Annotated in this window: 49 protein-coding genes and 3 tRNA genes (2 of these 52 running past the window's edge); 28 read left to right on the top strand and 24 right to left on the bottom strand. The window is 73.0% G+C overall.

Features of this window, described 5'->3' with window-relative positions:
- Positions 1-103, top strand: partial view of an Lrp/AsnC family transcriptional regulator gene (locus IEZ03_RS17280; protein ID WP_132049584.1) — the 3' end only. 392 nt of this gene lie to the left of the window's left edge; 103 of the gene's 495 nt are visible here — the last part of the coding sequence; its start codon lies beyond the left edge, outside the window; it ends in the stop codon at positions 101-103.
- On the opposite strand, the gene IEZ03_RS17275 is transcribed toward IEZ03_RS17280, so the two are convergent.
- From IEZ03_RS17275 to IEZ03_RS17265, 3 genes are read right to left on the bottom strand one after another with little or no spacing between them, the layout of a single operon-like run.
- Positions 100-2358, bottom strand: a complete 2259-nt coding sequence (locus IEZ03_RS17275) for a xanthine dehydrogenase family protein molybdopterin-binding subunit (protein ID WP_184883304.1) — start codon at positions 2356-2358, stop codon at positions 100-102. The genes IEZ03_RS17280 and IEZ03_RS17275 overlap by 4 nt on opposite strands.
- Entirely contained in the window at positions 2355-3359 is a 1005-nt protein-coding gene (locus IEZ03_RS17270; protein WP_184890549.1) for an FAD binding domain-containing protein, read from the bottom strand. Before IEZ03_RS17270 ends, IEZ03_RS17275 begins: the two co-directional genes overlap by 4 nt.
- Before the next feature lie 2 nt (positions 3360-3361).
- Positions 3362-3874 (bottom strand): (2Fe-2S)-binding protein, encoded by a 513-nt coding sequence (locus IEZ03_RS17265; protein ID WP_184883305.1) that lies wholly within the window; start codon positions 3872-3874, stop codon positions 3362-3364.
- 137 nt (positions 3875-4011) lie between these two features.
- Between IEZ03_RS17265 and IEZ03_RS17260 the strand changes: the two genes are divergently transcribed.
- Positions 4012-6747 carry a helix-turn-helix transcriptional regulator gene (locus IEZ03_RS17260; RefSeq protein WP_221480656.1) on the top strand — a complete coding sequence of 912 codons (2736 nt, stop codon included), beginning with the start codon at positions 4012-4014 and terminating at the stop codon, positions 6745-6747.
- A 121-nt stretch (positions 6748-6868) separates the two neighbouring features.
- On the opposite strand, the gene IEZ03_RS17255 is transcribed toward IEZ03_RS17260, so the two are convergent.
- From IEZ03_RS17255 to IEZ03_RS17225, 7 genes are all read right to left on the bottom strand, one after another.
- Positions 6869-7159, bottom strand: a complete 291-nt coding sequence (locus tag IEZ03_RS17255; protein ID WP_221480657.1) for an acetoacetate decarboxylase family protein — start codon at positions 7157-7159, stop codon at positions 6869-6871.
- 169 nt (positions 7160-7328) lie between these two features.
- Positions 7329-7400: transfer RNA gene (locus IEZ03_RS17250), tRNA-Val, on the bottom strand.
- Positions 7401-7412: 12 nt separating this feature from the next.
- A tRNA-Cys gene (locus tag IEZ03_RS17245) sits at positions 7413-7483 on the bottom strand.
- Positions 7484-7509: 26 nt separating this feature from the next.
- A tRNA-Gly gene (locus IEZ03_RS17240) sits at positions 7510-7582 on the bottom strand.
- 40 nt (positions 7583-7622) lie between these two features.
- The gene (locus tag IEZ03_RS17235; RefSeq protein WP_184883307.1) at positions 7623-8591 is read right to left on the bottom strand and encodes a CHAP domain-containing protein; all 969 of its coding nucleotides are present in this window, start codon (positions 8589-8591) and stop codon (positions 7623-7625) included.
- Between the two features lie 179 nt (positions 8592-8770).
- Complete coding sequence (locus tag IEZ03_RS17230; protein WP_184883309.1) at positions 8771-9586, bottom strand: universal stress protein; 816 nt, start codon at positions 9584-9586, stop codon at positions 8771-8773.
- A gap of 231 nt (positions 9587-9817) precedes the next feature.
- Complete coding sequence (locus tag IEZ03_RS17225; RefSeq protein WP_184883311.1) at positions 9818-10594, bottom strand: maleylpyruvate isomerase family mycothiol-dependent enzyme; 777 nt, start codon at positions 10592-10594, stop codon at positions 9818-9820.
- 77 nt (positions 10595-10671) lie between these two features.
- Between IEZ03_RS17225 and IEZ03_RS17220 the strand changes: the two genes are divergently transcribed.
- The 12 genes from IEZ03_RS17220 (at position 10672) to IEZ03_RS17165 (ending at position 23010) form a co-directional block, all read left to right on the top strand.
- Positions 10672-11616, top strand: coding sequence for a helix-turn-helix domain-containing protein (locus IEZ03_RS17220; protein ID WP_221480658.1), 945 nt, complete (start codon positions 10672-10674; stop codon positions 11614-11616).
- A 125-nt stretch (positions 11617-11741) separates the two neighbouring features.
- On the top strand, positions 11742-12836 hold the full coding sequence (locus tag IEZ03_RS17215) for an LLM class flavin-dependent oxidoreductase (RefSeq protein ID WP_184883313.1): 1095 nt from the start codon (positions 11742-11744) through the stop codon (positions 12834-12836).
- The gene (locus tag IEZ03_RS17210) at positions 12833-13462 is read left to right on the top strand and encodes an FMN reductase (RefSeq protein ID WP_184883315.1); all 630 of its coding nucleotides are present in this window, start codon (positions 12833-12835) and stop codon (positions 13460-13462) included. The genes IEZ03_RS17215 and IEZ03_RS17210 overlap by 4 nt, the downstream gene beginning before the upstream one ends.
- Before the next feature lie 45 nt (positions 13463-13507).
- Complete coding sequence (locus IEZ03_RS17205) at positions 13508-13846, top strand: ArsR/SmtB family transcription factor (protein ID WP_184883317.1); 339 nt, start codon at positions 13508-13510, stop codon at positions 13844-13846.
- A 17-nt stretch (positions 13847-13863) separates the two neighbouring features.
- Positions 13864-14499 carry an SRPBCC family protein gene (locus tag IEZ03_RS17200; protein ID WP_184883319.1) on the top strand — a complete coding sequence of 212 codons (636 nt, stop codon included), beginning with the start codon at positions 13864-13866 and terminating at the stop codon, positions 14497-14499.
- Positions 14500-14594: 95 nt separating this feature from the next.
- Positions 14595-16826, top strand: coding sequence for a carbamoyltransferase HypF (gene hypF / locus IEZ03_RS17195; protein WP_229808345.1), 2232 nt, complete (start codon positions 14595-14597; stop codon positions 16824-16826).
- An 89-nt stretch (positions 16827-16915) separates the two neighbouring features.
- On the top strand, positions 16916-17935 hold the full coding sequence (locus IEZ03_RS17190) for a LacI family DNA-binding transcriptional regulator (protein ID WP_184883321.1): 1020 nt from the start codon (positions 16916-16918) through the stop codon (positions 17933-17935).
- 77 nt (positions 17936-18012) lie between these two features.
- Positions 18013-19233 carry an ABC transporter substrate-binding protein gene (locus tag IEZ03_RS17185; protein ID WP_184883323.1) on the top strand — a complete coding sequence of 407 codons (1221 nt, stop codon included), beginning with the start codon at positions 18013-18015 and terminating at the stop codon, positions 19231-19233.
- Positions 19230-20426: an ABC transporter ATP-binding protein gene (locus IEZ03_RS17180; RefSeq protein ID WP_221480660.1), complete on the top strand. Its 1197-nt coding sequence runs from the start codon at positions 19230-19232 to the stop codon at positions 20424-20426. The genes IEZ03_RS17185 and IEZ03_RS17180 overlap by 4 nt, the downstream gene beginning before the upstream one ends.
- Positions 20416-21345 carry an ABC transporter permease gene (locus IEZ03_RS17175; RefSeq protein WP_184883325.1) on the top strand — a complete coding sequence of 310 codons (930 nt, stop codon included), beginning with the start codon at positions 20416-20418 and terminating at the stop codon, positions 21343-21345. Before IEZ03_RS17180 ends, IEZ03_RS17175 begins: the two co-directional genes overlap by 11 nt.
- Positions 21342-22208, top strand: coding sequence for an ABC transporter permease (locus tag IEZ03_RS17170; RefSeq protein ID WP_184883327.1), 867 nt, complete (start codon positions 21342-21344; stop codon positions 22206-22208). The genes IEZ03_RS17175 and IEZ03_RS17170 overlap by 4 nt, the downstream gene beginning before the upstream one ends.
- Positions 22209-22254: 46 nt before the next feature.
- On the top strand, positions 22255-23010 hold the full coding sequence (locus IEZ03_RS17165) for an SDR family NAD(P)-dependent oxidoreductase (protein ID WP_184883329.1): 756 nt from the start codon (positions 22255-22257) through the stop codon (positions 23008-23010).
- A gap of 94 nt (positions 23011-23104) precedes the next feature.
- Here IEZ03_RS17165 and IEZ03_RS17160 read toward each other — a convergent pair whose 3' ends face one another.
- On the bottom strand, positions 23105-24214 hold the full coding sequence (locus IEZ03_RS17160; RefSeq protein ID WP_184883331.1) for a DUF2637 domain-containing protein: 1110 nt from the start codon (positions 24212-24214) through the stop codon (positions 23105-23107).
- Positions 24215-24539: 325 nt separating this feature from the next.
- Here IEZ03_RS17160 and IEZ03_RS17155 point away from each other — a divergent pair, with 325 nt between their 5' ends.
- The 5 genes from IEZ03_RS17155 to IEZ03_RS17135 all read left to right on the top strand — a co-directional run bounded on the left by IEZ03_RS17155 (position 24540) and on the right by IEZ03_RS17135 (position 28828).
- Positions 24540-25898, top strand: coding sequence for an erythromycin esterase family protein (locus IEZ03_RS17155; protein ID WP_229808344.1), 1359 nt, complete (start codon positions 24540-24542; stop codon positions 25896-25898).
- 45 nt (positions 25899-25943) lie between these two features.
- Positions 25944-26732, top strand: a complete 789-nt coding sequence (locus IEZ03_RS17150; protein WP_184883335.1) for a DUF427 domain-containing protein — start codon at positions 25944-25946, stop codon at positions 26730-26732.
- Between the two features lie 63 nt (positions 26733-26795).
- On the top strand, positions 26796-27437 hold the full coding sequence (locus tag IEZ03_RS17145) for a LysE family translocator (protein ID WP_184883338.1): 642 nt from the start codon (positions 26796-26798) through the stop codon (positions 27435-27437).
- Positions 27438-27523: 86 nt separating this feature from the next.
- On the top strand, positions 27524-28228 hold the full coding sequence (locus IEZ03_RS17140) for a Crp/Fnr family transcriptional regulator (protein ID WP_229808343.1): 705 nt from the start codon (positions 27524-27526) through the stop codon (positions 28226-28228).
- A gap of 54 nt (positions 28229-28282) precedes the next feature.
- Entirely contained in the window at positions 28283-28828 is a 546-nt protein-coding gene (locus IEZ03_RS17135) for a TetR/AcrR family transcriptional regulator (protein WP_184883340.1), read from the top strand.
- Here IEZ03_RS17135 and qcrB read toward each other — a convergent pair.
- Positions 28803-30518, bottom strand: a complete 1716-nt coding sequence (qcrB, locus tag IEZ03_RS17130) for a cytochrome bc1 complex cytochrome b subunit (RefSeq protein ID WP_184883342.1) — start codon at positions 30516-30518, stop codon at positions 28803-28805. The two genes, IEZ03_RS17135 and qcrB, sit on opposite strands and share 26 nt — an antisense overlap.
- A gap of 166 nt (positions 30519-30684) precedes the next feature.
- Positions 30685-31326, bottom strand: a complete 642-nt coding sequence (locus tag IEZ03_RS17125; RefSeq protein WP_184883344.1) for a hypothetical protein — start codon at positions 31324-31326, stop codon at positions 30685-30687.
- A 240-nt stretch (positions 31327-31566) separates the two neighbouring features.
- Between IEZ03_RS17125 and IEZ03_RS17120 the strand changes: the two genes are divergently transcribed.
- Positions 31567-32106, top strand: a complete 540-nt coding sequence (locus tag IEZ03_RS17120) for a DoxX family protein (RefSeq protein ID WP_184883346.1) — start codon at positions 31567-31569, stop codon at positions 32104-32106.
- A 100-nt stretch (positions 32107-32206) separates the two neighbouring features.
- Here the strand turns inward: IEZ03_RS17120 and IEZ03_RS17115 are convergent, their stop codons facing one another.
- From IEZ03_RS17115 to IEZ03_RS17105, 3 genes are all read right to left on the bottom strand, one after another.
- Positions 32207-34066 carry a carbohydrate-binding module family 20 domain-containing protein gene (locus IEZ03_RS17115; RefSeq protein ID WP_184883348.1) on the bottom strand — a complete coding sequence of 620 codons (1860 nt, stop codon included), beginning with the start codon at positions 34064-34066 and terminating at the stop codon, positions 32207-32209.
- Positions 34067-34243: 177 nt separating this feature from the next.
- Positions 34244-35350 carry an NrfD/PsrC family molybdoenzyme membrane anchor subunit gene (gene nrfD, locus IEZ03_RS17110; RefSeq protein ID WP_184883350.1) on the bottom strand — a complete coding sequence of 369 codons (1107 nt, stop codon included), beginning with the start codon at positions 35348-35350 and terminating at the stop codon, positions 34244-34246.
- The gene (locus IEZ03_RS17105; protein ID WP_229808355.1) at positions 35347-36165 is read right to left on the bottom strand and encodes a 4Fe-4S dicluster domain-containing protein; all 819 of its coding nucleotides are present in this window, start codon (positions 36163-36165) and stop codon (positions 35347-35349) included. The genes nrfD and IEZ03_RS17105 overlap by 4 nt, the downstream gene beginning before the upstream one ends.
- Positions 36166-36363: 198 nt before the next feature.
- Between IEZ03_RS17105 and IEZ03_RS17100 the strand changes: the two genes are divergently transcribed.
- Entirely contained in the window at positions 36364-36768 is a 405-nt protein-coding gene (locus tag IEZ03_RS17100) for a PaaI family thioesterase (RefSeq protein ID WP_184883354.1), read from the top strand.
- Positions 36769-36787: 19 nt separating this feature from the next.
- On the opposite strand, the gene IEZ03_RS17095 is transcribed toward IEZ03_RS17100, so the two are convergent.
- Positions 36788-37642, bottom strand: a complete 855-nt coding sequence (locus IEZ03_RS17095; RefSeq protein ID WP_221480661.1) for a PaaX family transcriptional regulator — start codon at positions 37640-37642, stop codon at positions 36788-36790.
- 193 nt (positions 37643-37835) lie between these two features.
- On the opposite strand from IEZ03_RS17095, the gene boxC reads away from it, so the two are divergent.
- Positions 37836-40733 carry a 2,3-epoxybenzoyl-CoA dihydrolase gene (gene boxC / locus IEZ03_RS17090; RefSeq protein WP_184883358.1) on the top strand — a complete coding sequence of 966 codons (2898 nt, stop codon included), beginning with the start codon at positions 37836-37838 and terminating at the stop codon, positions 40731-40733.
- Positions 40734-40735: 2 nt separating this feature from the next.
- Positions 40736-42169, top strand: coding sequence for a benzoyl-CoA 2,3-epoxidase subunit BoxB (gene boxB, locus IEZ03_RS17085; RefSeq protein WP_184883360.1), 1434 nt, complete (start codon positions 40736-40738; stop codon positions 42167-42169).
- Between the two features lie 10 nt (positions 42170-42179).
- Here boxB and IEZ03_RS17080 read toward each other — a convergent pair whose 3' ends face one another.
- Positions 42180-43316: an acyl-CoA dehydrogenase family protein gene (locus IEZ03_RS17080; RefSeq protein WP_184883362.1), complete on the bottom strand. Its 1137-nt coding sequence runs from the start codon at positions 43314-43316 to the stop codon at positions 42180-42182.
- 73 nt (positions 43317-43389) lie between these two features.
- Between IEZ03_RS17080 and IEZ03_RS17075 the strand changes: the two genes are divergently transcribed.
- Entirely contained in the window at positions 43390-44022 is a 633-nt protein-coding gene (locus IEZ03_RS17075; protein ID WP_221480662.1) for a TetR/AcrR family transcriptional regulator, read from the top strand.
- On the opposite strand, the gene IEZ03_RS17070 is transcribed toward IEZ03_RS17075, so the two are convergent.
- Genes IEZ03_RS17070 through IEZ03_RS17055 form a run of 4 tightly spaced genes read right to left on the bottom strand, consistent with a single transcriptional unit; the run spans position 44011 to position 47817 of the window.
- Positions 44011-44616, bottom strand: a complete 606-nt coding sequence (locus IEZ03_RS17070; protein WP_184883364.1) for a GTP-binding protein — start codon at positions 44614-44616, stop codon at positions 44011-44013. The two genes, IEZ03_RS17075 and IEZ03_RS17070, sit on opposite strands and share 12 nt — an antisense overlap.
- Entirely contained in the window at positions 44597-44980 is a 384-nt protein-coding gene (locus IEZ03_RS17065; protein ID WP_184883366.1) for a DUF742 domain-containing protein, read from the bottom strand. Before IEZ03_RS17065 ends, IEZ03_RS17070 begins: the two co-directional genes overlap by 20 nt.
- Positions 44981-44986: 6 nt before the next feature.
- Entirely contained in the window at positions 44987-45421 is a 435-nt protein-coding gene (locus tag IEZ03_RS17060) for a roadblock/LC7 domain-containing protein (protein WP_184883368.1), read from the bottom strand.
- Entirely contained in the window at positions 45418-47817 is a 2400-nt protein-coding gene (locus IEZ03_RS17055) for a sensor histidine kinase (RefSeq protein WP_184883370.1), read from the bottom strand. Before IEZ03_RS17055 ends, IEZ03_RS17060 begins: the two co-directional genes overlap by 4 nt.
- A gap of 366 nt (positions 47818-48183) precedes the next feature.
- On the opposite strand from IEZ03_RS17055, the gene IEZ03_RS17050 reads away from it, so the two are divergent.
- Positions 48184-49740 carry a M28 family metallopeptidase gene (locus tag IEZ03_RS17050; protein ID WP_229808342.1) on the top strand — a complete coding sequence of 519 codons (1557 nt, stop codon included), beginning with the start codon at positions 48184-48186 and terminating at the stop codon, positions 49738-49740.
- 99 nt (positions 49741-49839) lie between these two features.
- Here the strand turns inward: IEZ03_RS17050 and IEZ03_RS17045 are convergent, their stop codons facing one another.
- Entirely contained in the window at positions 49840-50679 is an 840-nt protein-coding gene (locus IEZ03_RS17045) for an LLM class F420-dependent oxidoreductase (RefSeq protein WP_184883374.1), read from the bottom strand.
- 53 nt (positions 50680-50732) lie between these two features.
- Here IEZ03_RS17045 and polA point away from each other — a divergent pair, with 53 nt between their 5' ends.
- The 3 genes from polA (at position 50733) to IEZ03_RS17030 (ending at position 55532) form a co-directional block, all read left to right on the top strand.
- Positions 50733-53399: a DNA polymerase I gene (gene polA, locus IEZ03_RS17040; protein WP_184883376.1), complete on the top strand. Its 2667-nt coding sequence runs from the start codon at positions 50733-50735 to the stop codon at positions 53397-53399.
- A 92-nt stretch (positions 53400-53491) separates the two neighbouring features.
- Complete coding sequence (locus IEZ03_RS17035) at positions 53492-53983, top strand: inorganic diphosphatase (protein ID WP_184883378.1); 492 nt, start codon at positions 53492-53494, stop codon at positions 53981-53983.
- A 1-nt stretch (position 53984) separates the two neighbouring features.
- Positions 53985-55532, top strand: coding sequence for an FAD-dependent monooxygenase (locus IEZ03_RS17030; protein WP_184883380.1), 1548 nt, complete (start codon positions 53985-53987; stop codon positions 55530-55532).
- On the opposite strand, the gene IEZ03_RS17025 is transcribed toward IEZ03_RS17030, so the two are convergent.
- On the bottom strand, positions 55529-56053 hold the final stretch of the coding sequence (locus IEZ03_RS17025; protein ID WP_184883382.1) for a phytoene desaturase family protein. Its footprint extends 972 nt past the window's final position; only the last 525 of its 1497 coding nucleotides appear in the window; its start codon lies beyond the right edge, outside the window; it ends in the stop codon at positions 55529-55531. The two genes, IEZ03_RS17030 and IEZ03_RS17025, sit on opposite strands and share 4 nt — an antisense overlap.

Here is a 56053-nt window from a genome sequence, read left to right as displayed (position 1 = left end):
CGCGTCCCTCCGCGACGTCGTCCTCTCCCGCGTCCACGCGGTCGAAGGCGTCCGCTCCACCCGCACCTGGCTGATCTTCGACGAGCCCCCGCCCAGCGGCTAGCGGCCCGCCTCCCACTCCAGGGCGGGCAGGAGGTCTTCGACGGTGATCGGGAGCTCGTGGACCCGGTGGCCGGTGGCGTGGTGGACGGCGTTGGCGATCGCCGCCCCCGACCCGACCTGCCCGATCTCCCCGACGCCCTTGACGCCGAGCGGGCCGGTGACGTCGTCGTCCACCTCGATCAGCTCCACGTCCACCTCCGGCGCGTCGGCGTTGACCGGCACCAGGTAGTCGCCGAGGCTCGCGTTGGCCCACCGGCCGAGACCGGCGTCCATGTGGGTGCCTTCGAGCAGCGCCTGGCTCATGCCCCAGAGCATCCCGCCCATGAGCTGGCTGCGCGCCGTCCGGGGGTTGAGGACGCGGCCCGGGGCGAACGCGCCGACCATGTGCCGGACGCGCACGGTACCGAGGTCGGCGTCGACCGCGACCCTGGCGAACTGGGCCCCGAAGGTGAGCAGTCCGTAGGGGGTGTCCAGGGGCGGCGGGTCCCAGGTGCCGAGGGCCTCGGTGTCGCCCATGAGGTGCCGCTCCATCAGCTCGCCGTAGCTCTCGCCGGCCCCGGGGTCGTCCGCGAGCGCCATCCGCCCGCCGTCCACGGTGATCCAGGCGGGGTCTGCGCCGTGCAGCGGCGACGCGGGGTCGCCCGCGGCCAGTGCTACGAGCCGGTCCCGGACGGCCGCCGCCGCGTAATGGACGGCGGCGCTCACCATCATCGCGCCGTTCGAGCCCACCGGTGAGCCCGCGGTCGGCAGGTCGGTGTCGCCGTAGTCCAGTCGCACGTCGTCCAGGCCGAGACCGAGGGCGTCGGCGGCGACCTGCGTCAGCACGGTGGTCATGCCGGTGCCGAACTCCTGCGCGGCGGTGCCCACGACGGCGGTGCCGTCGGCGTAGAGGCGGGCCCTGGCCCGCTGCGTCCGCATGAAGAACGCGACCGGGTACGCGGCGGCGGCCATCCCGGTGCCGATCAGCTGGTCTCCCTCGCGTTCTCTGCCGGGCCGGGGATCGCGCGCGTCCCAGCCGAACCGCTCCGCGCCCCGCCGCAGGCACTCCGCGAACCCGGAGCTCGACCACGGATGCCCGGTGTTGGGGTCGACGTCGCTGAGATTGCGCATGCGCAGCTCGACCGGGTCGATGCCGAGCCTCCCGGCGAGCTCGTCCATCGCGCATTCGAGGCTGAACACCCCGGCCGCCTCGCCCGGCCCGCGGGTGAAGGTGGGCGTCATCGTGTTGCCGCGCACCAGGCGGTGGACGCCCTCGAAGGCGGGGGCGGCGTACAGCTGGGAGGCGGCGCAGAAGGCGGGCTCGGCCCAGTCGTCGAACGGCGAGGTGACCGAGATCTTGTCGTGCCGGATCGCGGTGAGCGCGCCGTCCCTCCGCGCCCCGAGGCGGACGCGCTGCTCCTGCTCCTCGCGATGCCCGTACGAGGTGAACATCTGCGCGCGCGACACCGTGAGCCGGACGGGACGCCGCACGTGCCGGGCGGCGAGCGCGGCGAGGGTCACGTGCGGCCAGACCATCGCCTTGGACCCGAACGCCCCGCCCACGTACCGGGTCAGCACCCGGATCCGCGACGGGGACATGCCGAGCAGCGCCGCGACGGTCAGCTGCACCGCCTTGATCCCCTGGCAGGAGTCGTACAGGGTCAGCCGGTCGTCCTCCCAGACCGCCGTGGTGGTCATCGGCTCCAGCGCGTTGTGGTGGTTGGGCGCGAACCGGAACGTCGCGTCGACACCGAGGTCAGCCGAGGCGAGGCCGTCCCGGGCGTCCCCCCGCCGCGACCGCGCGGGCATGAACCCGCCGAAGATCTTCTCGGGCTCGTAGGCGTCCCCGCGGCCCTGGCCGATGGTGGTGACGGACGGCGCCCCGGCGTAGGACACCTCCACGAGGGACGCGGCGTACCGCGCCTGCTCCAGGGAGTCGGCGACGACGATCGCCACCGGCTGGCCCGCGTAGTGGACCTCGTCGTCCTGCATCGGGAAGAACGTCTCTCCCGGCGCCGGACCGCCCATGAGGGACGGGACGAGCGGCACGCGGTTCACCGCCGGCAGGTCGCGGCGCGTCAGCACCGCGGCGACGCCGCCGGCGTTCTCCGCCGCCCGCGTGTCGATCGAGGTGATCCGGCCGCGGGCCACCAGGGCGCCGACGATCTCCGCGTAGGCGAGGCCGGGGAGCGCGATCTCCCCCGAGTACCGCGCCGATCCGGTGACCTTCTCCCGCCCGTCGACCCGGACGGCCTCCCTGCCGATCACGGCGGTCATCGCGTTCCCCCCTCCTCGTCCCCGTCCGCGAGGGCCGTCAGCGCCCGGACGATCGCCCGCTGCGCCAGCTCGACCTTGAACTCGTTCTGCGGCAGGGGCGTGGCCGGAGCGAGTTCCCGCCGGGCCGCCTCGGCGAACGCCTCCCGCGTGGCCGGGCCGCCGAGCAGGCTCCGCTCGGCGGTCCGCGCCCGCCACGGCTTGGTGGCGACCCCGCCGAGCGCGAGGCGGATGTCGGCGACGGTCCGGTACCGCACGTCCATGGCGGCCGCGACCGAGACGAGCGCGAACTCGTACGACGCGCGGTCGCGGACCTTCAGGTAGGACGACCGCCGGGCCGTCGCCGCCCCGGGGACGTCGATCGCGGTGATCAGCTCGCCGTGCTCCAGCGGATGCTCGCGCTCGGGCGTGTCGCCCGGGAGCAGGAAGAACTCGTCGATCGGGACGGCCCGCTCGCCGTGCGGCCCCCGGGTGCGGACCACCGCGTCCAGCGCGACCAGCGCGACCGCCGCGTCCGACGGGTGCGTGGCGATGCACTTGTCACTCGTACCGAGCACGGCGTGCCCGCGATGGAACCCGGTGATGGCCGCGCAGCCGCTTCCGGGGTCGCGCTTGTTGCACGGCGACACGGCGTCGCGGAAGTAGCCGCACCGCACCCGCTGGCACAGGTTCCCGGCCATCGAGGCCATCGTGCGCAGCTGCGGCGACGCGCCCTGCAGCAGGGCCTCCGAGATGACCGGGAAGCGCTCCGCCACCCCGGGCGCCTCCGCCACGTCGCTCATCCGGGCCAGGCCGCCGATGCGGACGCCCCCGTCCGGGAGGTCGTCGACGCGGTCCAGCGGCAGGTCGTTGATGTCCACCAGCAGCCCGGGCCGCAGCACGTCCTGGCGCACGAGGTCGATCTCGGTGGTGCCCCCGGCGAGGAACTCGCCGTCCGGGCGGGCCAGGACCGTCGCGATCGCCGTGTCGACGTCGTCCGCCCGCGCGTAGGCGAAGGGACGCATCGTCACTCACCTCCCGCCGCGTCGCGCACCTCGCGGATGGCGTCCCGGATGTTCGGGTAGGCGGCGCACCGGCAGATGTTGCCGCTCATCCACTCGGCGATCTCGTCGTCGGCGGCACGGCCCTCCTCCAGCAGCGCCACGGCGGACATGAGCTGGCCAGGCGTGCAGTAGCCGCACTGGAACGCGTCATGGGCGATGAACGCAGCCTGCATCGGATGCAGCTCGCCGCCGTCTTGAAGCCCTTCGACCGTGGTGATCTCATGGCCTTCGCCCGCGACCGCGAGCGTCAGGCAGGACAGCACCCGGCGCCCGTCCGACCACACCGTGCAGGCGCCGCAGGTCCCCTGGTCGCAGCCCTTCTTCGTCCCGGTCAGGCCGAGATGCTCGCGCAGCGCGTCCAGCAGGCTCACCCTGGGCTCGATCCGCAGCTCGACCCCCTCGCCGTTGACGGTGAGGGCGACGGTCCTCGCCTTGGACGTTCCTTCCAGCGGCGGCGAACCAACGTGGATGGCCATGGCGACCCCTTCCGCGGCCGATTATGTGATTCCGTCAAGGCTCGTCCCGCACGCCCTGCGGCCGCATCCGCCACTGGCCAGTCGGCCCGGCCGGCCGGCCCCCGCATGTCGCCGGCCTGGGCGGATAGCGTGGAAGTGTGCCGGTATCGCCGATCGGCGGGGGAGACGCGGCGACGCTCACGGGCCGCCGCGCCGAACGGGCTGCGCTCGACCGGCTGCTCACGGACGTCCGCGCGGGGGAGAGCCGGGCGCTGGTCCTGCACGGGGAGCCGGGCGTGGGCAAGACGGCGCTGCTGGACCACCTGGCCGGCCGGGCGCCGGACTGCCGGATCGCCCGGGTCGCCGGCGTCGAACCGGAGGCGGGGCTCGCCTTCGCCGGGGTGCACCAGCTGTGCGCGCCCATGCTCGATCACCTCGGACGCCTCCCGGCGCCCCAGCGTCACGCGCTGCGGACCGCGTTCGGCATGAGCGACGGCACGGCGCCGGACCCGTTCCTCACCGGCCTGGCCGTCCTCGGCCTGCTGTCCGCCGCCGCCGGGGAGCGGCCGCTGCTGTGCCTGATCGATGACCACCAGTGGCTCGACCGGGCCTCGTCCCGGACCCTCGCGTTCGCCGCCCGCCACCTCGAAGCAGAACCGGTCGGCGTGGTCTTCGCTAGCCGAGCCCCGGACGACGACCTGGCCGGCCTGCCGGAACTGCACGTCGAGGGACTGGGGGACGACGACGCGCGGACGCTGCTGGGCACGGCGCTGACCGCTCCGCTGGATCCACGGATCCTCGACCGGATCGTCAGCGAGACACGCGGCAACCCGCGAGCGCTGCTGGAACTGCCCCGGGGGCGGACGCCCACCGAGCTGGCGGGCGGCTTCGGGCTCCCCGGCACCCACCCGTCCGGAAGGGATCCCGGGGACGGCTTCCGGTACCGCCTCACCGCACTCCCGGCCGGTACCCAGCGCCTCCTCCTGCTCGCGGCGGCCGACCCGACCGGCGACGCGGCGCTGCTGTGGCGTGCGGCCCGGCACCTGGGCATCGAAACCGAGGCGGCGGCCCCCGCGACCGCGGCGGACCTGGCCGGCTTCGGCGCCCGGGTCCGCTTCCGCCACCCCCAGATACGTGCGGCCGTCTACGAGGCGGCGTCACCCTCGCAGCGACGGGAGGCCCACCACGCGCTGGCGGAGGCCACCGACCCCGAGACCGATCCGGACCGCCGCGCCTGGCACCGGTCCCAGGCCGCCCCGGGACCGGACGAGACCGTCGCCGAGGATTTGGAACGTTCCGCGAACCGAGCCCGGTCACGCGCCGGATTCCCCGCCGAGACGGCCTTCCTAGAACGTGCGGCGACGCTGACACTCGATCCGGCCCGACGGTCCGGCCGAGCACTCGCCGCTGCCGCCGCAGGAATCCAGGCCGGGGCCTTCGAGACGGCCCGCGACCTGCTCCGCGTGGCCACCGCCGGACCGCTGAACGAGGCCGGCCGGGCACAAGCGGACCTGCTGCGCGCCCGCCTAGCCCACGTAACCGACCGAGGTGGCGAAGCTCCCCTCCGTCTCATCCGGGCCGCCAAGCGACTCGCACCGATCGACGCCAAGGCCGCACGGGCCGCCTACCTGGACGCCCTGTCCGCCGCGATGGCCACCGGCCCCCTCGCCACTCCCGGCGGCGAAGTCCAAGAGGTAGCGAGGGCCACCGCAGGGCAACAGCCGCCACACCGCCCCGAGGCAGCACCCGACCTGCTCCTCGCGGGCCTAGCCGCGAACGTCCCCGCCGACCACGCAACGGGCGGGCCGGTCCTGCGACGGGCCCTGGTCGCCTTCGACACGCCCCCGGACGGCGATCTGCGCTCGCTCTGGGCGGCCGCCCTGGCGGCACTGCACCTCTGGGACGACACGCGCTACCACGTGCTGACCAGCCGATACGTACGACTAGCACGCGCATCCGGCGCACTGGGCGAGCTTCCACGCGCCCTCGACGCCCGCGCCTGCGGACTGGCGCTCGCCGGAGACCTGACCACCGCCGCATCACTGACCGAGGAGGCGCGGGCGGTGGCCGAGGCGACGGGGACCCGTCCCGCACCCTGTGCCGCCCTGTGCGTAGCCGCGCTGCGCGGCCGCAGCGCAGAGGCGCCCGCCCTGATCGAGGTTGCCGCCCGGCGGGGCGAGGGCCTCGCGGTGACCGTCGCCGATTGGGCGAACGCGGTCCTGCTGAACGGTCTCGGCGACTATCCGGGAGCGATGGCCGCCGCCTTGCGCTCCCTCGGCCACCAGCGGTACCCCGATGCCGGGCACCTGGGCCCGGCGAGCCGCGCCGCGCCCGAACTGGTCGAGGCGGCGGCGCGCGGCGGCATGGACGCGACGGCCGACGAGGCGATCCGCTGGATCACCGCGATGGCCGGAGCCTGCGGTACCGGCTGGGCGCTCGGGATCGAGGCGCGTTCGCGCGCGCTCCGCGCCGGCGGCCGGACCGCGGAACGCCTCTACCGCGAGTCGATCGCCCGTCTCGCCCGGACCCGCCTCCGCCCGGAACTCGCGCGCGCCCACCTCCTCTTCGGTGAGTGGCTCCGCCGGGAACGCCGCCGCGCGGAGGCGCGCACCCACCTGCATACGGCCCACCGGATGCTGGAGGCGATGGGCATGGACGCGTTCGCCGAGCGGGCCGGACGCGAGCTGCGCGCCACCGGCGAGTCCACCGCGACCGGAGACGGGGAGCTGACGGCCCAGGAGGCCCAGATCGCCCGGCTGGCCCGCGACGGGCTGTCGAACCCGGAGATCGGCACCCGCCTGTTCATCAGCGCGCGCACGGTCCAGTACCACCTGCGCAAGGTGTTCCTCAAACTCGGCATCACCTCGCGCGCCCAGCTCGACCGCGTCCTGTAGCGCCGGGCACGCGCGGTCAGGTCAGGGGCCGAACCTCGGTGACGCTGTAGGACATGGAGGCGCGGAATCCCATGCCGGGGCGGACGGGTGCCAGGTCGGCCGGTTCCTCGCCGGGCGCCTGTCAGCGGGCGTCCACGAGGACGAAGAACTCGCGGTACCGGCTGCGCACCGGTTCGAGGAGTTCGTCGTCCTCTCCGTTGAACTGCCAGTCGACGAAGAACGCGACGACACGTCCGGAGGAGTCCGGATCGGGCGTCAGCCCCTCGGGAAGGGTGGCCTCCGCGGCCGCCGGCTCGGCCCAGAATTCGACCCCGACGATATCGCCCGCGTAGTGCCAGGGCGGAGTGGAAGCAATATTCGCGACGCCTTTCGGCGAAAGAGGAACGGCGTAGCCCCCCCAGAAGGGGCGCACTTCACCCAACCAAGACCACGCACAGACATTAAGGCCCACAGAAACCGAAACCGGAAGGGGGCGTGGGGGCGGAGCCCCCACATCGGGGGTCCGGGGTCGCCCCCCGGGAAAGCAGAAAGGAGGAGGCATGGCCCGCGCTCTCCGCGGGCATACCTCCCCCACTCCGACGTGGGCGATACTGGGATTGAACCAGTGGCCTCTACCGTGTCAAGGTAGCGCTCTCCCACTGAGCTAATCGCCCTTGCGTGCTACGAGGTGGAGACGGGATTTGAACCCGTGTACACGGCTTTGCAGGCCGTTGCCTCGCCTCTCGGCCACTCCACCAGAGCGAGGCCGGTTGGGCCTCCCAGAGCGGACGACGGGATTCGAACCCGCGACCCTCACCTTGGCAAGGTGATGCTCTACCAACTGAGCCACGTCCGCGTGTCGGCCGGAGGTCGCCCCCCGGCGTGCGTGGACAACTCTAGCGGAATCCTGGCGTGGTTGCGTACTCGGCGGATGTGGTCTCGCTGACTTCGTCGTGGAGGGAGTTCCAGAAGGCGAGTTCGGTGTCCTCTTCGAGGTGGGCGATGCGGCCCCAGAACTCGCGGTCCTCGGCCTCGTGGGCGGCGGCGAGGGAGAGGGCGGGCATGAGGGTGGTGCCGGCGTCCGCGGAGTCGAGGTCGGCGGGCGTGATGTCGGCGGGGAGGGCGACGGGGGTGGAGGGGCGGTGGTGCTTGCCGCGCTTGCGGACGCGGATGGGGGGTGTGGTGGGGGCCTTCGCGGCGGCGGCGCGGCCGGCGGCGAGGGCGAGGCTGCCGCAGAGGACGAGGGCGAGGACGCCGCCGAGGACGACTTCCTGGCTGGGGAGCTGCTGCTGGGGGGCGGCGTTCTCCTGCTCGTGGGTGGCGGTCGAGGCGGCGCGGTCGCCGACCTTGTCGACGGTGGGGGCGGGGGCGGCGTGCTTGGGGGTGTACTTGGCCTCGACCTTGACCTTGGAGGGGTAGCCGAAGCCGACGACGGTGTCCATGTCGCGGGTCTTGCGCATGAGCTTGTAGCCGTCGGCGTTGCCCTCGATGGTGTGGAGGGTGCGGCCTTCGACCTTCTCGACGATGCCGACGTGGTCGATGCGGCCGATGTCCTTGGAGCCGTTCCAGTCGTAGAAGACGATGGCGCCGGGTTCGGGTTCGCGGCCGAAGGCGCCGTGCTCGTCGAACCATTTGGCGTGGTCGACGGTGGCGGCGAACTGCCCGGCCTGCTCGGTGACGTCGGCCTTGTCGGCGGCCCAGGCGAGGAACATGTCGCACCAGGGGGCGGTCTTGAAGTAGTCGTCGTGGTCGCCGTCGACGTTCTCGGTCCACCAGTTGCCGTACTTGGTGTAGCCGTCGCCCTTCTCGGTGTAGCCGAGTTCCTTCTTGGCGATGTCGAGCAGCTTCTTGCCGATCGGGTCCATCTCGCTCCCTGCCGTCGCGCTCGTCCGGGCAGGGGTGTGCCCGACCGGGGGGACGGAACGTGCGCCGTGACGTCCTGGCCTCCGTCACGTATCAAGGTCACGTTCTGATCTCGACGGAATGTAGTCGAGGTAAAAGGTCCGCGGCAACCCGTTCCAGTGAATCGGTCAAAACGGACTACTCAGAAGTAGCCCCTGGGTAGGACGGTCACGGGGCACGGCGCGGCCCGCAGAACCTTGAGGGCGACCTCGCCCAGGAAGACCCGGTGGGCGGCGGCGTCCTCGCTGGACGCGCACACGAGGAGCTCGTCGTCGGGCCAGTCGACGTCCTCCAGTGCGTCGGCCACGTCGTTGCCCTCGGCGAGGTCGGCGGAGACCTCCTCGGGGAGCAGTTCGGACGAGTCCAGGGCCAGCCGGATGGCGAGGGCCAGGTCGTCGCGGAGCCGCTCGGCACCGTCGTCCCCGCCGACGTCGCCGACGGCCAGCGTGACCAGGCGGAGGGGGACCTCCAGCCGCTCGGCGGCCTGGGCCGCGCGGATGACCGCCTCGTCGCACTGGGGCCGCCGGACGTACATGACCGTGATGCGGCCGAGGTAGTCGGGCGGGGTGTAGCCGGACGGGGCGAGCATCACGGCCTCGGTGGCCGAGTGGAGCAGGTGGTCCGCGGCGGCGCCGACGCCGATGCGGCCGCGGGCGCCGCCCTCGGGGGAGCCGACGACGATGAGGTCGGCGCCGATCCGGCTGGCGAGGGCGGTGAGCCCGCGGGCGACGCTGCGCCCCTCCTGGACGTGCAGGTCGGCGGGCCGGTCGTCCAGGAGGTCGGCCGCCTGGTCGAGTAACGCGCGGGCCTCGCCCGCGGCGGCGGGGAGGCCCGGCGGGTGCACGGTGGCGACGCTCAGCCGGCCGCCGGTGAGCGCGACGATCGCGGACGCGAGGTCGAGCGCCTCCCTCCCGCCCGCGTCGTTGACGTATCCGGCGAGGACGTGTTCGCCGATCATGCGCCCGGCGCTCCGCCGCGGCGCCCCGCGCTCTGCTCGCGCGGCCCGTCTTCGATCATGTGGTCCAGCATTCCCCCCGAGCGGCGGATCAGACCAGGTGTGATTTGAGGTAGTTTTCCTGGTTATTGATCTTTGGGGGATATACATGGGTCCGAGGGGCGGAACTCGAACCCGCCGACGCCCGTGCCTGAGCCGCCCGCTTGCGCCGAGGCCGACCTCGCCGGGGCGGGATCAGATCGCCGTGTGGGCGAGCCAGTGGTCCAGGAGGGACCGGTCGCCGGCCACCGCCACCTCGGCATCGTCCGGGTCGAGACGGCGTGCGAGGAGCAGCAGCAGGTCGCGGACGGACCCGCGCACGGTCACGTCCGCTTCCACCTCCGCGACCGCGGCGCCGTGCTCGAAGACGGCGCCGTGGCCCTCCCGGATGATCAGCCAGTCGTGCAGCGAGTGCTCCACCGGACACAGGCGCAGCGTCTCTCCCCGCCCGCGCAGCTCGGCCAGCTCGGGTTTGTGGTCCGCCGCGGACGCGCTCGACAGGAGCTCGAGGGACTCGGTGATCGCGTCTGCGGCGAGGTCGGCGTCCAGCGCGAACGGCCTTCCGGCGGTGAACGCCGCGTCCGCGTGGTGGACGGACGTCTCGTGCGTCATCCGCCGCAGCCACCGGGCGGTCGGCCACGTCCCGAGGAGGGGATGCTCGACCGTCCCGTCCGGGGCCGCCTCGAACGCGCCGATCAGCTGCTCCGCGCCGTCGCGCAGCCAGCCGCCCCATCCCCCCGGATCGTCCGGGGCCGTGCGGGACAGCGCCTTCACGACCTCGGTACCGCCCGTCCGGATCAGCTGGGTCGTCCATCGATGCGCGCCGCCGACATGTTCGACCAAGTCCCGCAGGGTCCAGTCGGGACAGGTCGGTACGCGCGTGGAAGGGTCCTCCCGGGCGGCCGAGCCGGCCAGTCCGGCGGCGTGCTCGCGCAGCCCCTCCACCATGCGTGCGCCATCGAGCGCCTTCATGTCCTCGTCTCCTTCTGCCGGTGCCTGAGCGTGGCCCCTAACGTAGGAACTCCAGCACGGTGGAGGTTCAAGTCGTTGTGACGGACCGCACAGTCACGGACGGCCCGCCCCCGGCAGGCGGCACGTCCATGGGCATCGGTGACCTGGCGGCGCTGACGGGCGTGCCCGTGCGCACGATCCGGTTCTACTGCGACGAGGGCGTTCTCGAACCGTGGCGCAGCGCGGGTGGGCACCGGCGGTTCGATCCGGCGGCCGCCGACCGGCTCCGCCTCGTCCGGCGGCTGCGCGCCCTCGGACTCGGCCTGGCCGCCATCACGGCCGTCCTCGGCGGGGACCGCTCGCTCGAGGAGGCCGTCGCCGCCGAACGCCGGGCGGTGGACGCCGAACTGTCCGCGCTCGCCTGGCGCCGCGCCTGCCTCCGGGCCGTCGAGGACGCGGACCCCGCGGACCGGGCGGCGCGCCTCGATCTGCTCGCGGCGGTGCTGGACGGCGCCCCGGCCGCCCGCGATGTGCTCATGGAGTTCTGGCGGCGCCGCATCCTCGTGTCCCTGCCGAAGGAGGCGGTCGCGGGGTTTCTGCAGGCGAGCGTCCCGGAGCCGCCCGCGGATCCGGTGCCGGAGCAGGTCGTCGCCTATGCCGGGATGGTCGCGCTGGCGGGCGACCGGTCCCTGGTCGAGGAGCTGCGCGAAAGGGGGAGGGTGAACGCCGCGTGGGTGGTGGACGAGCCGACGCTGATCACGGGTCTCGGCGAGGCGATCGAGATGGCCGCGCCGCTGGTGATCGAGGGGCGGGAACCGGGCCCCGGGCCGGTCCTGGACCATTTCGTCGCGGCGCACGCGCGGGGGCGGGCCGAGCGCGACACCCCGCGGTTCCGGCGGACGCTGCTGCCCGCCGTCGCGATGGAGCAGGACCCGCGGCTCCGCCGGTACTGGTCCCTGTTCGGTGAGGTCACGGGAGAGCCGGCGGCATCGGGGACGGTCATCACCTGGCTGATCGACTCGCTCGAGCGCGACGTCGCCTGAGCGGTCCCGCCGGACGGACGGGCATCGCGGACGCCGCGTCCTCGCCGGAGGACGCCCCAGGAATATGATCTCCGCTCGTGCCGTTGCACACGATAATTGAAAGTTCTACTACCTTGGAGGCCGGCATGCAGTTCGGAATCTTCTCGGTCGGCGACGTCACGCCCGACCCGACGACCGGACGCGAGCCGTCCGAGGCCGAGCGGATCCGGGCGATGGTCGCCATCGCCGAGAAGGCCGAAGAGGCCGGCCTGGACGTCTTCGCGACCGGTGAGCACCACAACCCGCCGTTCGTGCCGTCCTCCCCGACGACGATGCTCGGCTACATCGCGGCCCGCACCGAGCGGCTCGTCCTGTCCACCGCGACGACGCTGATCACCACGAACGACCCGGTGAAGATCGCCGAGGACTACGCGATGCTCCAGCACCTGGCCGGCGGCCGGGTGGACCTGATGATGGGGCGCGGCAACACCGCCCCCGTCTACCCCTGGTTCGGCAAGGACATCCGCGACGGCATCCCGCTCGCGATCGAGAACTACCACCTCCTGCACCGGCTCTGGCGCGAGGACGTCGTCGACTGGGAGGGCAAGTTCCGCACGCCGCTGCAGTCGTTCACCTCGACCCCGCGCCCGCTGGACGGCGTCCCCCCGTTCGTGTGGCACGGCTCGATCCGCAGCCCGGAGATCGCCGAGCAGGCGGCCTACTACGGCGACGGCTTCTTCGCCAACCACATCTTCTGGCCGAAGCACCACTTCCAGCGGCTGATCCGCCTGTACCGGCAGCGCTTCGAGCACTACGGCCACGGGTCCGCCGACCAGGCCATCGTCGGGCTCGGCGGGCAGGTCTTCATGCGGAAGAACTCCCAGGACGCGGTCCGCGAGTTCCGCCCCTACTTCGACAACGCGCCGGTCTACGGGCACGGCCCGTCGCTGGAGGAGTTCACCGCCGAGACGCCGCTCACGGTCGGGAGCCCGCAGCAGGTCATCGAGAAGACCCTGACGTTCCGCGACCACTTCGGCGACTACCAGCGCCAGCTCTTCCTGATCGACCACGCGGGGCTGCCGCTCAAGACCGTCCTGGAGCAGATCGACATGCTGGGCGAGGAGGTCGTTCCCGTGCTGCGCAAGGAGTTCGAGTCGCTGCGCCCGGCGCACGTCCCCGCGACCGCGCCCACCCACGCCTCCCGGGCCGCGGAGCGCGAGAGCGCGGAGGAGGTCCGATGACGAAGCTCGCCGTGGTCTCCGCCGGTCTCGGGCAGCCGTCGTCGACGCGCCTGCTCGCCGACCGGCTCGCGGCCGCGACCGCGGAGGCGCTCCGCCCGGACGCGGGCGCCGCCGGCGCGGACGTCGCGATCGAGACGGTCGAGCTGCGCGACCACGCGCACGCGATGGTCGACGCGACGCTCACCCACTTCCCGGCCGGGGAGTTCCGCGCCGCCGTGGAGGCGGTGACGGGCGCCGACGGCCTCATCGCCGTGACGCCCGTCTTCAACGCGTCCTACAGCGGCCTGTTCAAGACGTTCTTCGACGTCCTGGAGCGCGAGTCCCTGGACGGCAAGCCGGTGCTGCTGGGCGCGACCGGCGGCACCGAGCGCCACTCGCTCGCCATCGACTACGCGATGCGCCCGCTGTTCGCCTACCTGCGCGCCGCCGTCGTCCCGACCGCCGTGTACGCGGCGTCCGAGGACTGGGGCGGCGCGGACGGCGCCGTCGAGGGGCTGGCCGAGCGCATCGCCCGCGCGGGCCGCGAGCTGGCCGCCCTCATCGGCGACCGGCCCGCCCCGCGCAAGCCCGACCCGTACGACAACCCCGTCTCCTTCGAGGAGCTCCTGTCCGCGAGCAGCCGATAGTTATTAAGACTTGGCTTATATAAGTGAAGACTGTAGGTTGGAGCCGTGCACGCATTCGATGTGCTGGGTGACCCGGTGCGCCGCCGGATCCTGGAGCTGCTCGCCGACGGCGAGCGGTCCTCCGGGGAGGTGACGGCCGTCATCCGGGAGGAGTTCGGGATCTCGCAGCCCGCCGTCTCGCAGCATCTGAAGGTGCTGCGGGAGACCGGGTTCGCGGTCGTGCGCGCGGAGGGAACGCGGCGCCTGTACGCCGTCGACTCCGCGCCGCTGCGGGAGGTCGACGCGTGGCTCGACCGCTTCCGCCGGTTCTGGACGCCGCATCTCGACGCCCTGGCGACGGAGATCGCCCGGGGCAAGCGCGCACGCCGCCGGAACCAGGAGTGACAGGGAGCGAGCGAGCCATGGTCGAAGTGACGGGTCAGATCAACGCGGTCCGGCGCCGGGTCGGGGAGCGGGTCCTGGAGGCCGGTACGGCGCGGACCAGCACGGTCAGCCAGGTCTACGACACCGACGTCGAGGACCTCTGGGACGCGGTCACCACCGCCGAGCGCGTCGGGCGCTGGTTCCTGCCCGTCTCCGGCGACCTCCGGCTCGGCGGCCGCTTCGAGCTGGAGGGCAACGCGAGCGGGACGATCGAGCGCTGCGACCCGCCCAAGGGGTTCTCCGCCACCTGGGAGTACGGCGGCATGACCAGCTGGATCGAGGTCCGGCTGTCCCCCGAGGAGGACGGCCGGGCACGCCTCGAACTGGAGCACATCGCCCACGTCGACGACGACATGTGGGGGCAGTTCGGGCCCGCCGCCGTCGGCATCGGCTGGGACCAGGGGCTGCTCGGCCTGGCCCTGCACCTGTCGGCCGGGGGCGCCCCCGGGCCGGAGGCCGGCCAGGAGTGGGCGATGTCGGACGAGGGCAGGGAGTTCACGCGGCAGAGCGGCGAGGCCTGGTACCGGGCCCACGTCGAGTCCGGCGCCGACGAGTCCGTCGCCCGCGCGTGCGCCGACCGCACCATCGCCGCCTACACCGGAAGCGCGGAATGACCGCCGGGTGGTGACGCCGCGCGGCGTCACCACCCGCCCGGGGACACGCGCCGGGGTTCCGGTTCCGCGGCCGCGGCTTGGGCAACAATGGCCAGGTGGACGTCCGGGTGGGCGTCCGCGTCGAGGGGATCGTGCAGGGCGTCGGGTTCCGCCCTTTCGTGCACGGGCTCGCGACCGGCCTCGGGCTCTCCGGACTGGTCGGAAACGACGCGGGCGGCGTGTTCATCGAGGTCGAGGGGGCGCCCGGCGCGGTCGGGCGGTTCCTGGACGGCCTGCGCGCGCACCCGCCCCGGCTGGCCGTCGTGGACCGCGTCACCACCCGCGACCTGGACCCGCGGGGAGGCGGCGGCTTCACCATCGTGGGCAGCGCCGCGACGGACGGCTTGGGCGGCGAGGCGGGGGAGGGCCGCGCGCTGGTGTCCTGGGACGCGGCGACCTGCGACGACTGCCTCCGCGAACTGCGCGACCCGGCCGACCGGCGCCACCGCTACCCGTTCATCAACTGCACCGCCTGCGGGCCGCGCTTCACGATCGTGACGGACGTCCCCTACGACCGTCCCCGCACGACCATGGCGGAATTCGCGATGTGCGGCCCGTGCGCCGCCGAGTACGCGGATTCCGCCGACCGGCGGTTCCACGCCCAGCCGGTGTGCTGCCCGGCCTGCGGTCCGTCGCTGACCCTGCTGCCGCACTCCTCCCCGCCGGACGACCCGGTCGCCGCCGCGCGGGCGCTGCTCGCGGACGGCGCCGTCCTCGCCGTCAAGGGGCTGGGCGGCTACCACCTGGCGGCGCGGGCGGCGGACGAGGGCGCGGTCGCCGCGCTGCGCGCCCGCAAGCACCGCGAGGAGAAGCCGTTCGCCGTCATGGTCCCGGACATGGCGGCCGCCCGCGCGCTCTGCGTCCTCGATGACGCCGAGGAGGCGCTGCTCACCGGTCCCCGGCGGCCGATCGTCCTGGCGCGCCGCCGTCCCGCCGCACCCCTCGCCCATGCCGTCGCGCCGGGCAACGCGGCGCTCGGCCTCATGCTGCCCTACACCCCGCTCCACCACCTCCTCGTCACCGAGCCGCTGGTCATGACCAGCGGGAACGCGTCCGACGAGCCGATCGTCCACCGCGACGACGACGCCCTGAAACGGCTCGACGGCATCGCCGACGCGTTCCTGGTCCACGACCGCGCGATCCACACCCGGGCCGACGACTCGGTGGTCCGGGTCTTCCGCGGCCGCCCGCTGCCGGTGCGGCGGTCCCGCGGGTACGCGCCCGAGCCCGTGCCGATCCCGGACGGACCCCCCGTCCTGGCCTGCGGAGCCGAGCTCAAGAACACCTTCTGCCTGACCCGCGACGGCCGGGCGTTCGTCTCCCAGCACATCGGAGACCTGGAGAACTACGAGACCCTCCGCGCCTACGAGGAGGGGATCGCCCACTACCGGCGGCTGTTCGGCGTCATGCCCGAACTGCTCGCCTACGATCCGCATCCCGAGTACCTGTCGACCAAGTACGCGCTGGAGCAGGACCTTCCCGCGATCGCCGTCCAGCACCACCACGCGCACATCGCGTCCTGCCTAGCCGACAACGGCGTCTCCGGCCCGGTCATCGGCGTCGCGTTCGACGGCACGGGCTTCGGGACGGACGGCACTCTCTGGGGCGGCGAGTTCCTCGTCGCCGACCTGCACGGCTTCGAGCGCACCGGGCACCTGGAGCCGGTGCCGATGCCGGGCGGCGCGGCGGCGGTCCGCGAACCGTGGCGGATGGCGGCCGCGTACGGCGTCCCGGACGACCTGCCGGTGGCCCGCCGGCCCGGCTGGGACACGGTCGCCGCCATGGCCCGCCGCCGCGTGAACGCGCCGCTCACCTCCAGCATGGGCCGCCTGTTCGACGCCGTCGCGGCCGTCCTCGGCGTCCGCGACCGCGTCCGCTACGAGGGCCAGGCCGCCATCGAGCTGGAGCAGCGCGCCGACCCGGCCGAACGCGCCGCCTACCGGGCGGCGATCCGCGGCGCGGAGGAGTTCACGGTGGCCGGGGCCGACCTGGTGGACGCGGTCGTCGCCGACCTCGGCGCGGGCGTTCCGGTCCCGTTGATCGCCGCGCGGTTCCACAACGGCGTGGCGGCCCTGGTCGTGGACGCCGCGATCCGCCTCCGGGACACGACCGGGCTGGGCACGGTCGCGCTTTCCGGTGGCGTGTTCCAGAACATGCTCCTGCTGGAACGCGCGGTGTCCGGCCTGGCCGGCGCGGGTTTCGATGTGCTGACGCACCACCGCGTGCCGCCCAACGACGGCGGTATCAGCCTCGGCCAGGCCGCGGTCGCCACCGCCCGCTCGTCCTGAGCACGGCGAAGGTCACGGGTCGGTCACGGGCGCGGATTCTTCGCGCCCGCCATTGACACTGTTCCGCAAACGTTTTCATACTCGTCGCCATGAGCGCGGACAGCACCCGGGCCTCGATCCGGGCCGTGGCGAGCCTCGCGGGGGTCTCGCCCTCGACGGTCTCGCGTGCGCTGAACTCCCCGGAGCTCGTGAACGCCGAGACCCGGCGCCGCGTGCTCGAATGCGCCGAGCGGCTCGGCTACCAGCCGAACCGCGCGGCGCAGTCGCTGGTCCTCGGGCGGACCCGCAACGTCGGGCTGATCGTCCCCGACATCGCCAACCCGTTCTTCGCGCCGTTCATCAAGGGGGTGGAGGCGTACTTCAGGGACACCGAGTACGCGGTGTTCCTGGCCGACACCGACGAGGACACGGCGACGGAGGTCAGGCTGGCCGAGGCCATGGTCGAGCGGGTGGACGGGCTGATCCTGTGCGCCCCCCGCATGTCCGGGACGCGGCTGCGCGCCATCGCGGCCAAGACGACCGTGGTCCTCGCCAACCGGACGAGCCGCGCGGCGCCGTCGATCCTGCAGGACTTCCAGCCCGGCATGGACCAGGCGGTCGCGCACGTCCACGCGCTCGGCCACCGGCGGTGCGCGTACCTGTCCGGTCCCGCGAACTCCTGGTCGAACCGGCGGCGGCGCAGGTTCCTCGGCGTCGCGTGCGCGGAGCGCGGCATCGAGCTGGTCGACCTCGGCCCGTACGAGCCGCGGTTCACCGACGGCTACCGGGCCGCGGACGAGGTGCTCGCCGCCGGCGTGTCCGCGGTCTTCGCCTACAACGACCTGGTCGCGCTCGGGGTCCTGTCGCGGGTCACCGCGCGGGGCGTCCCCGTGCCGAACGAGCCCGGCGGGCGGGGGCTCAGCATCGTCGGCTTCGACGACATCCCGATGGCGTCCATGACCAACCCCCCTCTCACGACGGTGGCCATCCCCGTGGACGCGGTGTCGCGGGCGGCGGCCGCCACCATGCACTCGATGCTCGACCCCGGGGCGCCGAAGGCGCCTCCCCTGCCGCCGGCCGCGGAGCTGGCGACCCGACTCCTCATCAGAGGCACCACCGGGCCGGTGTGAGCCCGGCCCGGCCACCGGGACCGCGAACTCGGGACCACGACACGGGACCACAGCGTCCTGCCAGGAGGACCCACCCCATGAGAACTCCTCGATCCGCCCTGCTGACCCTCGCGACCGCCGCCGGCCTCCTGCTCGCCGGGTGCGGCGCGCCCGGTTCGGACGGCGGCGGCGCGTCCGAGCCGTCCGCCGCGGACGTGCGGCTGCCGTCCGAGGCCGTCACGCTGAACGTCATCGACGTCGCCGGGAACCTGCAGCTCACCGAGCAGATCTTCGAGAACTACCGCAGGGAGCACCCGGAGCTCATCAGCAAGATCACCTACACGAAGGCGACGTCGCCGGAGCTGGCCGGCAAGGTCAAGGCGCAGCAGGACGCCGGGCAGCTCGACATCGACCTCGTGCTGACCGGCACCGACGGCCTGTCCGCCGGGCTGGAGCAGGGGCTGTGGGTCGATCTCCTCGGCAAGTACTCCGACAAGCTGCCCGACCTGAAGTCGCAGTACCTGGAGCCCGCGTCCAAGATGCAGGACCTGGCGCAGGGCCAGGGTGTGGTCGTCACCTACTACCCGTCCGGGCCGCTGCTGGAGTACAACCCCAAGTCGGTGTCCGACCCGCCCTCGACGGCGGATGAACTGCTGGAGTGGGCCAAGGCCAACCCCAAGAAGCTGATGTACGCCCGTCCGTCCAACTCGGGGCCGGGCAGGACGTGGCTGATGGGCCTTCCCTACATCCTCGGCGACTCCGACCCCATGGACCCGGAGAACGGGTGGGACAAGACCTGGAAGTACCTCAAGGACCTCGACCGGTACATCGAGTACTACCCGAGCGGCACCACGCAGACGATGCAGGAGCTCGGTGAGGGCTCCCGCGACATCATCCTCAGCACCACCGGCTGGGACATCAACCCGCGCGTGCTCGGCCAGGTGCCGAAGGACGTCGAGATCCAGGCGCTGGAGGGCTTCACCTGGGTCACCGATGCGCACTACATGGTCGTCCCCAAGGGCGTGTCCGGTGAGAAGCTCGCCGTCCTGCTCGACCTGATGAAGTTCTCGCTCCAGCCGCAGCAGCAGGCGATCACCTTCGACAAGGGCTACTTCTACCCGGGCCCGGCCGTGAAGGGCGTGACGCTGGACATGGCGCCGGCCGACAGCCGGAAGGCCATCGAGGAGTACGGGCGGCCCGAGTACGACAAGCTCATCGCCGACCACCCGAAGGCCCCGCCGCTCGACGCCAAGTCCCTCGTCGCCGCGTTCGACCGCTGGGACCGGGAGATCGGCGGCCAGAAGGTCAAGAAGCAGTGACGGCGCAGACCGTGCTGGAGAAGGACGCGCGCGCGGCGTTCGGGCACCTGCGCCTGGACGGGGTGACCCGCCGGTTCGGCAGGGCGACCGCGCTGAGCGGCTTCGACCTGCGGATCGAGGGCGGTGAGTTCATCGCCCTGCTCGGGCCGTCCGGATGCGGCAAGTCGACGGCGCTGAACTGCCTCGCCGGCCTGCTGCCCCTCTCCGAAGGCGAGATCTGGCTGGACGGGCAGCGCGTCGACACGCTGCCGCCGGAGCGGCGCGGGTTCGGGATGGTGTTCCAGAACTACGCGCTGTTCCCGCACCTGTCCGTCCGCAAGAACGTCGCGTTCGGCCTGTCGGTCCGGCGGACCGGCAAGGCGGAGACGGCCCGGCGGGTGGACGAGGCGCTGCGGACGGTGGAGCTGACCGAGCACGCGGACAAGCTGCCCGGCCAGTTGTCGGGCGGGCAGCAGCAGCGGGTGGCGATCGCCCGCGCGATCGTGCTGCGGCCGAAGCTGGTGCTGATGGACGAGCCGCTGTCCAACCTGGACGCCAAGCTGCGCGTCCAGATGCGCACCGAGATCCGCCGCATCCACCAGGACCTCGGCCTGACGACCGTGTACGTGACGCACGACCAGGAGGAGGCGCTCGCGCTCGCCGACCGGGTCGTGGTGCTGCGGTCCGGCGAGGTCGAGCAGATCGGGACGCCGGAGGAGGTCTACACCCACCCCGCCAGCGCCTACATCGCCGGGTTCATGGGCTACCGGAACCTGCTGGAGCTGCCCGTCCTCGCGGGCGGCGGGCCGGCGGAGGCCGGCGGCCGGGTGACGGTCGGGAACGAGGGCGGTCTCGTGCTGACCGGGGTGGCCCGGCAGCCGGTCCCGGGGCCGCGGGCGGTCGCCGCCGTCCGTCCCGAGGACCTCCGCGTCGCCGGGCCGCCCGGCTCGACCGCGGGGGAGAACGTCATGGCGGTCAGGGTCGAGGTGTCGGAGTTCCACGGGCGCGAGGTCGCCGCCGAGGGCGTGATGGACGACGGCCGCGTCGTCCACTTCCGCTCACCCGAGCGGATCGCGCCGGGGGACAGGGTCGCGCTGACCGTCGCGCCCGAACGCGTCCTCGTGTTCGGGGACGGCGCGCAGGACGCCCTGTCCGGAAACGGGGAGGCGTTCGAGGACCCCGCCGCCGGGACCGGAGCGCGCGATGGCGGTTGAGGCCCCCGCGCGCCCCCCGAAGGCGCCGGTGCCGCGGCGCAGCGGTCTGCGGCACCGGCTCGCCGAACGCGGCGTCGACCGGGTGCTGTTCCTGCTCGTGCCCGCGGTCCTGGTCGTCGGGCTGCTGTTCGTCTACCCGATGCTGTACGGGGTGGGCCTGTCGCTGCAGCCGAAGGACGGCGGCGGCCCCCTCGGCAACTACACGGGATTCTTCAGGGACTCCTACGAGCGGAGCACCGTCTGGAAGACGCTCCGGCTCGCCGTCCCCGCCGCGCTGATCAACGTCGGCGCGTCGGTGCCGATCGCGTACCGGCTGCGCGGGCGGTTCCGGGGGCGGCGGCTGCTGACGGCGGCGCTGGTCCTGCCGGTGACGCTCGGCACCGTCCTCGTCGCGGACGGGCTGCTGCGCTACCTCGGCCCCAAGGGCTGGTTCAACCGGGTGCTGCTCGACACCGGGCTCGCCGACGAGCCCGTCCGGCTGATCTACAACTACTGGGGCGTGCTGTTCTCGCTGATCATCACCGGGTTCCCGTTCGCGTTCCTGCTGGTGCTCGCCTACATGTCGGGGATCGACCCGACCCTGGAGCGGGCCGCGGCCACGCTCGGCGCCGGGCCCTGGCAGCGGATGCGGCGGATCGTCCTGCCGCTGCTGGCGCCGGGCCTGGCCACCACGTTCGTGCTCACGTTCGTGCTGGCGTTCTCGGTGTTCCCGTCCGCGACCCTCGTCGGCGAGCCGGCGGGGGAGACGCGGGTGATGGCGATCGCGGCCTACCAGGCGGCGTTCGAGAAGTACGACTACTCGATGGCCTCGACCATCGCCGTGCTGATGGGGGTGTTCGAGCTGCTCGTCATCTCGGTCGCGCTGCTGCTGCGCGGCCGCCTGTACACCGGGCCCGCGACGGGAGGCAAGGGATCATGACGGCGACCATCGCGGCCCCGGCCGGCCGCAGGCTCCTGCGGAAGGGCCGCCCCGGAGCCTGGTTCGTCTGGGCGGCCGTCGCGTTCTTCCTGCTCAACCTGGCCGCGCTGATCCTCTCCGTGGTGGTCAACTCGTTCGGCACCAGGTGGTTCGACGGGTGGCTGCCGGAGAGCTTCACGACCGCCTGGTACGCCGGCGCCTGGGACGAGTTCGCGCTCGGCGAGGTGCTGTCGGTGACGCTCCAGATCACGCTCATCGTGGTGGCGCTGTCGCTGCTGATCGGCGTGCCCGCCGGATACGCGCTGGCCCGGCGCGACTTCCCCGGCAAGCGCGTCGTGATGTTCCTCCTGCTGCTGCCGGTGCTGCTGCCGCCGATCACCTACGGCATCCCGCTCGCCACCGTCCTGTACAAGGTGCACCTGGCCGGGACGATGACGGGCGTCATCGCGGCGAACCTCGTGCCGGCGCTGCCGTTCGTCATCCTCGTCATGACCCCGTTCGTCGAGCAGATCGACACCAACGTGGAGTCGGCGGCGCGGATGTGCGGCGCCCGCACCCGGCAGGTGTTCGCGCGGGTGCTGGTGCCGCTGCTGCTGCCCGGCATCCTCGCCGCCGGAATACTGGTGCTGGTGCGGACCGTCGCGATGTTCGAGCTGACCTTCCTGGTAGCCGACGCCGACAGCCAGACCCTGATCGTCGCGCTGTACAGCGCCGCCTTCACCCCGGGCATCCGCGCCGCCCAGGCCATCGACGCCATGGCCGTGATCTACATGGCGCTCTCGGCCCTGCTGCTCCTCGTCGCCCTGATGTTCGTCAACCCGACCCAGATCGTCGCCCAGGTAAGGGAGGCTCCCAGCGAATGAACTCCACGCATCTCATCGTCGGCCGGACCCGAGCGGGCACGAACCCGTGAGCGGGGTGCGGTTCGACTTCAGCGGGGAGCGGGTGCTGGTCACCGGGGCGGCGGGGCTCATCGGCCGGGTGCTGGTGCGGCGCTTCGCGGACGCTGGGGCGGATGTGCTCGCTGTGGACGTGGACGCCGAGGGGCTCAAGGTGTTCGACGGCCTGCCGCGGGTCAGTGCGATGTCCGGTGACCTGGCGCGCGAGGACGTCGCCGACGCCGTGTTCGAGCGGCTGCTCCGGGACGGCGGGCTGGACGTGCTGGTGAACAACGCCGCGATGACCGAGCTGCGCACCCCGTTCATCGACATCGGCGCGGACGTCTGGGACGCGGTGATCGCCGCGAACCTGCGCTCGGCGTACCTGCTGTCGGTGCGCGCCGTGCGGTACTGGCGCGAGCAGGGGCGCGGCGGCGCGATCGTCTCCATGTCGTCGCCCGGCGGCTCCCGCGCGCACGAGGACCAGAGCGCCTACGACGTGACCAAGGCGGGCGTCGAGGCCCTCAGCCGCGCGATCGCGGTGGAGCTCGGCGGCCTCGGCATCCGCGCCAACTGCGTCGCGCCGGCCAGCGTGGTCGGGGACGTGCGGCCCGCGGCCGACCTCCCGGCGGGCCGCACCACCGCGCCGGAGGAGGTCGCCGACGCGACGCTGTACCTGGCGTCGTCGGCGGCGGCGCAGCTCAACGGGCACGTCCTGCGGGTGGACGGCGGCCTGCACGCGCGGCTGCGCACCGATCCGTCCCAGGAGCGGCGGCCCGGCGGGTAGGCGCGGCCCGCGGCGCGGACGGGAACGGGTACGGTCCCGTCCCCGAAGGTGCCGGGGAGGGACCGTACCCGTTCTCGCCGTATGGACCTGGCCGTCAGACGCGCCAGGAACGGACGAGCTCGTCCAGCATGGCCCGGTCGTAGACGATGCCCTGCGACGTCAGCTCCGCGGCGACGAGTTCGCCGTCGCCGTGGTGCTTGGCGAGCAGCCGGTACACCGCGTACGGGAACCAGTGGTTGTCGCTGATCCGCTGGATCTCGGCCTCGTTGCAGACGTGGCCCGCGGCCCTGACCTCGGCGAGCGTCCCGGCCACGTCGCCGTGGCGGCGCTCCAGGACGTCGATGACGAGGGCGCGCAGCGCCTCCGGATCGGGTGCGGGGGCGGGCGGCTCGGTGGCCACGCCGTAGTCGCCGTGGCCGTTGAGGCTGCCGCGTGCGGCGGCGCTGACGACGGCCAGTTCGGGCTCGGGCTCCGGGACCGGGGCTTCGGCCGGGGCCGGCGGGGGTGCCGGGGCCTCGGCGCGCATGGCCGGTGCGGGCTGCTGGGCGGCGGCCTTGGGGGCCGCGGCGGCCCGGGCCTTGGCCGCCTCCTCCTCGGCGGTGCCGGATTCCAGTGCCTTGCCGGAGTGGCCGGGCACCTGGATCTGCGGGAACGGGCCGGTGTTCCGCAGCGGCATCAGCGTGATCTGGTTCAGCGTGACGGGCCCGGCGAGGGCGCGCGTCTGCGGCTCCGGCGCCTTGGGCTGTTCCTCCTGGGCCTGCTGCGACACGTAGCGGTGCAGCGTCCGCAGCAGGACGAACAGGCCGAGCATCGACACGATCGGCGGGACGGCGGCCGTCGCCTGGTAGGAGAACGACTTCTGGCCGACGTGGCCGACGTTGAAGATGAGGCTGGCCGTCCAGCCGGCGAGCGCGATGCTCAGCGGCAGGCAGAAGTCGAGCCAGCTCATCAGGGCCCGGCGGTGCAGCACGAAGGCGTCGATGGCCAGCAGGAAGAGGCCGAGTTCCCCGACGATGATGAACAGGTCGACCAGCAGCGGGAACGATTCGGCCTTCCAGCCCCGCAGGCCGTGTTCCAGCGCCCAGTGGTAGAGGCCGGCGTAGGACTGGGCGAAGCCACCGGCGGTGGCGGTCACGACCGCCGTCGCCATGAAGGCTATGGCCCCCCAGCGTGTGATGACCTGTGCCCGGTTGGCAACGCTCATGCGGAGTGCGCTCCAGATTTCCTTACCAACTGAAAGTTATCGATGGGAGGCTATCCATTCCTTTGCCGTTTCGTGGGCGAATCGCATCACGTCTCGGTCGCGTTTTCCAAGGCGGGCCGAGTGGCCCGCCGGATCGCCCGTGCCGCCTGATCCGTGCCGTCGCGCGGCGAATCGATGCCCGGATATCGGGAAGGGCAGGAGGAAGGCGACATAGGGGGAAAACTGCGATGCCACACCCAAGAAGCAGTAAGTGCGACCTAAAAACTCCAAATACCCGTAAACAGCTGGAAAACGCTGGCTTTGCCGTTGGATGGAGGGGGTCGCGGTGATCCCCGGCACGAGCCCCCGTACGGGTCCCGGAGCCGGCCCCGGGACGAACACCGCGGACGACGTGCTGGGCGCGGTACTGCCGCTGGAGGTCGAGGGGGACCTCGACCCGCTGATGGACAGGATCGGGGACGCCCGCGTCGTCCTCATCGGCGAGGCGAGCCATGGCACGCACGAGTACTACGCATGGCGGGCCGCCCTGACCAGGCGGCTGATCGCCGAGCGGGGTTTCTCGTTCGTCGCGGTCGAGGGGGACTGGCCGGACTGCCGCAGGGTCGGGCGCTCCGTGACGCTGGAACCGGGATCGCCCCGAGATCCCCGCGAGGTCCTGGACGCCTACGAGCGGTGGCCGACGTGGATGTGGGCCAACGAGGAGACCGCCAAGTTCTGCCGCTGGCTGCGGGACCGCAACGCCGACCTGCCGCCCGGCGAGCGCGCGGGCTTCTACGGGCTCGACGTCTACAGCCTGTGGGAGTCGCTGCGGGCCGTCGTCGACCACGTGGCGGAGCACCGGCCGGAGCACCTGGAGGCGGCGCTGGACGCGTACGGCTGCTTCGAGCCGCACGGCGAGGACCCGCGGGAGTACGGCTGGAACACCGCCCTGGTCCCGGAAGGGTGCCGGGACGAGGTCCTCGCGCTGCTGACCGAGCTGCGCAGGCCGGCGGAGCCCGGCGACACCCGCGACCCGGCCGAGCTGTTCGACGCCCGGCAGAACGCCGAGGTCGCGGCGGGGGCCGAGCGGTACTACCGCGCCATGCTCGACGGGGGGCCGGAGTCGTGGAACATCCGCGACGTCCACATGGCCGACACCCTCGGCCGCCTCATGGAGTTCCACGGCGGCACGCCTCCGGACGGTGAGGGCAAGGCCGTCGTGTGGGCGCACAACACGCACGTGGGCGACGCCCGCGGGACCGACATGGCCGAGGCCGGGATGGTGAGCCTCGGCCAGCTCGCCCGGGACCGGCACGGCCGGGACGAGACCGTGGTGGTCGGGTTCGCCGGCGGGCCGGGCGAGGTGGTCGCGGCGCCGCGCTGGGGCGGGCCGATGGAGGTCGTGCACGCCCCGGCGCCCGCGCCGGGGTCGCTGGAGGCGCTGCTGGCGGAGTCGGAGCTGCACCGGGGGCTGTTCATCGTGCCGCCCGAGCCGGACAAGCCGCACTTCCTGACCGACACGCTCGGGCACCGGGCGATCGGCGTCGTCTACGACCCGGACCGCGACCGGCGCCAGTACGTCCCGACCAGGGTCGCGGACCGGTACGACGCGCTGTGCTGGTTCCGGGCCACCTCCGAACTGACTCCGCTGCACCTGGAGGCCGCCGGACGTGGTGAGCTGGAGACGCTGCCGTCCGGGGTATGAGCGACCGGGCGGGGGCACAGGGAACACGGCGTTAGGAGACACGGTATGTCACTGACCATGCGGCCGGGGCCGCTCGCCGGCTCGCCGGGAGACGAGGTCAACTTCAGCATCGACGGGCCGGAGCACCGGCTCTTCATGCACGACTTCCCCCGGCGGGTCCGCGCCCGGTTCGGCGGGGAGACCGTCCTCGACACCGAGCGGGGCCAGCTCCTGCACGAGACCGGGCTGCTTCCCGTCCTGTACGTGCCTGAAGAGGACGTCCGGACCGATCTGCTGGAGAAGACCGACCACACCACGCACTGCCCGTTCAAGGGCGACGCCTCGTACTGGACGGTCCGCGCCGGGGACCGGGTGTCGGAGAACGCGGTGTGGGCGTACCCGGAGCCGAAGCCCGAGACGGCGTGGCTGCGCGGGTTCCTGGCGTTCTACTGGCGCCGGATGGACGCCTGGTACGACGAGGACGAGGAGGTCCGCGGCCATCTGCGCGACCCCTTCCACCGCGTCGACGCCCGCGACTCGTCCCGGCACGTCCGGGTGCTGCTGGACGGGGAGGTCATCGCCGAGACCGAGCGGCCGAAGGTGCTGTCGGAGACCGGGCTGCCCAACCGCCTCTACATCCCGGCCGCCGACGTCCGCACCGACCTCCTCGGCGAGAGCGGCAAGCGGACGGTGTGCCCGTACAAGGGCGAGGCGACCTACTGGTCGTTGGAGGGAGCGGAGGACGCGGCCTGGTCCTACAAGGAGCCCCTGGAGAACGCCCTCAAGGTCGCCGGCCACCTGTGCTTCGACCACGAGGCCCTCACGATCGAGGCCGGCCCGCCGCGGGGCGCCTGACCGCGCGGGGGCGGCCGGATATTGGGGTCGCGCCGGGACGGCTCGCTGCCGGATGATTTCACCATGGTGGACACATCCCTGTACGCGGCGTTCGTCGTCGCGGCGCTCGCCCTCTGCCTCACGCCGGGGCCCGACATGATGTTCGTGGTCGCCATGGGCGGCCGCGGCGGCCCCGTCGCGGGGGTGCTGGCCGCCGCGGGCGTGGGGACCGGCGCCCTCACGCACGCCGTCGCCGCGATGCTCGGGCTCTCCGCCCTCTTCACCGCACTGCCCACGCTGTACCACGTGCTGCGCTGGGCCGGTGCCGCCTACCTGCTGTACCTCGCGGTGAAGGCGTTCCGGGACCGCGGCGATCCCGTGGGGGAGCCGGACGGCGCCGGGCCGGAGAAGCAGCACGCCCAGCGGCGGCGCGCGTACTGGCAGGGCGTCGTGACGAACCTGCTCAACCCGAAGGTGATCCTGTTCAACATCGCGTTCCTGCCGCAGTTCGTGAACCCGTCCCTGGGCCACCCGATGATGCAGTTCCTCGTCCTCGGGATCACGCTCGTGCTGATCGGCCTCGCCGTCGACTCCGGGGTCGGGCTGCTGGCCGGGCGGCTCGCCGACCTCCTGCGCCGCAGCCGGCGGGTGGCGCGCGGCCTGAACATCTTCAGCGGCACGGTCTTCACCGGGCTCGCCGTCCGGCTGGTCGCCGTGCCCAAGTGACGGCTTCCGGTTTACCGTCCGGGTGACTCTGGGCATGTCAGAGATTCAGGCGAGGCCGTTTACTTCGGGTCCCGAGGAGAAGGCTGGTGGCACCGTACGCGGCGACCCCTCAGCGCCCGGAATTCTGGGCGGCGCTCGACTCCGCGCAGCAGTCCGCGCTGCGCGCCGCCGGGCGTCCGAGGCAGTACCCGGTGAAGAGTCCCCTGGTGTACCAGGGCGACGAGTCCGACCACGTGATCATCATCGAGCGGGGCTGGGCGAAGGTGACGTCGGCGACCGAGAACGGCCACGACGTGGTCCTCGCCGTGCGGGGGCCCGGCGACCTGCTGGCCGAGAGCGCGGTGCTCGGCGGCCGGCCCCGCACCGCGACGGTGACCGCGCTGTCGCCGATCCGCGCGCTGGTGGTGCCCGCGGCGCGCTTCACCGGCTTCCTGGACGAGCACCCGGACGTGTGGATGCTCGTGACGGGCACCTTCGTCAAGCGCCTCGACGACTCGGACCGGCGGCTGCGGGCGCACGTGACCAGCCGGGGCACCCGGCGCCTCGCGATGCTCCTGGCCGAGCTCGCCGAACGGTCCGTCCAGCACGCGCCGCCCGCGCCGGACGGCTCGATCGAGATCGGCCCGCCGCTGTCGCAGGAGGAGCTGGGCAGCTGGATGGACGCGTCCCGCGAGACGGTCGCGCGGGCCATGCACGGCCTGCGCCGGGAGGGCCTGATCCGCACCGGCTGGCGCAAGATCACCGTGGTGAACCTGCCGGGGCTGCGCGAGTTCGCCAAGGAGAACGACTAGCCGCCGCACCGGGTCCGCGCACGGAACTTGTCAATGGCAAGATATGATGCGGCCATGAGCGGCGGCAGCTACCACCACGGCGACCTGCGGCGGACCATCATCGAGGCGGCCGTCGAGGCGATCTCCGAGTCGGGCCCGGCCGCCTGGAGCCTGCGCGAGCTGGCGCGCCGCGCCGGCGTCTCGCACGCCGCGCCCGCGCACCACTTCGGCGACCGGGCGGGGGTGCTGACGGCCGTCGCGGCCGCGGGCTACGCCCGGTTCGCCGACTCCCTGGAGGCCGCGGGGAGCGAACTGGACGAGCTGGGCCTCGCCTACGTCCGGTTCGCCGTCGAGCACCGGCCCTACTTCGAGGTGATCTTCCGGCCCGAGCTGTACCGGCCGGACGACCCGGAGGTCCGCGCCGGCCGGGGCCGCGCGAGCCGGGTCCTGACCGAGGGCGTCCGCGGCGCCGGGGAGGGCGGCCGGACGGCCTCGATCGCCGCCTGGTCGATCGTGCACGGCTTCGCCCATCTCTGGCTGAGCGGAGCCCTGCCCGCCGACCTCGGCGACGATCCCGTGGCCGCCGCCCGTCCCGTCATCCACCACCTTTTCGGACGCTGACCGACCCGTTGCCGCTGTCGAGGGCCTTGCCCCCGTGCTCCCCGTCGCCGTGCTCGCCGTTCCCGTGCTCCGCGTCCGGGTGCCGTTCCGGGACGACCGCGAGGTCCGTCCGGTACCGGCGGTTGAGGGCGGCGCGCACCCGGGTCGCGACCCGCCGGGCGCGCGGGCTCTCGACGCCGTCGATCGGCCGCGGGACCTCCAGGACGGCGGCGGGCGCCGGGCGCGGATCGGTGATCGGGGCGATCGCCTCGTCGGAGAGGGGCCGCTCGACCTCGCTGTACCCGCCGTCCGGGGCCCGGCGGATGATGCCGGTCTCCAGGCCGTGCTGGACGAGGCCGAGGTCGCGGCGCTGCAGGCCGAGGCAGATGCGGTAGGCGACGACGTAGCCGACGACCGGCCCGAGGATGATCAGCCCGCGGAAGAACCAGGTCGTCGCGAACAGCGAGATGTGGAACCGCTCGGCGATGACGTCGTTGGCGCCCGCGAGCCAGAGCGTCCCGAAGAACACGATGCCGGCGACGCCGATGGCGGTGCGCGCGGGGACGTCCCGGGGGCGGTCCAGCAGGTGGTGGATCTGGTGGTCGCCGGTGACCCAGCGTTCGACGAACGGGTAGACGGCGAGGCCCGTGAACAGCAGGCCGGGCACGACCAGCGCCGGGACGAGCACGCTCATCGGGACCGTGTGCCCCCACGCGGTGATCTCCCACGCGGGCATGATGCGCAGCGAGCCCTCCAGCCAGCCCATGTACCAGTCGGGCTGGGACCCGGAGCTGATCGCGCCCGGGTCGTACGGGCCGTACAGCCAGACCGGGTTGATCTGGAAGAGCGCCGCGAGCAGCACGGTGACGCCGAGCACCCACAGGAACATCGCCGTGGTCTTGGCGATGAACACCGGGAAGAACGGGTAGCCCCGGACGGTCCGGTTGGTGCTGCCCTTGCCGGGGAACTGCGTGTGGGTCTGCCGCCACGTCAGCACGATCGCGTGCAGCGGGATCAGCGCCGCGAGGAGCCCCGGGATGAGCAGGATGTGGATCACGTACAGCCGCGGGATGATCGCGGTGCCGGGGTACTCCCCGCCGAACAGGAACATCACCGCGTAGGAGCCGATCAGGGGCAGCGACGCGAGGACGCCCTCCAGGATCCGCAGCCCGGTGCCCGACAGCAGGTCGTCCGGCAGGGAGTAGCCGAACAGGCCGTTCAGCATGACGAGCATGAACATGAGGATCCCGATGAGCCAGTTGAGCTCCCGGGGCTTGCGGTAGGCGCCGCTGAAGAAGTTGCGCAGCAGGTGCACGAGGATCGACGCCATGAAGATGAGCGTCGACCAGTGGTGGATCTGCCGGACGAGCAGCCCGCCGCGCACGTCGAAGCTGATGTCGAGGGTGGAGGCGTACGCCTCGCTCATCGCCACGCCCTGCAGCTGGGTGTAGGAGCCGTCGTAGATCACCTCCTGCATGCTCGGCTTGAAGAAGAAGGTGAGGAACAGGCCGGTCAGCAGGACGACCACGAAGGAGTACATCGCGATCTCGCCGACCAGGAAGCTCCACTGGTCCGGGAACGCCTTGCGCAGGGACCTGCGGGCGAACCCGGTCGTCCCGAACCGCTCGTCGAGGGCCTGCGCCGTCCCCTCGACGGCCTTCGGCGGCCTGGGCCCGCCCGGCCCGCCGCCGGCCGTCCGAATCCCCGCCATCGTCAACGTCCTCTCGTCGCACAGCCTCGTCCACGCGCTTGCCGCGCTCTGTGCATACGACTGATCCGGCGCGGCGAATGTGACATCGCGGGATGTGGCGCCGATCACACGATTTGCCGCGATTTGCCGGGACGGGTCCGGGCGGGTCGGGATGGGCGGGGCGGCCTCAGCAGGCGGGCACGGCGGCGCCGAAGCGGCGCCGGTAGCGGGGCCGCCAGCTCGTCCGGTAGAAGAGCCGGATCGGCGGCGGCAGCAGGTGCAGGACGGCGCGGCGCGTCGGCTCCGGGGCGCCGTCCAGCAGCCAGGGCAGGAAGACCCCGAGCCCCCGCATGCCGATCTCGCGGCGGAACTCGACGTCGAACGTGCCCCATTCGAAGGCGGTGAGGGTGCCGGGGATCAGGGGGAGTACGTCCGACTCCTTGTAGTCGAGCAGCGCGTTCACGGACGCGTGCAGCTCCGGCGCGTAGCGGGCGAACATGAGGCGGTCGCGCTGCTCCACCGCCGCGTCCACCGCGTCGATCAGCGGGACGACCTTCACCGCCCGCAGCGCCATCTCGTCGAGCACGGCCCCGAGCCGCCCCGGCGCGTCGGCGTCCTTGGCGTACATCACCGTCCAGAGGGCGCTCTTCTCGGCGCGGTCCTGGACGTGCCAGTGGAAGGTGAACAGGGACCATGTGCTCGCCGTGGCCGCGTCCATCGGCACGGCGTCCGCGCCGGCCGCGGCGGCCGTCCGCGCGGTGTCGCGGCGGAACGCGTCGTAGGCGGCGTGCAGCATCGTCAGGTCGAACCGTCTGGGTTCGCAGCCCATGGCGCCTCCCAAGCTCTCCTCCGGTGCCGCCCGCGCGGGGCACCCGAAGAGAAGATGGTCCGAGCATCCCCGATTGTGACGTGATCCGGGACACACCCCTTGTGATGTGCCCCACGCCGCGGCGAAGTATTCGCCGGGCCCGCCGGACGGCGGCGCGCCGCCTGCCGGTACCTTGTCGGGACGTAACGCCCGGCAGGGCGCATGCGGGAACACGTGGGAACACGAGGGAAGGAGCCGTGGATGGCTGTTGAGGCGGCGGGCATCGACATCGCGTCCCTCGTCCTGCGGATCTCGGTCGGCGGCACCCTGATCGCGCACGGCTGGAACCACGCGTTCGGCGGCGGGAAGATCGAGGGCACCGCGGGCTGGTTCGAGTCGATGGGGCTGCGGCCGGGCAGGCTGCACGCGCTGATGGCGACCGGCACCGAGCTCGGCGCGGGCCTCCTGCTGCTGCTCGGCCTGCTCACCCCGCTGGCCGCCGCGGGCGCGGTCGGCACGATGGCCGTCGCGCTCATCACCGCCCACCTGCGCAACGGCTTCTTCATCTTCCGGCCCGGGCAGGGCTACGAGTACGTCCTGATGATCATCTTGGTGGCGTGCGCGCTGGGGGCGCTGGGCGGCGGCGGCGCCTCCCTCGACCGGGCGCTGGGCATATCCGACGACCTGTCCGGCTGGACGGGCCTCGCGATCACCGCCCTCGCCGGCGGCCTCGGCTCGGCCCTACTGCTGGCCGTCTTCTGGCGTCCCGGCCGCCGGCCCGCCGGGGAGACCGGAGAGTAGCCCGGGACACGGGGGAGCGGCATGGCGAGGGCCGGCCTCCGCGCGGCGCGTGGAGGCCGGCCCCGCGGCACCGGCGGGGGACGGTGCCTGCTCCAGGGGGCTACCGCCAGGTGTCGTTCGCCGTATGGGAGGCCGTCCCGGTGGTGTAGCTGCGGTTGGCCCCGTCCTCCCAGGTCACGGCGCCCGCGTCGGTCTTCTTGAGGTACTTGTACTCGATCCTCGTGCCGGCGGGCAGCGTCACCCGCCCGCTCCAGGCCGGGTAGTTCGCCGGGGAGAGCCTGACGGCCTTGGCCGGGTCCCAGGAGCCGAGGGCGGGGATGTCGCCGACGACGTGGACGCTCGTGCCCCAGGTCGTGGTGGCGTGCACGTTGAACGTGTCGGTGACGGTCTCGGGCGGGGAGGTGGGCTGGGACGTCGGCGATCCGCCGGACCTCGCGTCCGCGTGGATGGCGACGGCGCCGCCCGCGGGGATCGTCACGGTCGCGGTGCCGCCGGACACGGTGACGGCCGTTCCCGCGCACCCGCCGGACCCGGTGCCGCCGGTGACGACGTCGCAGTAGACGCCGTCCGCGAGCCCGGTCCGGTAGGCCGCGGTGGACGGGCCGGACGAGTCGTTGAGGCCGATCCAGCCGCGCGACCCGCGGCTGAAGCCGATGACGTCGCCGGCCGTCGCGGTGAAGTTCGACACCGCCGGGGCGGACGCGGTCGCGTTGCGCCAGCCGACCATGCCCTTCATCCCGGTGGAGCGGGTGATGCACTGCCACCCGGCCGAGCAGTCCGCGCCGGTGACGAAGCCGCGCGAGTCGGCGGGCGGCGACTGCCCCTTGGACGACCAGGTGAACCCGTCGTAGACCGCCGGCTTGCCGTACGGGTAGGCGAGCATGAAGTAGTTGGCGAGGGTGTAGTCGCCGCCGTTCTTGTAGCTGAGCGTGGAGCCGTCGCGCTCGGTGTCGTGGTTGGTGACCATGGCGTAGGTCTGGGAGCCGTCGGCGTCCAGCGACCAGGACGGGATGCCCGACAGGTTCGCCAGCGTGCCGTTCTGGAACTGCGCCTTCAGGCCCATCGCGTAGGCGAAGCCGAGGACGTCGCCGTTCCTGGTGAACGCGGTCGCCCTCAGCTCCGGGTTGGACGCGCCAGGGAAGATCTCCTGGGCGATGTAGGGCCGCTTGCCCTCGGCGGCGGTGTCGTTGAGCGCGTTCTTGATCGCGGCGAAGTCGTCCTGGTCGATGTGCTTGGCGGCGTCGACCCGGAACCCGTCGACGCCGAGCCCGATCAGGTCGTTGAGGTACCCGGCGATCTTCCCGCGGACGTAGGAGGACTGCGTCTCCAGGTCCGACAGCGACACCAGCTCGCAGTTCTGCACCTCCGACTTGTCGTTCCAGTCGTCGATGCCCGCGTCATCGTCGTTGCAGTATCCGTCGTCGGCGTGGTGGAAGTCGCCGTACCCGTACGGGACGGCCGGGTAGGTGAACCCCGTCGGGTCGAACGTGGAGCCGCCGTAGGTGGTGTTCACCGTGTTGTTGTGGCCGGCCATGTGGTTGATGACGGCGTCGACGTAGACGCGGACGCCGGCGTTGTGGCAGGCGCTGACCATGGCGGCGAACCCGGCGCGGTCGCCGAGCCTGCTCGTCAGGCCGTAGGAGACGGGCTGGTACACCTCCCACCACGGGTGGGCGCCTTCATTGGTGCCGGCGAGGCTGACCGACTCGGCGGGCGGCGCGACCTGCACGGCCCCGTACCCGGCGGGGCCGAGATGGTCGGTGCAGGCGTCCGCGACGGAGGGCCAGTTCCATTCCCAGAGGTTGGCGGTGACGTCACTTGCGTTCAGCGCCGCCCGCGCGGACGGCGCGGCGCTGGCGGTGCCGTCCGGGAGCAGGGCCGCGGCGGGTGCCAGGCCGCCGAGGACGAGGGCTCCCGCGGCGAGCAGGGACAGGCGGCGGGGGATTCTTGCGCGTTGCATTGTGGGCGAACTCCTGTCACTGGGCGCCCAGGCGCCGGCTTAGGGGGCCGCCGGCACCGGGGACGCCCGAGGGGGTGGGGACGGCCGTCCGCGATGCACCGTGAGAATGCTCTTTTCTTGCAGCAGCGTCAAGAGCTTGCGCAAGATTTCAGTTGACTTTCAGAAAGTCGACGAGGGTCATCCGCTCCCGTTCCGCGCCCCGTTCCCTGACTCGTTCGCGGCGGCGGTGAGGCGTTCCCGCTGGGGGACCACCGTGTACTTGGGGTCCTCCGCCGACTGCACGCCGGCATGGAAGATGCCGAAACGGGTGCAGGCCGAGCCCGCCAGGAGCGCCGCCCCGCTGAGCGCGGCCGCCGTGCGGCCGCGCCCGGCGAGCAGGACGCCCCCGGCGGTGCCCGCGGCCGTCAGGATCTCGCCCGCGCGCATGTACCTGCCGGCCTTGCCCGTCTTGTACGGCTCGGCGACCAGCCCGGCTCGATGCTCGATCAGTTTCGCCGCCGCCAGCTCCAGCACCGCGCCGAACACCGCGGCGGTGCGCATCGGAGCGGCCTCGCGGGCGGGGGAGACGACCAGCCCCATCCCGGCCGCGGCGGAGGTGGCCGAGCCGGCGAACACCATCGGCAGCTCCCGGTGCACGTCGTGCCAGGAGGGCACCGCCGTGTCCGCGGCGAGCGCCGCGGTGTAGGTGGCGACCAGCGGGCCGAGGACGGCGGCGCCGGCGGTCGCCGCGGCGCCGAGGCGCGGGAAGAGCCCGGTCGCGTCCAGGACGGCCGCCGCGCCCGCGGCCGGGCCGTAGGCGCCCAGCAGCCAGGAGCCCATGCTCATCGGCGAGGTGGGCTTCATGACCCGGAGCATGTTGGCGAACCGCGCGGGCCGCCCGAGGTCGTGGATCAGCAGCGCGGTGGACCCGCCGATGGCCGCCAGCGAGGAGATCTTCATCGCCCGCGCGGCGGCGGGCCGCCCGGTGAGCTGCGCGCCGGCGGCCAGCACCGACCCCGCCCCCGCCAGGCCGCCGAGGAAGAAGTACCCCGCGATGTCCGTGGCCTTCCAGGTCGGCGGGTTCAGGATCGGCAGGCCGTAGTAGGAGGTGAACTCCGCCTCCGGCACCATCGCCCGCTCGCCCCGGCGCCGGCCGCGCCGCCCGTTCCGGCGGGCCAGGCCCTTCCCGATCTCGGCCTCGCGCCCCGGCCGCTCCCCGTGCACGCCCTCCTTGCTCACGCCGGGACCGCCCTCGCCCGTTGCGCCCTCGCCCGTCTCGGACCCGCTCGTCCCGTCCCCGCTCATCGCCCGGCTCCGTTGCGGCCGTGGACGGTGAAGACCGCCGCGAGCCCGCCGAACAGCGCCGCCGCCGCGATGCCCGCGTGCTTCCAGATGGACCCCAGGTCGCGGGTGGTGACGACCGGGTCGGGCGGCAGCCCGTACACCTCCGGCTCGTCCAGCAGGAGGAAGAACGCGCCGTCGCCGCCGACGCCGTCATCGGGATCCTCGCCGTACAGGCGCGCGTCCTCCACCCCGAGGTCGTGGAGCTGCTCGACGCGCAGGGCGGCGCGCTCGCGCAGCTCGTCCAGCGGCCCGTACTGGATCGAGTCGGTCGGGCACGCCTTCGCGCAGGCCGGTTCGAGCCCCCCGCCGAGCCGGTCGTAGCACATCGTGCACTTCCAGGCCCGGCCGTCGCCCTTGCGCTGGTCGATCACCCCGTACGGGCAGGCGGGGATGCAGTAGCCGCAGCCGTTGCAGATGTCCTCCTGGACGACGACGGTGCCGAACTCGGTGCGGAACAGCGAGCCGGTCGGGCACACGTCGAGGCAGGCGGCGTGCGTGCAGTGCTTGCACACGTCGGAGGCCATGAGCCACCGCATGTCCGTGGGCCCGCCCCCGGCGGCGCCGGCGTGCTCGACGCCCGCCTGGGCCCGGCCCATGGGCTTGTTCTGCTCGATGAACGCGACGTGCCGCCAGGTGTCGGCGCCGAGTCCCTGGGTGTTGTCGTAGGACATGCCGGTGAACTCGAGGCCGTCCTCGGGGATGGCGTTCCACTCCTTGCAGGCCACCTCGCACGCCTTGCAGCCGATGCACACGGACGTGTCGGTGAAGAAGCCCATCCGGGGAGGCGGGTCGGTATAACCCGAGTTCTCGGTCACGTCGGGCTCGGGTCCCGCCAGCAGGTTCCGGCCCACGAGGCTGCTCATCCCATGACCTCCTATCCCCGGGGTGCCCGCTGGCCCCCTTCCCGGCGAGCCGGGCCCTAACCGGGGAACGGGTCCGTTGACGGGCATTTCGGCGCTGGATAGCTTCTGGGGATGATGGTCGAACGGGTCGGTTACGCGGGTCCACTGGACAGGACGCTCGGGTTGCTCGTGATCGAGGCGTCCGAGCGGGAGGTCGTGGCCGAGCTGGAGGTCACCGACAAGCTGATGCAGGCGTACGGCATCGTCCACGGCGGCGTGTACTGCGCGATCAACGAGACGGTGTGCAGCATGGGCGCGGCCCTGACGGTCGGGCTGGAGAGCCAGGTCGTCGGAGTCAGCAACCACACTCGGTTCATCCGGGCCGTGCGGGAGGGCAAGCTGACCGCCCGCGCCCAGCCGGTCGACCGGGTGGACGACCATCTGACGTGGCGTTCGACGATGACCGACGAGCAGGGCCGCGTCGTCGCCGAGGGCACGGTGAACCTGCTGAGGCTGACCCCGCCCGCCGAAGGCTAGAACGGGCGCGTCCGTGCCGTTACGCCTGCGCCATCGCCTTCCACTGGCGGTCGGCGACGGGCCGCCAGGTGTCGTGGCGCTCGTGGAAGAGGGCGCGGGCCTGGGAGCCGCTCCAGTCGGCCGGAAGCAGTTCCGCCGGCAGGCCCGGGTCGAGGAACGGGAACCGGCGCCACTCCTGGACGAGCCTGGTGTGCGCGGCGAACGTGCCGGGATCGTCAGCGGGCGCCAGGGCGCCCACGGCGTCGAGGAAGTCGTCGTAGGCCAGCGCGATGTCGTCCAGGCTCCACGCCTGCGCGGCCACGTGCCGCGCCTCGGCCAGGTCGCCGAGCCGCCCGGTGAACAGCGTGGAGGTGTCCGCGACGCCGATCTCCGCGAGCACCTCCCGGACCTCGGTGCGGCGCCCGGGATGCGGGCTCACCCACACGCCGGGGGCGAGGTTGCCGAGCCCGCTCCAGGCGAGCCGCGTCCGCAGCAGGTGCCGGAGCCTGCGGCTGGTCTCGGGGACGCCGGCGAGCACGATCAGCCACCGCCCGTCCCACGCGCCGGCCGGGCGGCCGAAGCCGTAGATGCGCTCGGTGCCGTCGGTGAGGAGCCGCTCCCCGGACGGGGTGAGCCGCCAGGCGGTGCGGCGGCCGTGCCGCTCGCCCTCGATCCAGCCCTCGCCCGCGCTGCGGGCCAGGGCCTGCCGGACGGCCTTCTCCTCCACGCCGAGCAGCCCGAGCGCCCGCAGGAACGCCGCCGTCCAGACCGGTTCGCCCGCCGGGAGGACGAACTCGCCCAGCACCGTCAGCAGCAGCGAGCGGGCGCTCGCGGCGCCCAGTTCGCGACGCCGCCGGAACTCCGGCCCGCCGCGCGCCGCGTCTCCTTCACTCACGGGCCCGTCACTCCCGGACATCCGCCTTCCCTCCCGGCCGGTCCTTCGCACCGCGGTCCGGTGCGGCCCCGCGCGGCCGGCGTCCAGTATCGCGGCACCCGCCGCACGGCACCGTCATTCCACAAGTCTATTGACTTGCGTTTTTCCCCTGTAGAGCATGTGTGACACGGTTCACGGCGAAGGGAAGCCCCCGATGACCGCGGAAACGGCGACCGCCCCCGTCCCGGCCGGCGCGTTCAACGCCGCCGGCTACCTGCTCCGGGCGGCGGAGCATCCGGACACCGCGGCCAATACCGCGCTGACCGGCCCGGGGGGCGACCTCACGTACGCCGATCTCGCCGGCCTCGCCTCGGACGTCGCGGCCGGGCTGGAGTCGTGGGGGGTGCGCGCCGAGGAGCGCGTGGTGCTGTTCATGGCCGACGGCCCCTCGATGGCCGCGGCGATCCTGGGCGCGATGCGGCTCGGCGCCGTCCCGGTCCCGGTGTCGACCATGCTGACCGGGGCGGAGCTGGCGGCCCTCCTCGGCGACGCCCGCGCCAGGATCCTGCTGGTCAGCGACCGGTTCGCGGTGCCCGCGGAGGCCGCGCTCGCGCTCGCGCTCGCGCCGGGCGTCCGGCACGTGGTCGCCGAGGGGCCTGGCGCCCTCCGCGCCCCGGACGGGGTGCGGGTGGGTACCTTCGACGACCTGGCCGCGGCGGGGCGCGCCCGGGACGGCGCGGTCCGCGACCCGTACCCGACCTCCGGCGACTCCAGCGGGCTGTGGCTCTACACGTCCGGGACGACCGGGACGCCCAAGGGCGCGATGCACCGCCACGCCAACATCCGGCACGTCGTGGAGACCTACGGCCGCCAGGTCCTCGGCATCACCCCGGAGGACCGCTGCTACTCGGTCGCCAAGCTGTTCTTCGCCTACGGGATCGGCAACTCGCTGTTCTTCCCGCTCGCCGCGGGCGCGACGGCGGTCCTGGACCCCGACCCGCCCACCCCGGCGTCGGTCGCCGGGCGGCTGGCCGAGTACCGCCCGACGCTGTTCTTCGCCGTCCCCACCTTCTACGCCGCGCTCCTGAACGCCGACGTGCCCGCGGACGCGTTCGCGTCGGTGCGGCTCGCGGTGTCGGCGGGCGAGCCGCTGCCCGCCGGGCTGTGCCGCCGCTTCACCGAGTGGCCGCCTTCTGCCGCGCGGGCCTCGCGTCGTTCAAGCGCCCCCGCGAGGTGCTGGTCGTGGACAAGCTGCCCACGACCCCGACCGGCAAGCTGCGCCGCTTCGCCGTCCGCGAGCTGGCCGCCGCGCTGCTCGGCCGCTGACCCCCGCGAGGCCAAATGCTACAAACTCTTGACGTTTTGCCCGGCTCATGTCGAACATGGGGGGGCGGCACGGCCGGCCGGCACGGCGGAAGGACAGCTCATGAGCAGCCCCGAGGGCACGGGCACGCCCCCGCACGTGGAGTTCCGCGTGGACCCGTCCGGCTACCGGCACTGGCGGCTGGACGTCGACGGGCCCGTCGCCACCCTCACGATGGCGGTGGACGAGCGGGGCGGGCTGGTCCCCGGCTACGAGCTGAAGCTCAACTCCTACGACCTCGGCGTCGACGTCGAGCTGTACGACGCGGTCCAGCGGCTGCGGTTCGAGCACCCCGGCGTCCGGGCCGTCGTGCTCACCGGCGGCAGGGAGAAGGTCTTCTGCGCGGGCGCCAACATCCGGATGCTCGCCGCGTCCCCGCACGAGTGGAAGGTCAACTTCTGCAGGTTCACCAACGAGACCCGCAACGGCATCGAGGACGCGACCGCGAACTCCGGCCAGACCTACCTGGCGGCGCTCAACGGCACCGCGTCCGGCGGCGGCTACGAGCTGGCCCTCGCCTGCGAGCACATCATGCTCGTGGACGACCGCTCCTCGGCGGTGTCGCTGCCGGAGGTGCCGCTGCTGGGCGTCCTGCCCGGGACCGGCGGCCTGACCCGGCTGACGGACAAGCGCCGCGTGCGCCGCGACCGCGCCGACTACTTCGCCACCAAGGCCGAGGGGCTCGCGGGCAGGAAGGCCGTCGCGTGGCGGCTCGTCGACGAGGCCGTGCCCCGCCCGGCCTGGGACGCGGCGGTCGCCGGGCGCGCGGCGGAACTGGCGGCCCGCTCGTCCCGCCCGGAAGGCGCCCGGGGCGTCGAGCTGACACCGCTCGGAAAGGAGCGGACAGAGTCGTCGGTGTCCTACCGGCACGTGTCGGCGAAGCTCGACCGCGACGCCGGCTCGGTGGAGATCACGATCGCGGGACCGGACTCGTCTCCCGGCGGCATCGAGGACGTCCACCGGCAGGGCGCGGGCTTCTGGACCCTCGCCATGACGCGCGAGCTGGACGACCTCATTCTCGACCTGCGCACGAACGAGCCGGCCCTCGGCACCTGGCTGTTCCGCACGAGCGGCGACGCGCGGCACGTCCTCGCCCACGACCGGCTCCTGCTCGACAACGCCGGAGACTGGCTCGCCAACGAGATCCTGCACTACCTCAAGCGGACGCTGAAGCGTCTCGACGTCACGTCCCGCAGCCTCGTCGCGCTGATCGAGCCCGGCGGGTGCTTCGCCGGGTCCCTGCTGGAGGTCGTGCTGGCCGCCGACCGCAGCTACCAGCTCGACGGCGTCTTCGAGGACACCGACCCGGACGCCGACCCCGCGGCGATCACCGTGACCGCGATGAACCTCGGCCCGCTGCCGATGGGCAACGGCCTCACCCGCCTGGCGACGCGCTTCCTCGGCGACGACGCGGCGCTCGCCGCCGTGCGCGACGCCGAGGGCAAGCCCCTGGAGGCCGCGGACGCCGAACGCCTCGGCCTGGTCACCTTCACGCCCGACGACATCGACTGGGACGAGGAGATCCGCATCGCCGCCGAGGAGCGGGCCGGCTTCAGCCCGGACGCGCTCACCGGCCTGGAGGCCAACTGCCGCTTCCCCGGCCCGGAGACCATGGAGACCAGGATCTTCGGACGGCTCACCGCCTGGCAGAACTGGATCTTCACCCGCCCGAACGCGTCCGGCCCGGACGGCGCCCTGTGCCGCTACGGGACCGGCGAGCGCGCCGACTTCGACCGAAAGCGAGTGTGACCATGCCGGCGAGCAGCGCGTCGGGGACCGCGGCCGACTACTCCGGGAAGATCCCCAACAACGTCGGCCTGCACGAGGACCGGCGGCTCCAGCGCGCCCTGGAGTCGTGGCAGCCCGACTTCCTCGACTGGTGGGAGTCGATGGGGCCGGCGCTCCCGACCCGGGACGTCTACCTGCGCACGGCCGTGAACGTCGGCCGCGACGGCTGGGCCCACTTCGGGCACGTCGCCATGAGGGACTACCGGTGGGGCATCTTCCTGGCGGAGCGCGACGCGGACCGCCGCATCGGGTTCGGCGCCCACAAGGGCGAGCCCGTCTGGCAGAAGGTCCCCGGCGAGTACCGGGCCGACCTCCAGCGCCTCATCGTCATCCAGGGCGACACCGAGCCCGCCTCCGTGGAGCAGCAGCGCAACCTCGGCGCGACCGCGCCCAGCCTCTACGACCTGCGCAACCTGTTCCAGGTGAACGTCGAGGAGGGCCGCCACCTGTGGGCGATGGTGTACCTGCTGCACGCCCACTTCGGGCGCGAGGGCCGCGAGGAGGCCGAGGAGCTCCTGCACCGCAACTCCGGCAGCGAGGAGTCGCCGCGCATCCTGGGCGCGTTCAACGAGGAGACCCCCGACTGGCTGTCGTTCTTCATGTTCACCTACTTCACCGACCGGGACGGCAAGTACCAGCTCGGCACGCTGAAGGAGTCCGGCTTCGACCCGCTGTCGCGGACGTGCGAGTTCATGCTCAAGGAGGAGGCCCACCACATGATGGTCGGCACCACGGGCATCGACCGCGTCGTCGAGCGGACCGTCCAGCTGATGAAGGAGCACGACACCGACGACGTCACGGCGCACGGCGCGATCTCGCTGGACGTCGTCCAGAAGTACCTGAACTTCCACTACTCGGTGTCGCTCGACCTGTTCGGGTCCGAGACGTCCGGCAACGTCGCGAACTACTACACCGCCGGGCTGAAGGGCCGCTGGCGGGAGGACCGCCGCAAGGACGACCACCGCCTCACCGGCGACGCGATGATGGTGGACGCCCTCGTCGACGGTTCCGTCGGGCAGACGGAGGTGGCCGCCCTGGTCGGCCTGAACACCGACCTGCGCCGCGAGTACGTCGCGGACTGCCGCAGCGGCGTGAACCGCTGGAACCGCATCCTCGCCGACGCGGGCCTGCCGCAGCGCCTCTACCTGCCGAGCGTCGCGTTCAACCGCAAGGTCGGCGCGTTCGCGGGCATCGAGGCCACCCCGCAGGGCGAGGTCATCCCGGCGGAGGAGTGGGAGCGGCGCCAGGACGCCTGGCTCCCGACCGAGGTCGACAAGACGCACGTCCGCTCGCTCATGAACCCCGTCCGCGAACCGGGCAGGATCGCGGGCTGGATCGCCCCGCCCCGCAACGGCATCAACGGCCGCCCGTTCGACTACGAGTACGTGCGGCTCTGACCGGGCGCGATCACAGCCCCCGGGAGATGACGAGGCGCTGGATCTGGTTGGTGCCCTCGAAGATCTGCATCACCTTCGCCTCGCGCATGAACCGCTCGACGGGGAAGTCGCGGGTGTACCCGGCGCCGCCGAGGACCTGGACGGCGTCCGTGGTCACCTTCATCGCGTTGTCGGTGGCGACGAGCTTGGCGATGGACGCCTCGCGGCCGTAGGGGCGCCCCGCGTCCTTCAGCCGCGCCGCCGACAGGTATGTGGCCCGGGCCGATTCGACCGCGGCGGCCATGTCGGCCAGCACGAAAGCCAGCCCCTGGTGCTTGATGATCGCCTTGCCGAACGCCTCGCGCTCCTTGGCGTACTGGACGGCGACGTCGAGCGCGCGCTGGGCGAGGCCGGTGGCGACGGCGGCGATGCCGAGGCGCCCCGCGTCCAGGCCGGCGAGCGCGATCGACAGGCCCTGGCCCTCGGTCCCGATCAGGTTCCCCGCCGGGACGCGGGCGCCCACGAGCCGGACGGTCGCGGTCGTCGACCCCATCAGGCCCATCTTGTCCTCGGGCTCGTCGAACTCCAGCCCGGGGGTGCCGGCGGGGACGTGGAAGCACGAGATGCCGCGGGGGCCGTCGTCCGACGTGCGGGCCATCACCGTGTAGAAGTCGGCCTTGCCGCCGTGGGTCGTCCACGCCTTGGCGCCGTTCAGGACGTAGGAATCGCCCTCGCGGACGGCCCTGGCCCGCATCCCCGCCGGGTCGGACCCCGCGTGCGCCTCCGACAGGCAGTACGCGCCGAGCCGCTCGCCCGACAGCACGTCGGGAAGCCACTCGGCGCGCTGCTCATCGCTTCCGTACGCGAACAGCGGGAAGCACGACAGCGCGTGCACGCTGACGCCGACGCCCACGCTCGCCCACGCCGCGCCGATCTCCTCCAGGACCTGGAGGTAGACCTCGTACGGCTGGGCGCCGCCGCCGAACTCCTCCGGGTACGGCAGCGTCAGCAGGCCGGCCCGCCCGAGCGTCGTGAACACCTCGCGGGGGAACGTCCCGCTCCGCTCGGCGTCCGCGGCGCGCGGCGCCAGCTCCTTCGCCGCGATCTCGCGGGTGAGCGCGACGAGGTCCTCGGACTCGGGGGTCGGCAGGTGCCGGGTGGCGGGCATGGGCGGACTCCTTTCGGCCCGCCCACAGTACCAAGAGCAGTACCAGCGAACCGCTTTTGGTACTGTCCCGGTCATGACCCCGCTGGACGGAGCGCACGCCACCCGGGCCACCCGGGCGCTGCGGCGGCGCGACCTCCTCGTCGGCCGCCTCATCGACGTCTTCCTCGACCGCGGCTTCGCCGAGCTGAGCGTCGCGGAGCTGGCCGCCGTCCTGCGCTGCTCGAAGAGCACCCTGTACTCGGTCGCGGCGAGCCGGGAGCAGATCATCGTGGCCGTCGTCCGGGCGTTCTTCCGCCGCGCGACCGAGCGCGTGGAGGCCGCGCTCGACGCCAACGCCGACCCGCGGGAGCGCGTCGGCGCGTACCTGCGCGCCATCTCCGCCGAGCTGGCGCCCGCGTCGCCCGCGTTCTTCGCCGACCTCGACGCCTTCCCGCCCGCCCGCGAGATCTACAAGCGGAACACGCGCTTCGCCGTCCGGCGCGTGCAGGGCCTCGTCCGCGAGGCGCTGCCCGGCGGCGGCGCGCCCGGCGCCGACGCGGCCTTCGTCGGCGCCGTCGCGGGCCAGGTGATGGAGTCCATCCACCGCGGCGAGATCAAGGCCCAGACCGGCCTGGACGACTCCGCCGCCTACGCCGCCCTGGCCTCCCTGATCGTCGCCCGGATGACTCCGGACCGCGCTTGCCCCGCGGACGCCTCAGACGGGTGACGACGACTGGACGGCGTGCTCGACCAGCGCCACCAGGACGTCGCGAGCCGTTTCGCGGCGCCGTACGTCGCAGAGCATCACCGGGACGTGCGGGTCGACGTCCAGGGCGTCGCGGATCTCGTCCACCGTGTAGCCGCGGGCGCCGTCGAACACGTTGGCCGCGACGACGAACGGGATCTCCCGCTGCTCGAAGAAGTCGATGGACGCGAAGCTCGTGCTGAGCCGCCGCGTGTCGACCAGGACGATCGCGCCGACCGCGCCGTAGGCGATCTGGTCCCACATGAACCAGAACCGCTCCTGGCCGGGCGTCCCGAACAGGTACAGCCGGACGCCGCCGGAGAACGTCAGCCGCCCGAAGTCCATGGCGACGGTCGTGGTCGTCTTGCGCTCCACGCCGTGCAGGTCGTCCACGCCGGCCGAGGCGTCGGTGAGGACCTCCTCGGTGCGCAGCGGGCGGATCTCGCTGACCGAGCCGACGAGGGTGGTCTTGCCGACGCCGAAGCCCCCGGCCACCAGGATCTTCAGCGTGTGCTGCGGCACGTCGTCGTCGAACGCGTGCGGCGCCGGGGCGGAGTCAGAGGCGGCGGAGTTCATCGAGCACTCTCATCAGTATGCGGGGATCGGGACGGTCGGGCCGCTCGCCGTGCTCGGCCTGCGGCATCTCCTCGACGAGGCCGTACTGGTGCAGGTCCTCCAGCAGGATCTGCACGACCCGGAACGGCAGGTCGGTCTCCGAGGCGAGGTCGGCGGGGGTGGAGGGGCGCCGGCACAGCTCCAGCAGCCGCCGCTGCTCGCGCGACAGCCACACCCGGTCGCCCGGCGTCCGGCCCGTCGCGACGAGGATGGTGACGAGGTCGACGACGAGCCCGCGGGGGCGGGTGCGCCCGCGGGTCACGGCGTACGGCCGGACGATCGGGCCCGCGTCGCGCCCGATCCACCGCTCTCTCGGCTTCTCCACGGTCGCTCAGTCCGACGCGCCCGCGGCCGCCGCGTCCTCGGCGGGCGTGCGCGGCGCGGCGGACAGGTGCCGCCGCACCCGCTTGATCAGCATGGTCGTCTCGTAGGCGACCAGGCCGGCGTTGCCGCCCGCGTCGCTGAGCACGGCCAGGCAGCTGCCGTTGCCGGCCGGCATGACGAAGAACAGCATGCCGTCCAGCTCCACGACGGTCTGCCGCACCTGCTTGGCCTGGAAGTGCTCGCGGGCCCCGTTCGCCAGGCTGTGGAACCCCGACGACAGCGCCGCGAGGAACTCGGCGTCCTTGCGGGTGACACCGCCCGACGCGCCCATGACCAGCCCGTCCCGGGACAGCAGCACGGCCTGGTGGACCTCCCCGACCCGCTCCACAAGATCGTCGAGCAGCCAGTCGAGCTCCCCGGTGGCATGGCTCTGCTGCGTCATGATTCCCCCCATTCGTCGCGCGGATCGTCATTGCCTGCTGTGTCCTCGGCGTCCCTTCCGCGCAGCCATCCCGACTGTAGCGAGGACATCAGGTCGCGGCTGAGTTCCGGACTCGGCTCGTCGAAGTCGTCGTCCGGGTCCGCGGCCTGCCCGGGCCGCGCGACGCCGCCCTCCCGGGACCTGCGCAACTGCGGTGCCAGGGCGCGCTGCCGCACCCGCCGGGGGAGGCGGCCGGTGACCTCGCTGTCCTCGGCCTCGGCGTCCTCGGGATCCCCGTCCCGGTGCTCGGCCCGGCGGCGCTCGCCGTTCTCCCCGCCCGCCGGCGCGTCCGGCGGCGCGGACGCCGGATGGGCGGGCGGCGGCTGGCCGTGCGGTGCCGCCGGCAGCGCCGGGCGGGCCGGGCGGCCGAGGCGGAGCCCGCCGCCCGCCGCCGCGCCGGCGCCCTGCGGCAGGAGCTCCCCGGCGCCGTCGGTGAGCCGCCACTCCTCGTCCACGACCACCAGCGTGTGCGGGACGAGCACGACGGCCGTCGTTCCCCCGTACACCGACGGCTGCAGCGACACCCTGATGCGGTGCCGCGCCGCCAGCCGCGCGACGACGAACAGGCCGAGCCGCTCGGTGTCGGCCAGGTCGAACTCGGCCGAGCTGGCGAGCCGCCGGTTCAGCTCCTCGCGCTCCTCGGCGGCCAGGCCGATGCCGCGGTCGACCACCTCGACCGCGAGCCCGTTGGCGACGCTCTCGACCTTGACCGTGACCTCGGTGGTCGGCGGGGAGAACGAGGCGGCGTTCTCGATCAGCTCCGCGAGCAGGTGGATGACGTCGGCGACGACGCCGCCGGTGACGGCGGCCGAGGAGGCGCCGGTCACCTCGACGCGGGTGTAGTCCTCGACCTCGGCGATCGCGGCGCGGACGACGTCCTCGGCGGCGACGGGATGGTCCCAGGCCCGCACGGTCGGCGACCCCGCCAGGATGACCAGGCCCTCGGCGTGCCGCCGCATGCGGGTGGTCAGGTGGTCGAGGCGGAACAGGTCGTCGAGCTCCTCGGGGCTGGCCGCGCGGCGCTCCATCTGGTCCAGCAGCCGCAGCTGCCGGTGCAGCAGCGACTGGCTCCGCCACGACAGGTTGATGAAGACGCGGTTGATGCTCGCGCGCAGGTCGGCCTCGCCGATCGCGGTGCTGATGGCCGTCCGCTGGACGGTGTCGAGCGCCTCGCCCACCAGGGCGACCTCGCGGGTCTGCCCGGTCTCCGGACGGGGCGTCTCGGCCTCCAGGTCCACGTGCTCGCCGCGCCGCAGCCGCTCGACGACGCGGGGGAGCCGCTCGTTGGCCAGCTCCTGCGCCGACCGCCGCAGCCGCCTGAGCTCGCGGGCGAGGCGCCGGGCGAACAGGAGCGACAGCGCGATGGACGCGATGACGGTGAGCAGTCCCACGCCGCCCGTGAGGTAGACCCGCAGCCAGATCCGCCGGTCGGCCGGCTCGACGTCGTCCTGCCGGATCACCTCGCTGGCCTTGAGGACCGTGCCGAGCCAGATCTGCCCGGCCTCCGTGGTGGTGGCCTTCCAGCGCTGCGGATCCGGAGCGCGCCCCTGCCGCACGACGGACCGCTCCAGCGCCGCGTACTCGTTGTAGGACGGGGCGTCCACCAGGGCGCGGGCGGTCTGCGAGGCACGGCCGCTGAGCTGGATGCTGCCCAGCTGGAACAGGTTCGTCCGGCCGCCCGCCCAGTCGGCGAACGCGGCGCGCTCGTCGGACTTCAGCCGGCCGCGCAGGCTGGAGAGCAGGAGGTCCTCGCGGAGCAGGAAGTCGTGCGACCAGAACAGGTACAGAACGCCCTTGTTCTGCGCGAAGACGGTGACGTCCTCCAGCGTCGCCAGCGTGCTGAGCAGCCGCGCCGTGTTGTCGAGGACGCCGCTGTAGGCGTTGATCGCGTCCAGCACGGAGATGCTCCGCGCGTTGACCCGCGAGCGGACGTCGGCCAGGCGGTCGAACTGGGCGGTGGTGCTCCGCATCCGCTGCAGCGCGTCGGCGTCCATGTTGGCGGTCGCCTCGGGTGACAGCGCCGCGGCGCGGAAGGCGGCCGTGACCTGGTCCGTCTTGGCGCTCGTCGCCAGGAACTTCTGCGTGGCCGCGGCGGAATCGCCCGCCAGCATGCCGACCGCCGCGGCGCGCTCCGCCTGCACCGCCTGCATCGCGTACCTGGACGGATCGCCGACGCGGTCGTAGTCCGCCGCGTACCGGTTCTGCCGCACCGCCTCGCTGATGGCGGGAACGGCCGAGAACGCCCAGAGGACCAGGAGCGACACGAGCGGGATCGCGAGGAGCGGCATGATCCGCCGTCCGATCGGCCGGGTGCGCGACCGCCTGCGAGATTCCTGCGCCTGCTCGGTTCCTGCCACCTAGTCGCTCCCCGTCGGTCCCCACCACCGGCCAAAGTCTGGGCAGCATACTTAGGTCCCTTACTCCGGGGCCAGAGGCACCTACCCCTTTCTCGCCGGGCGTTTCGCCGCCCCGCGCGGGGAGATCGGGGACCCCCGTTCGCTCCGCCGCGCGGACCGGAGACGGCCATTCCGCCGAACTGCCGCGCCGCCGATGATCTACCGGGCCGCCATTCGCCGGGATTCGGGTGATCAAGCAGGTCAACAAGTCATTCGACCGGACGGCGGCGCCGGCGGCCGAACTTATCGATCTTGGTAAAGGGCGGAAGAGGCGCGGTCAATGGGGCCGCACCGCACACCCGTTCGTCTTGTGGCCAGAAAAGGCTTATGTCAGGATTCGGATCCTCGTCCCCCGAGATCGGAGACAGGGTCATGCGCAAAGCCGCGCTGGCGGCACTCCTGGGCCTCTCACTCGCCACCACCACCGTGGCGGCGGTACCGGCCCAGGCGAAGCCGACACCATCCCAGTTGGCCAAGCTCGTCAAGCTGAAGAACGTCCGCCATCACCAGCAGAACCTGCAGAAGATCGCGGACGCCAACGGCGGCAACCGGGCCGCGGGGCTGCCGGGCAGCGAGATCACCGTCAAGTACATCGCGAATCAGCTCGAAAGGGCCGGATACAAGCCGACGGTGCAGGAGTTCACGTTCGACTTCTGGCAGGAGCTGTCGGAACCGGTCTTCGAGCAGACCGCCCCCGAGCAGAACGCGTTCGAGCCGGGCGGCGACTTCGCGACGATGCAGTACTCGGGCTCCGGCGACGTCACCGCCGCCGCCACCCCGGTGGACACCGCGATCACCGGGCTCGGCAGCGGGTGCGAGGCCGAGGACTTCGCGGGCTTCCCGGCGGGGAACATCGCGCTGATCCAGCGCGGCGGCTGCACCTTCGCCCTGAAGACCGACCACGCCATCGCGGCCGGCGCCGCCGCCGTCGCGATCTACCAGCTCCCCGACCAGCCCGGCCCGGTCGCGGGCACGCTCGCCGCGCCGTACGGCATCCCGGTCATCGGCCCGACCAACGCCGTCGGGACCGCCCTCGTCCAGCAGGCGCAGGAGGGCGGTGTGACGCTGCGCATCAAGACCGACACCTTCACCGAGGAGCGCCAGGCGTCCAACGTCGTCGCCGACACCCGCCGCGGCAAGGACGACAACGTGGTCGTGCTCGGCGCGCACCTCGACAGCGTCGCCGAAGGGCCCGGCATCAACGACAACGGCTCGGGCACCGCGGCGCTGCTGGAGATGGCCAAGCAGATCCACAAGCTCGGGCCCAAGGTCCGCAACACCGTGCGGTTCGCGTTCTGGGGCGCCGAGGAGGAGGGCCTGATCGGCTCGCAGCACTATGTCGACAGCCTGTCGGAGGAGGAGCGGGAGAACATCGCGCTCAACCTCAACTTCGACATGATCGGCTCGCCGAACTTCGTGCGGTTCGTCTACGACGGCGACAACAGCGAGGGCCAGAACCCGGTCGAGTCGCCCGCGGGCTCCGGCGCGATCGAGAAGGCGTTCACCGACCACTTCGCCTCGCAGGGCCTCGCCAGCGCCCCGACTCCGTTCAACGGGCGGTCGGACTACAACGCCTTCATCAACGTCGGCATCCCGGCCGGCGGCCTGTTCACCGGCGCCGAGGGCATCAAGACGCCCGAGCAGGCGAAGGTGTACGGCGGCACGGCGGGGGTCGCCTACGACCCGTGCTACCACGCGGAATGCGACCGCCTCGACAACGTGAACCTCAAGGGCTTCGACCAGATGATCGACGCCGCGGCGGCGGTCACCCAGAAGTTCGCGCACAGCACGCTGACCGTGAACGGCAACGAGCTCGCCAGGAAGCGGGTCCAGGTCAGGAAGCAGACGGTCCCCGACGTGATCGGCCACCACGTGACCAGGTGACCGGCTGAGCGGTACATCCGAGGGACGCGCCCCGCCGCGGGGCGCGTCCCTCCTCCGTTCCCGCCGCAGTTCGAGTGGTGGGAAAGCGGTGGCGGGGGCTCAGCGCGGCGGGAGCGTCTCCGCGATCGCGCGCAGCGCGGGACGCGGGTCCCCGTCCTGCTCGGCCAGCACCTGGACGGCGACGTGGTCGGCGCCCGCGTCCAGGTGGGCGGACAGCCGTGCGGCCACCGCCGCCGCGTCGCCGTGCGCGACCAGCGCGTCCAGGATCGCGTCGCTGCCGTCCCCGGCGACGTCCTCGTCGGTGAAGCCGAGCCGCTTCCAGTTGGCGACGTAGTTCCGGAGCCGGAAGTAGAAGCCGATCTGCTCCCTGGCCAGCGCGCGGGCCCGCTCGGGATCGGTGCCGAGCACGACCTTCTGCTCCGGGGCGAGGAGCGGGCCGTCGCCCATCGTCTCCCGCGCCAGCCGCGTGTGCTCGGGCGTCGTCAGGTACGGGTGGGCGCCCGCGGCGCGCTCGGCCGCCAGCCGCAGCACCCTCGGCCCCAGCGCGGCGAGCACCCGCCCCTCCACCGGGACCTTCGCCGCGTCGAGCCGGTCGAGGTACCGGACGATCGTCTCGTACGGGCTGCGGTACTCCTGCGTCGCCTCCGGATGGCCGATGCCCGCGCCGAGCACGAACCGGCCTCCGTAGGCGTCGTTGAGCCGGTGGTAGGACTCGGCGACCTCCTCGGCGGGCGTCGTCCACATGTTCACGATGCCGGTCGCGATCACGATGCGGTCGGTCCCGGCCAGCAGCCGCTCGGCGATCTTCATGTCGCCGCGCGGCGACCCGCCGATCCAGATCGTGCCGTAGCCGAGGTCCTCGACGTCCTTCGCCAGTTCGGGGTCGAGTTGGTTCCACGGGCGCCAGATGCCCAGGCGGCCCAGTTCGATCTTCGTCATGTCGCTCCCAACGTGCGGTCCGGTCGTTTCATCCCCCGTTCCCCGGTGCGAGGATGAGACGCGTGACCGACCGGCCCCGGCTGCTGCTGCTCGACGGCCACTCGCTGGCCTACCGGGCGTACTACGCGCTGCCGGTCGAGAACTTCACCACCACCTCGGGGCAGTCGACCAACGTCGTCTACGGGTTCGCGAACATGCTGGCCAACGCGCTGCGCGACGAGCGCCCGACGCACGCGGCGGTCGCGTTCGACGTGTCGCGGTCGACGTTCCGCACCGAGGCGTTCCCCGAGTACAAGGCGACCCGGTCACGCTCGCCGGAGGGGTTCGGCGGCCAGCTGCGGATCCTGGACGAGCTGCTCGCCGCGATGAGCGTCCCGGTGCTGCGGGCGCCCGGCTACGAGGCCGACGACGTGATCGCGTCCCTGACCGCGAGGGCCGGGGCCGAGGGGCTCGACGTCCTCATCATCACCGGGGACCGGGACGTGCTCCAGCTCGTCGGCGACGACGTCACCGTCCTGTACTTCTACCGGACGGCCTCGGAGATGATCCGGTACACGCCGGAGACGGTGCGGGAGAAGTACGGGCTGAGCCCGGCGCAGTATCCGGACTTCGCGGCGCTGCGCGGCGACCCGTCCGACAACCTGCCCGGCATCCCGGGCATCGGCGAGAAGACGGCGGCGAAGTGGGTCCGCGAGTTCGGCTCCCTTGACGCCCTGCTGGACCGGGCGGGCGAGGTGAAGGGGAAGGCGGGGGAGCGGCTGCGCGCGGCGCTGGACACCGTCCGGCTGAACCGGCGGCTGACCGAGCTCGTCCGCGACCTGGACCTTCCGGTGGAGATCGGCGACCTGCGGCGGCGGCCCTACGACGTGGCCGCGTTCACGTCGCTGCTGGACGAGCTGGAGTTCCGCAACCCGAGCCTCCGGCAGCGGCTGTTCGCCGCCGACCCGGGCGGCGGCCGGCCACCGGAGACGACACCGGCGGCCGCGGAGCGGGAGCGGATCGAGGGCCGGGAACTGGACGCGGGCGAGCTGGCGGGCTGGCTGCGGACCCGCGCGACCGGCCTCACCGGGCTGGCCGCCGAGTACACCTGGGCCCGCGGCGAGGGCGGCGTCACCCGGATCGCGCTCGCGACCGGCGACGGGCACGCGGCCTCGTTCGAGCCGCCCGCGCTCACCGCCGCCGACGAGCGCGCGTTCGCCGACTGGCTGGCCGACCCCGCCCGCCCCAAGGCCCTGCACGACGTGAAGTCCCTGCTGCGCGTGTTCGGTGAGCACGGTATCGGTGAGCACGGGCCGATCGCCGGCATCGCCGCCGATACCGCGATGGCCGCCTACCTTCTCCTGCCGGGCCTGGCCGCGTACGGGATCGCCGACCTCGCGGGGCGGCACCTCGGGCGCCGCCCGCCGGAGGGCGGTCCGGCGGGGCTGATGCTGAGCGCCCGCGCCGTCCTCGACCTGGCGGGCGTGTTCGCCGCCGACCTCGCCTCCACGGGCATGGACACGGTGCTGCGCGAGGTGGAGCTGCCCCTGTCGGACCTGCTCGCCAGGGCCGAACGCGCCGGCGTCCACGTCGACGCCGGTCTCCTGGAGGAGCTGGAAGGGCGGTTCGCCGCGGCGATGGAGCGCGCGGCCGACGAGGCCGCGGAGATCGCCGGACGCCGCTTCAACCCCGGCTCGACGAAGCAGCTCCAGGAGGTGCTCTTCGGCGAGCTGGGCCTGCCGAAGACCAAGAAGATCAAGTCCGGCTACTCCACCGACCTCGACGCGCTGACCTGGCTCGCCGCGCAGACCGACAACGGCCTGCCGCAGGTCCTGCTGCGGCACCGCGACCAGGCGCGGCTCCGCACGACCGTCACCGGGCTGATCAGGGAGATCGGCGCGGACGGCCGCATCCACACCACGTTCCGGCAGACGGTCGCCGCCACCGGCCGCCTCACCTCCACCGACCCGAACCTGCAGGTCATCCCCATCCGGACCGGGGAGGGGCGGAGCATCCGCCGGGCGTTCCGGCCCGGCCCGGGCTACGAGTCGCTGATGACGGCCGACTACGGCCAGCTCGAACTGCGCGTCATGGCCCACCTCTCCCAGGACCCGACCCTCCTCGCCGCGTTCGAGTCCGGCGAGGACCTGCACACGACGATGGCCGCCCAGGTTTTCCGGGTGTCCCAGGACGCGGTCACGCCCGAGATGCGACGCAAGATCAAGGCGATGTCGTACGGGCTGGCGTACGGCCTGTCGGCGTTCGGGCTGGCTAAGCAGCTCGGTATCCCGGTCGCGGAGGCGCGCCCGCTGATGGACGCCTACTTCGAGCGGCTCGGCGGCGTCCGCGACTACCTCGACCACGTCGTCGCCGAGGCCCGCGTCACCGGCTACACCCGGACCGTCCTCGGCCGCCGCCGCCACCTGCCGCAGCTGGCGAGCGACGACCGGCGGCGCCGCGAGACCGCCGAGCGGATGGCGCTGAACGCGCCGGTGCAGGGCTCGGCCGCCGACATCGTCAAGATCGCGATGCTGCGGGTGGACGGCGCGCTGACCGCCGCGGGGCTGCGCAGCCGCCTGCTGCTCCAGGTGCACGACGAGATCGTCCTGGAGGTCGCGCCGGGCGAGCGGGACGCGGTGGAGGAGATCGTGCGGACGGGGATGACCACCGCGTACCCGCTCAGCGTCGGGCTGGAGGTCGCCGTCGGCACCGGCCCCGACTGGGACGCGGCCGCCCACTGATTTCATGCCCGCCGACCCGTATCGCCCGCCGTCCCGCGCCGGTACGATCACGTCGCCCCGTCGCTGGGTAGGGGATTCCTGGGGAGGCACGCATGGAGATCGAGATGGTCGTCGAGATCCCCAAGGGATCCCGCAACAAGTACGAGATGGACCACCGGCTCGGCCGCATCCGGCTGGACCGGATGCTGTTCACCTCGACCCAGTACCCGGTCGACTACGGCTACATCCCGGACACCGTCGCCGAGGACGGCGACCCGCTGGACGTGATGGTGCTGCTGGAGGAGCCCACCTTCCCCGGCTGCGAGATCACCGTCCGCAGCGTCGGCGTGTTCTGGATGCACGACGAGGGCGGCCCCGACGCCAAGATCCTCAGCGTCCCGGCCACGGACGTGCGGTACGCGCAGATCCGCGACCTGGAGGACGTCCACGAGCACGTCCGCAACGAGATCGCGCACTTCTTCGACATCTACAAGAACCTGGAACCGCTCAAGAGCACCGACGTGCGCGGCTGGCAGGACCGGCGGGTCGCCGACCAGACGATCGCCGAGGCCGCCGAACGCGCGCGCGACACGACCACGCGGTGATATGGAGCCGGTCGTCGTCGCGGGCGCCGGGCCGGTCGGCCTGGTCACCGCGCTGCTGCTGGCGCGGCACGGCGTGCCGAGCACGGTGCTGGAGGCGGCCGGCCGGCGCGACCCGTCCGGGTCCAGGGCCATCTGCTTCCAGCGGGACGTCCTCGACGTGCTCGACCGGGCCGGCTGCGCCGAGCGGATGATCGCCCGCGGGGTGACGTGGACGACCGGCCGGACCTACCACCGCGGCGACGAGCTGTTCTCGGTCACCTTCCCCGGCACCGGAGGCGGCGCGGTCCCGCCCTGGATCAACATCTCCCAGGCGGAGGTGGAGGGGTACCTAGGCGGCCTCGCGGCCGACGAGCCGCTGATCGACCTCCGGTACGGGCATCCGGTGCGCGGTGTCCGCCAGGACGAGCAGGGCGTGGAGGTCGAGGTCGGCGGCGTCGAGGCGGGCGGTACCGTCCGGGGCAGCCACCTGGTCGGCGCGGACGGCTGCCACAGCACCGTCCGCAAGCTGCTCGGCATCGGCTTCCCCGGGCGGACGTTCACCGACCGGTTCCTCATCTGCGACGTCCGGGCAGAGCTGCCGTTCCCGAGCGAGCGGCGGTTCCACTTCGATCCGGAGTGGAACCCGGGGCGGCAGGTCCTCGTCCACCAGTGCCCGGACGGCACCTGGCGGATCGACTGGCAGGTCGCGCCGGGAGTCGACCTCGACGCCGAACGCGCCTCGGGCGCCCTGGACGCCCGCATCCGGAAGATCGTCGGGGATCTCCCGTACGAGATCGTGTGGGCGACCGTGTACCGGTTCCACGAGCGGTGCGCCACGGCGTTCGGCTCCGGGCGCGCGTTCCTCGCCGGGGACGCCGCCCACCTGTTCGCGCCGTTCGGCGCCCGCGGGCTGAACTCCGGCATCCAGGACGCGGAGAACCTCGCCTGGAAGCTGGCCTTCGTCCACCGGGGCCTGGCCCCCGCGGGCCTGCTCGCGTCCTACGACGCCGAGCGGCGCGCCGCCGCCGAGGAGAACCTCCGCGTCACCACCCGGACGATGGAGTTCCTCGTCCCGCAGACGCCCGCGCAGCGCGCCCACCGGCTGGAGTCGCTGGAGCGGGCGCGGACGCGCCCGGAACCCCGCACCATCATCGACTCGGGCAAGCTCGCCGAGCCGTTCTGGTACCTGGACTCGCCGCTGACCACCCCGTCCGGCCCGCTGGACGGCTTCCCCCGCGAACCGGGGGCGGCCCGCCCGCCCGTGCCCGGCGTCCTCTGCCCGGACGGCCCGTGCACCGTCGGCGGCGAGCGCACCCGCCTGCGCCGCCTGTTCGGCACCGGCTTCGTCGTCCTGACCGCGAACCGCCGGGCACCGCGGCTGCGGACCGCCGTTCCCCACACGGTCCACGCGCTGGACGAGATCGACGCGGACGGGGTCCTCCGGGAGGCGTTGCGGGCCGGGCCGGACACCGTCCATGTCGTCCGCCCGGACGGGCACCTCGCCGCCGTCCTCCCGTCCGCCGACCCCGCGCCGGTGACGGAGGCACTGCACCGCGCCTGCGGACGTTAACCCGCCTCGAGGACGGCGCGGGCGGCGTTGTGCCCCGGGATGCCGCTGACCCCGCCGCCGCGCCGCGCGCCCGCCCCGCACAGCAGCACCCGCGGATGCTCGGTCTCCACGCCCCACCGCCCCCGCTCCGCGGGTTCCTCGGCGAACGGCCACGACAGGTCGCGGTGGAAGATGTGCCCGCCGGGGAGGCCCGCCTCGTCCTCCAGGTCGACGGGCGTCTTGGCCTCCAGGCACGGCGAGCCGTCCGGGGCGCGCAGCAGGCAGTCCCCGATCGGCTCGGCGAGCACCGAGTCGAACGACGCGAGCGTGGCGCGCAGGGCCGCCTCCCGCGCGCCCGCCGGGTCCGCGCGGAAGAGCCGCGCCGGCATGTGCAGGCCGAACAGCGTGAGGGTGTGCGCCCCGGCCGCCCGCAGCTCCGGACCGAGAATGGACGGGTCGGTCAGCGAGTGGCAGTAGACCTCGGCGGGCGGCAGCGCGGGAATCCGGCCGGCCTTGGCCTCCTCGTACGCTCTGGCCAGCTG

The sequence above is a fragment of the Actinomadura livida genome, from assembly GCF_014648675.1.
In the GTDB taxonomy this organism is placed as follows: domain Bacteria; phylum Actinomycetota; class Actinomycetes; order Streptosporangiales; family Streptosporangiaceae; genus Spirillospora; species Spirillospora livida.
Note: the sequence above shows the minus strand (reverse complement) of the source record. Positions and strands in the feature narration are given on the sequence as shown.

Coding starts and splice junctions, on each gene's coding strand:
- IEZ03_RS17275 (WP_184883304.1), bottom strand. CDS start 2,358: ATGACCGCCGTGATCGGCAGGGAGGCCGTCCGGGTCGACGGGCGGGAG.
- IEZ03_RS17270 (WP_184890549.1), bottom strand. CDS start 3,359: ATGCGTCCCTTCGCCTACGCGCGGGCGGACGACGTCGACACGGCGATC.
- IEZ03_RS17265 (WP_184883305.1), bottom strand. CDS start 3,874: ATGGCCATCCACGTTGGTTCGCCGCCGCTGGAAGGAACGTCCAAGGCG.
- IEZ03_RS17235 (WP_184883307.1), bottom strand. CDS start 8,591: ATGGACCCGATCGGCAAGAAGCTGCTCGACATCGCCAAGAAGGAACTC.
- IEZ03_RS17230 (WP_184883309.1), bottom strand. CDS start 9,586: ATGATCGGCGAACACGTCCTCGCCGGATACGTCAACGACGCGGGCGGG.
- IEZ03_RS17225 (WP_184883311.1), bottom strand. CDS start 10,594: ATGAAGGCGCTCGATGGCGCACGCATGGTGGAGGGGCTGCGCGAGCAC.
- IEZ03_RS17215 (WP_184883313.1), top strand. CDS start 11,742: ATGCAGTTCGGAATCTTCTCGGTCGGCGACGTCACGCCCGACCCGACG.
- IEZ03_RS17210 (WP_184883315.1), top strand. CDS start 12,833: ATGACGAAGCTCGCCGTGGTCTCCGCCGGTCTCGGGCAGCCGTCGTCG.
- IEZ03_RS17200 (WP_184883319.1), top strand. CDS start 13,864: ATGGTCGAAGTGACGGGTCAGATCAACGCGGTCCGGCGCCGGGTCGGG.
- IEZ03_RS17190 (WP_184883321.1), top strand. CDS start 16,916: ATGAGCGCGGACAGCACCCGGGCCTCGATCCGGGCCGTGGCGAGCCTC.
- IEZ03_RS17185 (WP_184883323.1), top strand. CDS start 18,013: ATGAGAACTCCTCGATCCGCCCTGCTGACCCTCGCGACCGCCGCCGGC.
- IEZ03_RS17175 (WP_184883325.1), top strand. CDS start 20,416: ATGGCGGTTGAGGCCCCCGCGCGCCCCCCGAAGGCGCCGGTGCCGCGG.
- IEZ03_RS17170 (WP_184883327.1), top strand. CDS start 21,342: ATGACGGCGACCATCGCGGCCCCGGCCGGCCGCAGGCTCCTGCGGAAG.
- IEZ03_RS17160 (WP_184883331.1), bottom strand. CDS start 24,214: ATGAGCGTTGCCAACCGGGCACAGGTCATCACACGCTGGGGGGCCATA.
- IEZ03_RS17150 (WP_184883335.1), top strand. CDS start 25,944: ATGTCACTGACCATGCGGCCGGGGCCGCTCGCCGGCTCGCCGGGAGAC.
- IEZ03_RS17145 (WP_184883338.1), top strand. CDS start 26,796: ATGGTGGACACATCCCTGTACGCGGCGTTCGTCGTCGCGGCGCTCGCC.
- IEZ03_RS17135 (WP_184883340.1), top strand. CDS start 28,283: ATGAGCGGCGGCAGCTACCACCACGGCGACCTGCGGCGGACCATCATC.
- qcrB (WP_184883342.1), bottom strand. CDS start 30,518: ATGGCGGGGATTCGGACGGCCGGCGGCGGGCCGGGCGGGCCCAGGCCG.
- IEZ03_RS17125 (WP_184883344.1), bottom strand. CDS start 31,326: ATGGGCTGCGAACCCAGACGGTTCGACCTGACGATGCTGCACGCCGCC.
- IEZ03_RS17120 (WP_184883346.1), top strand. CDS start 31,567: ATGGCTGTTGAGGCGGCGGGCATCGACATCGCGTCCCTCGTCCTGCGG.
- IEZ03_RS17115 (WP_184883348.1), bottom strand. CDS start 34,066: ATGCAACGCGCAAGAATCCCCCGCCGCCTGTCCCTGCTCGCCGCGGGA.
- nrfD (WP_184883350.1), bottom strand. CDS start 35,350: ATGAGCGGGGACGGGACGAGCGGGTCCGAGACGGGCGAGGGCGCAACG.
- IEZ03_RS17105 (WP_229808355.1), bottom strand. CDS start 36,165: ATGGGCTTCTTCACCGACACGTCCGTGTGCATCGGCTGCAAGGCGTGC.
- IEZ03_RS17100 (WP_184883354.1), top strand. CDS start 36,364: ATGATGGTCGAACGGGTCGGTTACGCGGGTCCACTGGACAGGACGCTC.
- boxC (WP_184883358.1), top strand. CDS start 37,836: ATGACCGCGGAAACGGCGACCGCCCCCGTCCCGGCCGGCGCGTTCAAC.
- boxB (WP_184883360.1), top strand. CDS start 40,736: ATGCCGGCGAGCAGCGCGTCGGGGACCGCGGCCGACTACTCCGGGAAG.
- IEZ03_RS17080 (WP_184883362.1), bottom strand. CDS start 43,316: ATGCCCGCCACCCGGCACCTGCCGACCCCCGAGTCCGAGGACCTCGTC.
- IEZ03_RS17075 (WP_221480662.1), top strand. CDS start 43,390: ATGACCCCGCTGGACGGAGCGCACGCCACCCGGGCCACCCGGGCGCTG.
- IEZ03_RS17070 (WP_184883364.1), bottom strand. CDS start 44,616: ATGAACTCCGCCGCCTCTGACTCCGCCCCGGCGCCGCACGCGTTCGAC.
- IEZ03_RS17060 (WP_184883368.1), bottom strand. CDS start 45,421: ATGACGCAGCAGAGCCATGCCACCGGGGAGCTCGACTGGCTGCTCGAC.
- IEZ03_RS17050 (WP_229808342.1), top strand. CDS start 48,184: ATGTCAGGATTCGGATCCTCGTCCCCCGAGATCGGAGACAGGGTCATG.
- IEZ03_RS17045 (WP_184883374.1), bottom strand. CDS start 50,679: ATGACGAAGATCGAACTGGGCCGCCTGGGCATCTGGCGCCCGTGGAAC.
- polA (WP_184883376.1), top strand. CDS start 50,733: ATGAGACGCGTGACCGACCGGCCCCGGCTGCTGCTGCTCGACGGCCAC.
- IEZ03_RS17035 (WP_184883378.1), top strand. CDS start 53,492: ATGGAGATCGAGATGGTCGTCGAGATCCCCAAGGGATCCCGCAACAAG.
- IEZ03_RS17030 (WP_184883380.1), top strand. CDS start 53,985: ATGGAGCCGGTCGTCGTCGCGGGCGCCGGGCCGGTCGGCCTGGTCACC.